59 protein-coding genes and 1 riboswitch (1 of these 60 cut by a window edge) are annotated in these 56,263 nt (G+C 47.6%); of the genes, 15 read left to right on the plus strand and 44 right to left on the minus strand.

What is annotated here, in order from left to right; all coding sequences use genetic code 11:
• The 8 genes from HP568_RS09090 to HP568_RS09125 form a co-directional block, all read right to left on the minus strand.
• Nucleotides 1–244: Mur ligase domain-containing protein (locus HP568_RS09090; RefSeq protein WP_254551106.1), on the minus strand; the 244-nt coding region annotated here is incomplete at its 3' end.
• Nucleotides 245–396: 152 nt separating this feature from the next.
• Nucleotides 397–2,325: a stage V sporulation protein D gene (locus tag HP568_RS09095; protein WP_048033753.1), complete on the minus strand. Its 1,929-nt coding sequence runs from the start codon at nucleotides 2,323–2,325 to the stop codon at nucleotides 397–399.
• A 64-nt stretch (nucleotides 2,326–2,389) separates the two neighbouring features.
• The gene (locus HP568_RS09100; RefSeq protein WP_173628918.1) at nucleotides 2,390–4,879 is read right to left on the minus strand and encodes a penicillin-binding protein; all 2,490 of its coding nucleotides are present in this window, start codon (nucleotides 4,877–4,879) and stop codon (nucleotides 2,390–2,392) included.
• A gap of 138 nt (nucleotides 4,880–5,017) precedes the next feature.
• Complete coding sequence (ftsL, locus tag HP568_RS09105) at nucleotides 5,018–5,431, minus strand: cell division protein FtsL (RefSeq protein WP_048033755.1); 414 nt, start codon at nucleotides 5,429–5,431, stop codon at nucleotides 5,018–5,020.
• Nucleotides 5,432–5,463: 32 nt separating this feature from the next.
• Nucleotides 5,464–6,408, minus strand: a complete 945-nt coding sequence (gene rsmH / locus HP568_RS09110; RefSeq protein WP_056486021.1) for a 16S rRNA (cytosine(1402)-N(4))-methyltransferase RsmH — start codon at nucleotides 6,406–6,408, stop codon at nucleotides 5,464–5,466.
• Nucleotides 6,409–6,425: 17 nt separating this feature from the next.
• On the minus strand, nucleotides 6,426–6,857 hold the full coding sequence (gene mraZ / locus HP568_RS09115) for a division/cell wall cluster transcriptional repressor MraZ (protein WP_007717680.1): 432 nt from the start codon (nucleotides 6,855–6,857) through the stop codon (nucleotides 6,426–6,428).
• 151 nt (nucleotides 6,858–7,008) lie between these two features.
• Nucleotides 7,009–8,268 carry an adenosylhomocysteinase gene (locus tag HP568_RS09120; RefSeq protein WP_048033757.1) on the minus strand — a complete coding sequence of 420 codons (1,260 nt, stop codon included), beginning with the start codon at nucleotides 8,266–8,268 and terminating at the stop codon, nucleotides 7,009–7,011.
• A gap of 94 nt (nucleotides 8,269–8,362) precedes the next feature.
• Nucleotides 8,363–9,253 carry a LysR family transcriptional regulator gene (locus HP568_RS09125; protein WP_082196051.1) on the minus strand — a complete coding sequence of 297 codons (891 nt, stop codon included), beginning with the start codon at nucleotides 9,251–9,253 and terminating at the stop codon, nucleotides 8,363–8,365.
• A 129-nt stretch (nucleotides 9,254–9,382) separates the two neighbouring features.
• Between HP568_RS09125 and HP568_RS09130 the strand changes: the two genes are divergently transcribed.
• Complete coding sequence (locus HP568_RS09130; protein ID WP_173628919.1) at nucleotides 9,383–10,645, plus strand: APC family permease; 1,263 nt, start codon at nucleotides 9,383–9,385, stop codon at nucleotides 10,643–10,645.
• Nucleotides 10,646–10,683: 38 nt separating this feature from the next.
• On the opposite strand, the gene HP568_RS09135 is transcribed toward HP568_RS09130, so the two are convergent.
• From HP568_RS09135 to HP568_RS09180, 10 genes are all read right to left on the minus strand, one after another.
• A complete protein-coding gene (locus tag HP568_RS09135; RefSeq protein ID WP_173628920.1) occupies nucleotides 10,684–11,736 on the minus strand; it encodes an S-layer homology domain-containing protein in 1,053 nt (350 codons plus the stop codon).
• Nucleotides 11,737–11,897: 161 nt separating this feature from the next.
• The gene (gene bshC / locus HP568_RS09140; protein WP_173628921.1) at nucleotides 11,898–13,520 is read right to left on the minus strand and encodes a bacillithiol biosynthesis cysteine-adding enzyme BshC; all 1,623 of its coding nucleotides are present in this window, start codon (nucleotides 13,518–13,520) and stop codon (nucleotides 11,898–11,900) included.
• A gap of 123 nt (nucleotides 13,521–13,643) precedes the next feature.
• Nucleotides 13,644–14,201, minus strand: coding sequence for a helix-turn-helix domain-containing protein (locus HP568_RS09145; protein WP_007717657.1), 558 nt, complete (start codon nucleotides 14,199–14,201; stop codon nucleotides 13,644–13,646).
• Between the two features lie 52 nt (nucleotides 14,202–14,253).
• Nucleotides 14,254–14,652, minus strand: coding sequence for a DUF3397 domain-containing protein (locus tag HP568_RS09150; protein ID WP_048033762.1), 399 nt, complete (start codon nucleotides 14,650–14,652; stop codon nucleotides 14,254–14,256).
• Nucleotides 14,649–15,614, minus strand: a complete 966-nt coding sequence (locus HP568_RS09155; protein WP_173628922.1) for a ketopantoate reductase family protein — start codon at nucleotides 15,612–15,614, stop codon at nucleotides 14,649–14,651. The genes HP568_RS09150 and HP568_RS09155 overlap by 4 nt, the downstream gene beginning before the upstream one ends.
• A gap of 172 nt (nucleotides 15,615–15,786) precedes the next feature.
• Nucleotides 15,787–17,325 (minus strand): acyl-CoA carboxylase subunit beta, encoded by a 1,539-nt coding sequence (locus HP568_RS09160; RefSeq protein ID WP_048033764.1) that lies wholly within the window; start codon nucleotides 17,323–17,325, stop codon nucleotides 15,787–15,789.
• A 17-nt stretch (nucleotides 17,326–17,342) separates the two neighbouring features.
• Nucleotides 17,343–18,116: an enoyl-CoA hydratase-related protein gene (locus HP568_RS09165; protein WP_048033765.1), complete on the minus strand. Its 774-nt coding sequence runs from the start codon at nucleotides 18,114–18,116 to the stop codon at nucleotides 17,343–17,345.
• A gap of 38 nt (nucleotides 18,117–18,154) precedes the next feature.
• Nucleotides 18,155–19,054 carry a hydroxymethylglutaryl-CoA lyase gene (locus HP568_RS09170; RefSeq protein ID WP_173628923.1) on the minus strand — a complete coding sequence of 300 codons (900 nt, stop codon included), beginning with the start codon at nucleotides 19,052–19,054 and terminating at the stop codon, nucleotides 18,155–18,157.
• Nucleotides 19,055–19,105: 51 nt separating this feature from the next.
• Nucleotides 19,106–19,318, minus strand: coding sequence for a biotin/lipoyl-containing protein (locus HP568_RS09175; protein WP_048033767.1), 213 nt, complete (start codon nucleotides 19,316–19,318; stop codon nucleotides 19,106–19,108).
• Nucleotides 19,319–19,351: 33 nt separating this feature from the next.
• A complete protein-coding gene (locus HP568_RS09180; RefSeq protein WP_173628924.1) occupies nucleotides 19,352–20,707 on the minus strand; it encodes an acetyl-CoA carboxylase biotin carboxylase subunit in 1,356 nt (451 codons plus the stop codon).
• 276 nt (nucleotides 20,708–20,983) lie between these two features.
• On the opposite strand from HP568_RS09180, the gene HP568_RS09185 reads away from it, so the two are divergent.
• The gene (locus HP568_RS09185) at nucleotides 20,984–21,451 is read left to right on the plus strand and encodes an N-acetyltransferase (protein WP_048033769.1); all 468 of its coding nucleotides are present in this window, start codon (nucleotides 20,984–20,986) and stop codon (nucleotides 21,449–21,451) included.
• Between the two features lie 86 nt (nucleotides 21,452–21,537).
• Here the strand turns inward: HP568_RS09185 and HP568_RS09190 are convergent, their stop codons facing one another.
• The 3 genes from HP568_RS09190 to HP568_RS09200 form a co-directional block, all read right to left on the minus strand.
• Entirely contained in the window at nucleotides 21,538–22,179 is a 642-nt protein-coding gene (locus HP568_RS09190) for an RsfA family transcriptional regulator (protein ID WP_048033770.1), read from the minus strand.
• Between the two features lie 134 nt (nucleotides 22,180–22,313).
• Nucleotides 22,314–23,081, minus strand: coding sequence for an enoyl-CoA hydratase/isomerase family protein (locus HP568_RS09195; protein ID WP_173628925.1), 768 nt, complete (start codon nucleotides 23,079–23,081; stop codon nucleotides 22,314–22,316).
• Nucleotides 23,082–23,168: 87 nt separating this feature from the next.
• A complete protein-coding gene (locus HP568_RS09200) occupies nucleotides 23,169–23,546 on the minus strand; it encodes a Spx/MgsR family RNA polymerase-binding regulatory protein (protein WP_016740704.1) in 378 nt (125 codons plus the stop codon).
• A gap of 280 nt (nucleotides 23,547–23,826) precedes the next feature.
• Here HP568_RS09200 and HP568_RS09205 point away from each other — a divergent pair, with 280 nt between their 5' ends.
• Nucleotides 23,827–24,525 (plus strand): helix-turn-helix transcriptional regulator, encoded by a 699-nt coding sequence (locus HP568_RS09205; protein WP_048033772.1) that lies wholly within the window; start codon nucleotides 23,827–23,829, stop codon nucleotides 24,523–24,525.
• A 137-nt stretch (nucleotides 24,526–24,662) separates the two neighbouring features.
• A complete protein-coding gene (locus tag HP568_RS09210) occupies nucleotides 24,663–24,929 on the plus strand; it encodes a DUF2626 domain-containing protein (protein WP_007723294.1) in 267 nt (88 codons plus the stop codon).
• 47 nt (nucleotides 24,930–24,976) lie between these two features.
• Here the strand turns inward: HP568_RS09210 and HP568_RS09215 are convergent, their stop codons facing one another.
• The gene (locus tag HP568_RS09215; RefSeq protein ID WP_173628926.1) at nucleotides 24,977–26,074 is read right to left on the minus strand and encodes a class I SAM-dependent methyltransferase; all 1,098 of its coding nucleotides are present in this window, start codon (nucleotides 26,072–26,074) and stop codon (nucleotides 24,977–24,979) included.
• A gap of 93 nt (nucleotides 26,075–26,167) precedes the next feature.
• Between HP568_RS09215 and HP568_RS09220 the strand changes: the two genes are divergently transcribed.
• Entirely contained in the window at nucleotides 26,168–27,241 is a 1,074-nt protein-coding gene (locus HP568_RS09220; protein ID WP_173628927.1) for a hypothetical protein, read from the plus strand.
• A gap of 13 nt (nucleotides 27,242–27,254) precedes the next feature.
• Here the strand turns inward: HP568_RS09220 and HP568_RS09225 are convergent, their stop codons facing one another.
• Together HP568_RS09225 and HP568_RS09230 are read right to left on the minus strand one after the other, a co-directional pair.
• The gene (locus tag HP568_RS09225; RefSeq protein ID WP_048033775.1) at nucleotides 27,255–28,511 is read right to left on the minus strand and encodes a CapA family protein; all 1,257 of its coding nucleotides are present in this window, start codon (nucleotides 28,509–28,511) and stop codon (nucleotides 27,255–27,257) included.
• 93 nt (nucleotides 28,512–28,604) lie between these two features.
• Entirely contained in the window at nucleotides 28,605–29,252 is a 648-nt protein-coding gene (locus tag HP568_RS09230) for an MBL fold metallo-hydrolase (protein ID WP_173628928.1), read from the minus strand.
• Between the two features lie 63 nt (nucleotides 29,253–29,315).
• Between HP568_RS09230 and HP568_RS09235 the strand changes: the two genes are divergently transcribed.
• Nucleotides 29,316–29,816, plus strand: coding sequence for a hypothetical protein (locus HP568_RS09235; protein ID WP_048033777.1), 501 nt, complete (start codon nucleotides 29,316–29,318; stop codon nucleotides 29,814–29,816).
• Between the two features lie 53 nt (nucleotides 29,817–29,869).
• Here HP568_RS09235 and HP568_RS09240 read toward each other — a convergent pair whose 3' ends face one another.
• Nucleotides 29,870–30,409: a hypothetical protein gene (locus tag HP568_RS09240; RefSeq protein WP_173628929.1), complete on the minus strand. Its 540-nt coding sequence runs from the start codon at nucleotides 30,407–30,409 to the stop codon at nucleotides 29,870–29,872.
• Nucleotides 30,410–30,491: 82 nt separating this feature from the next.
• Nucleotides 30,492–30,938, minus strand: coding sequence for a hypothetical protein (locus tag HP568_RS09245; protein WP_048033779.1), 447 nt, complete (start codon nucleotides 30,936–30,938; stop codon nucleotides 30,492–30,494).
• A gap of 138 nt (nucleotides 30,939–31,076) precedes the next feature.
• On the opposite strand from HP568_RS09245, the gene HP568_RS09250 reads away from it, so the two are divergent.
• A complete protein-coding gene (locus HP568_RS09250) occupies nucleotides 31,077–31,553 on the plus strand; it encodes a DinB family protein (RefSeq protein WP_048033780.1) in 477 nt (158 codons plus the stop codon).
• A gap of 334 nt (nucleotides 31,554–31,887) precedes the next feature.
• On the opposite strand, the gene HP568_RS09255 is transcribed toward HP568_RS09250, so the two are convergent.
• Nucleotides 31,888–33,222, minus strand: coding sequence for a PhoH family protein (locus tag HP568_RS09255; RefSeq protein WP_048033781.1), 1,335 nt, complete (start codon nucleotides 33,220–33,222; stop codon nucleotides 31,888–31,890).
• A gap of 202 nt (nucleotides 33,223–33,424) precedes the next feature.
• Between HP568_RS09255 and HP568_RS09260 the strand changes: the two genes are divergently transcribed.
• Nucleotides 33,425–34,027 carry a YhcN/YlaJ family sporulation lipoprotein gene (locus tag HP568_RS09260; RefSeq protein WP_048033782.1) on the plus strand — a complete coding sequence of 201 codons (603 nt, stop codon included), beginning with the start codon at nucleotides 33,425–33,427 and terminating at the stop codon, nucleotides 34,025–34,027.
• A gap of 23 nt (nucleotides 34,028–34,050) precedes the next feature.
• Here HP568_RS09260 and HP568_RS09265 read toward each other — a convergent pair whose 3' ends face one another.
• The 3 genes from HP568_RS09265 to HP568_RS09275 all read right to left on the minus strand — a co-directional run bounded on the left by HP568_RS09265 (nucleotide 34,051) and on the right by HP568_RS09275 (nucleotide 37,145).
• Entirely contained in the window at nucleotides 34,051–35,238 is a 1,188-nt protein-coding gene (locus tag HP568_RS09265) for a trans-sulfuration enzyme family protein (protein ID WP_173628930.1), read from the minus strand.
• Nucleotides 35,235–36,398, minus strand: a complete 1,164-nt coding sequence (locus HP568_RS09270; RefSeq protein ID WP_048033784.1) for an aminotransferase class I/II-fold pyridoxal phosphate-dependent enzyme — start codon at nucleotides 36,396–36,398, stop codon at nucleotides 35,235–35,237. Before HP568_RS09270 ends, HP568_RS09265 begins: the two co-directional genes overlap by 4 nt.
• 94 nt (nucleotides 36,399–36,492) lie before the next feature.
• Nucleotides 36,493–36,612: riboswitch (SAM riboswitch) on the minus strand.
• Between the two features lie 74 nt (nucleotides 36,613–36,686).
• Nucleotides 36,687–37,145 carry a pyridoxamine 5'-phosphate oxidase family protein gene (locus HP568_RS09275; protein WP_048033785.1) on the minus strand — a complete coding sequence of 153 codons (459 nt, stop codon included), beginning with the start codon at nucleotides 37,143–37,145 and terminating at the stop codon, nucleotides 36,687–36,689.
• Nucleotides 37,146–37,313: 168 nt separating this feature from the next.
• On the opposite strand from HP568_RS09275, the gene HP568_RS09280 reads away from it, so the two are divergent.
• Entirely contained in the window at nucleotides 37,314–37,625 is a 312-nt protein-coding gene (locus tag HP568_RS09280) for a DUF5665 domain-containing protein (RefSeq protein ID WP_015892138.1), read from the plus strand.
• Between the two features lie 9 nt (nucleotides 37,626–37,634).
• Here the strand turns inward: HP568_RS09280 and HP568_RS09285 are convergent, their stop codons facing one another.
• The 3 genes from HP568_RS09285 to HP568_RS09295 form a co-directional block, all read right to left on the minus strand.
• Nucleotides 37,635–39,029, minus strand: coding sequence for a hypothetical protein (locus HP568_RS09285; protein WP_173628931.1), 1,395 nt, complete (start codon nucleotides 39,027–39,029; stop codon nucleotides 37,635–37,637).
• Nucleotides 39,030–39,220: 191 nt separating this feature from the next.
• A complete protein-coding gene (locus HP568_RS09290) occupies nucleotides 39,221–39,496 on the minus strand; it encodes a hypothetical protein (protein WP_048033787.1) in 276 nt (91 codons plus the stop codon).
• A gap of 10 nt (nucleotides 39,497–39,506) precedes the next feature.
• Complete coding sequence (locus HP568_RS09295) at nucleotides 39,507–39,833, minus strand: YlaH-like family protein (RefSeq protein WP_048033788.1); 327 nt, start codon at nucleotides 39,831–39,833, stop codon at nucleotides 39,507–39,509.
• A gap of 231 nt (nucleotides 39,834–40,064) precedes the next feature.
• Here HP568_RS09295 and HP568_RS09300 point away from each other — a divergent pair, with 231 nt between their 5' ends.
• Entirely contained in the window at nucleotides 40,065–40,538 is a 474-nt protein-coding gene (locus tag HP568_RS09300) for a glutathione peroxidase (RefSeq protein ID WP_048033789.1), read from the plus strand.
• A gap of 68 nt (nucleotides 40,539–40,606) precedes the next feature.
• Here the strand turns inward: HP568_RS09300 and typA are convergent, their stop codons facing one another.
• A complete protein-coding gene (gene typA / locus HP568_RS09305; RefSeq protein WP_048033790.1) occupies nucleotides 40,607–42,448 on the minus strand; it encodes a translational GTPase TypA in 1,842 nt (613 codons plus the stop codon).
• Nucleotides 42,449–42,587: 139 nt separating this feature from the next.
• On the opposite strand from typA, the gene HP568_RS09310 reads away from it, so the two are divergent.
• Nucleotides 42,588–43,199 carry a YhcN/YlaJ family sporulation lipoprotein gene (locus HP568_RS09310; protein ID WP_173628932.1) on the plus strand — a complete coding sequence of 204 codons (612 nt, stop codon included), beginning with the start codon at nucleotides 42,588–42,590 and terminating at the stop codon, nucleotides 43,197–43,199.
• A gap of 79 nt (nucleotides 43,200–43,278) precedes the next feature.
• Here the strand turns inward: HP568_RS09310 and speD are convergent, their stop codons facing one another.
• Nucleotides 43,279–43,680 carry an adenosylmethionine decarboxylase gene (gene speD / locus HP568_RS09315; protein ID WP_048033792.1) on the minus strand — a complete coding sequence of 134 codons (402 nt, stop codon included), beginning with the start codon at nucleotides 43,678–43,680 and terminating at the stop codon, nucleotides 43,279–43,281.
• Between the two features lie 322 nt (nucleotides 43,681–44,002).
• Between speD and HP568_RS09320 the strand changes: the two genes are divergently transcribed.
• Nucleotides 44,003–44,497 (plus strand): GNAT family N-acetyltransferase, encoded by a 495-nt coding sequence (locus tag HP568_RS09320; RefSeq protein ID WP_048033793.1) that lies wholly within the window; start codon nucleotides 44,003–44,005, stop codon nucleotides 44,495–44,497.
• A gap of 98 nt (nucleotides 44,498–44,595) precedes the next feature.
• Here the strand turns inward: HP568_RS09320 and HP568_RS09325 are convergent, their stop codons facing one another.
• The 3 genes from HP568_RS09325 to HP568_RS09335 all read right to left on the minus strand — a co-directional run bounded on the left by HP568_RS09325 (nucleotide 44,596) and on the right by HP568_RS09335 (nucleotide 46,869).
• A complete protein-coding gene (locus tag HP568_RS09325; protein WP_048033794.1) occupies nucleotides 44,596–45,192 on the minus strand; it encodes a hypothetical protein in 597 nt (198 codons plus the stop codon).
• Nucleotides 45,193–45,538: 346 nt separating this feature from the next.
• Nucleotides 45,539–46,045, minus strand: coding sequence for a DUF4446 family protein (locus tag HP568_RS09330; protein WP_048033796.1), 507 nt, complete (start codon nucleotides 46,043–46,045; stop codon nucleotides 45,539–45,541).
• Nucleotides 46,046–46,269: 224 nt separating this feature from the next.
• On the minus strand, nucleotides 46,270–46,869 hold the full coding sequence (locus HP568_RS09335) for a hypothetical protein (RefSeq protein WP_048033797.1): 600 nt from the start codon (nucleotides 46,867–46,869) through the stop codon (nucleotides 46,270–46,272).
• Nucleotides 46,870–47,100: 231 nt separating this feature from the next.
• Between HP568_RS09335 and HP568_RS09340 the strand changes: the two genes are divergently transcribed.
• Nucleotides 47,101–47,736 (plus strand): YktB family protein, encoded by a 636-nt coding sequence (locus HP568_RS09340; RefSeq protein ID WP_048033798.1) that lies wholly within the window; start codon nucleotides 47,101–47,103, stop codon nucleotides 47,734–47,736.
• A gap of 84 nt (nucleotides 47,737–47,820) precedes the next feature.
• Here the strand turns inward: HP568_RS09340 and HP568_RS09345 are convergent, their stop codons facing one another.
• A complete protein-coding gene (locus HP568_RS09345) occupies nucleotides 47,821–48,780 on the minus strand; it encodes an NAD(P)H-dependent flavin oxidoreductase (RefSeq protein ID WP_048033799.1) in 960 nt (319 codons plus the stop codon).
• A 167-nt stretch (nucleotides 48,781–48,947) separates the two neighbouring features.
• Between HP568_RS09345 and HP568_RS09350 the strand changes: the two genes are divergently transcribed.
• Nucleotides 48,948–50,420 (plus strand): aminotransferase class I/II-fold pyridoxal phosphate-dependent enzyme, encoded by a 1,473-nt coding sequence (locus HP568_RS09350; RefSeq protein ID WP_048033800.1) that lies wholly within the window; start codon nucleotides 48,948–48,950, stop codon nucleotides 50,418–50,420.
• A 120-nt stretch (nucleotides 50,421–50,540) separates the two neighbouring features.
• Complete coding sequence (locus HP568_RS09355) at nucleotides 50,541–52,478, plus strand: beta/alpha barrel domain-containing protein (RefSeq protein ID WP_048033801.1); 1,938 nt, start codon at nucleotides 50,541–50,543, stop codon at nucleotides 52,476–52,478.
• Between the two features lie 67 nt (nucleotides 52,479–52,545).
• Here HP568_RS09355 and HP568_RS09360 read toward each other — a convergent pair whose 3' ends face one another.
• The 5 genes from HP568_RS09360 to HP568_RS09380 all read right to left on the minus strand — a co-directional run.
• Nucleotides 52,546–54,438: a TolB family protein gene (locus HP568_RS09360; RefSeq protein ID WP_048033802.1), complete on the minus strand. Its 1,893-nt coding sequence runs from the start codon at nucleotides 54,436–54,438 to the stop codon at nucleotides 52,546–52,548.
• Nucleotides 54,439–54,545: 107 nt separating this feature from the next.
• Nucleotides 54,546–54,671, minus strand: coding sequence for a GapA-binding peptide SR1P (locus tag HP568_RS09365; RefSeq protein ID WP_007723214.1), 126 nt, complete (start codon nucleotides 54,669–54,671; stop codon nucleotides 54,546–54,548).
• Between the two features lie 118 nt (nucleotides 54,672–54,789).
• Nucleotides 54,790–55,587: an alpha/beta hydrolase gene (locus HP568_RS09370; protein ID WP_048033803.1), complete on the minus strand. Its 798-nt coding sequence runs from the start codon at nucleotides 55,585–55,587 to the stop codon at nucleotides 54,790–54,792.
• A 109-nt stretch (nucleotides 55,588–55,696) separates the two neighbouring features.
• Nucleotides 55,697–55,996, minus strand: a complete 300-nt coding sequence (locus HP568_RS09375) for a DUF3055 domain-containing protein (RefSeq protein ID WP_015892160.1) — start codon at nucleotides 55,994–55,996, stop codon at nucleotides 55,697–55,699.
• Nucleotides 55,997–56,074: 78 nt separating this feature from the next.
• Nucleotides 56,075–56,263, minus strand: the final stretch of a protein-coding gene (locus tag HP568_RS09380; RefSeq protein ID WP_048033804.1) for a MarR family winged helix-turn-helix transcriptional regulator. It continues 360 nt past the right edge of the window; the window shows 189 of its 549 coding nt (coding positions 361–549); the start codon falls outside the window, past its right edge — the gene reads right to left on this strand; it ends in the stop codon at nucleotides 56,075–56,077.

Consider the following 56,263-nt stretch of genomic DNA (forward strand, 5'->3'; position numbering starts at 1 on the left):
TATCCGGTACTTTGACAATAGTCGCTGGCACGTCCAGATCTTGTTCGGATAACACGGCAACGGCACCATCCTTCACCGCCTGGGCCGCGAACGTATGTCCATCCACGGTATATCCAGTCAGACAGACAAACAAGTAGCCGGGCTTTACCTGGCGCGAGTCTGCTGTCAAACCCGTAATCTCCATGCTGTCATCCCCCGAAACCGTTACTGGCAACAAAGGCATGAGCAGATCCCGTAGAAACATGAAACAGGCACCCCATTCTCCAACTAGTATAGACAGAAATTTGAACATTTGTACTTGGCTACGCCGATCATTTAGGCGCAGTCTTGACGAACAAAGGCAGAGCGAACGTAGACAAGCCTACTCCCCTCCGCCTTCGAAATCTCATTTTATAGCTAATTGGTCAATTTGTCACCAAGGTATATGCGAATTTTTCCGCCCTCATCAATTTTTACTCCGGGTGCAGGGGACTGCTGGATGACGTACTGACCTTTACCCGAAACGACTAGCGGCAGAGTATCATACGTCGTCACTACGTCTCTCATGGATTGTCCGACCATGTTTGGTACTTCGATTGGCGCCCTTTCTCCAAGTGCTTTGTTAATTTCCTTGGGGATGCCATCTTTTCGCTTCGGTACATTCAAATGTTGAAGGGAGGATTCCATGATACTTTTTACACTCGGAGCGGCAATCAATCCACCAAACGCCAGTGCTTTCGGATTGTCTACGGCGAAATATACGACGAGCTGTGGATCATCAGCTGGCGCAAAGCCGATAAACGACACGATGTATTCCCCGTCGACGTAACGGCCATTTTTTACTTTTTGCGCGGTTCCCGTCTTTCCTCCTACCCGATATCCTTCAATATATGCCTTATTACCCGTTCCTTGAGCGACTACACTTTCCAGGGCATGCCGAACTTTGGCGGAGGTCTCCTCCGTAATCACCTGTCGAACTTCCGTTGGCAAGGTCCTCGCTACGACATCGTGTGTCACACTATCCCGCCATTCTTTGGCGACAAACGGCTTCATAAGTTTGCCCCCATTGATAGCAGCCGAGACCGCAGCCATTTGTTGAATCGGCGTTACCGATACGCCTTGACCGAAAGAAGTCGTACCCAGCTCTACCGGTCCCACTTTATTCAAGTTGAATAACAGCCCGTTTTCTTCGCCGATCAAATCGATCCCTGTCTTTTGTCCGAAGCCAAATTTTTTGATGTAGTCAAAAAGTCGTTCTTTTTGCAGTCGCTGGCCCATCGTAACGAAGCCAGGGTTACAAGAATTCTCTACCACTTCCAGCATCGTTTCCTGTCCATGCCCCTGCCGCTTCCAGCAGCGCAATCGCTTCCCGGCCACGTTTATGAATCCCGGATCGTAAAAGCCCTCGTTCAAATTGATGACACCTTCGTTTAAAGCAGCTGCCAATGTCACAATCTTGAATGTGGAACCAGGCTCGTATGTTTTCCAGATAGGGAGATTTCTATTGTACACCTCGGAAGGATAGTCTCTGTACGCATCCGGTTGAAAAGTCGGGCGACTTCCCATCCCCAATATTTCTCCTGTCTTTGGATTCATGGCGATCGCCAGAACATCATCTGGCTGATACGCGACGACCGCCTGATCCAGCTCGCGTTCGATAAACGATTGGATGGTACTGTCGAGTGTTAAATACATGTCCATGCCATTCACGGGTGCTACGTAGTCTTCGGTTCCACCTGGCAGTACGCGCCCTTTCGCATCTGACGGAAATGAGATATGCCCCTCAGTCCCCATCAAGAAGGGATCATAAATTTTTTCAAGCCCTGTCAGCCCTTGATTGTCAATGCCTGTGAAACCAAGAATATGGGCTGCCATATTACCGTTCGGGTAAAAACGCTTCGTATCCCCTGCCAAGTATATACCTGGCAAATTGAGTTCTTGTATTTTTCTCGCCTTTTCAACAGACAGTTTTCTTCCACCAGGAATCTGGTTGTTACTCATTTCTTTTTTCGTAATGGCGCGAAATACATCTTCTTCTTTTTGCTCCAAAATGACGGCGAGCTGTCTCGCTGTTTCTTTAGGGTCTTTGATTTGAGCCCCTACCGATACCAATGTGGGGACGGTCATATTCGTCACGAGCTCATTGCCGCTTCTGTCTAGAATGCGACCGCGATTGGGTTGGAATTTAATTTCCCGCTTGAGCAGTTCATCTGACATTTGCGAGAGTTTTGGTCCTTCTATCAATTGAACATAACCCAAACGGGTGACAAGTGCCGAATACAAAACGACTCCTACAATCAAGATGATAAAAATGCGACGGCGTACAGTAGCATTGGATACCCGCAAAGCGAGTCCCCCCTCAAATAGGTTGTCTCTTCTTAACCTTATTCGCAGGGGGGACTAGTTAGAACTATGGAGTTGTCGGTGTTTGCGTTGCCTGGTCTCCTGGTTTGTCTGGAGGAGGTGCCTGTCCAGATGCTGGCGGCTGTGCTGCTCCACCTTGCCCAGTTTGTTGACCAGAACCAGTTTGCTGACCGGAAGATGGTGGAGCCGGATTATTTCCACCTGTTGGATTTGTAGTAGCATTCTGCCCTGGATTGTTTGGTGTTGTTGTAGCAGGCACTGTGCTGCCCTCCTGACCTGAAGGAGGCGTGGTCGGCACAGGTGGTTCCGACACGGATTGCAGCGTCACCTGAAGCAGCTCTGTGCCCTGGAGGATCGTTCCCGGAGGAATACTTTGTTGGGTGACGAAGCCAGTTCCAGTCGATTTCATTTCGAGATTGATCAAAGAGCTGAACTCCATGACGTCCCGTAATGATTTTCCTTTGAAATCAGGCATCTTCGTTCCTTTTACCCTGTCAGTTACGAGGATGATCTGTTCACCTGGAACGACCTGATCATAGGCTTCCGGATACTGTTTGACGATTTTCGTACCTGTCCCGGCTACTGTTACCGTCAAATTGTCCTGCTTCGCTCGCAATTGCGCAGCTGTCGTGGACATCCCTTCAAACTTAGGCAATGTCTTCGGTGTAGCAGGCGAGGATGCCAGTGCTGCCTGCGCTTCTTTTTTCGGCTTCGCCTTATCAATCTGTTTATTCTTGACTAAGGACAAATCAGGCTGCTGCTGCAAATATTGAAGACTGCGTTCCATAATGGATGTAAACATGGGAGCGAGCATCATCTGCCCCCACAGCGCGTACCATGCATCTGTTTGCGGATCGTCAATGACGACATAAACTAACAGCTTCGGGTTGTCTTTTGGCGCAAAACCGATGAAAGAACCAACGTAACGACCATCCATAATTTTCCCTGTGTTGGGATCATATTTTTGTGCCGTTCCCGTCTTTCCTGCTACTTGGTACCCTTCGATCTGATAGAGTGTACCAGTCCCGGGCTTCTCTGAGACAACCTTACCCAAAATGTCGCGTGTCTGTTTCGCAGTCGCTTCACTTACTACTCGCTCCACAACCTCACGTTGCGTGCGATTGACGACTGCTCCCGTATGAGGGTCGCGCATTTCTTTTACAATATGAGGCTTTAGAAGCTCTCCTCCATTCGCGATCGCCCCTACAGCGGCAACCTGCTGGATCGCCGTGACCGTCGCTGCTTGTCCATACGTTGTTGCGGCCCAGTCACGTGGTGACCGAGGTTTTTCCAGGTTGATCAAACTTCCTTCTTTCTCGTAGGGAAGCTCAATTCCGGTCTTTTCACCCATCCCGAATTTTTTGAAGTATTTCTTCAGACCTTCCAGCTTCAACCGTTCATAGCCCAACTTAGCGAACAATACGTTACTGGATCGCTGAACCCCTTCCAAAAAGGTGATGGTTCCCCAACCGGCACCATTGTTGTGGTCACGGATCGGAATCTGCCCCTTGATGGTATAAGCACCTGATTGATAGGTTTCATTCTGATTAAACATTTTTTCTTCAATCGCTGCGGCAAGCGTAATAATCTTAAACGTAGATCCCGGCTCAAACATCGTGGTGACAGCATGGTTATTGTAATTAGCAATCCCGTTGTAGTACGTATTCGGATTAAACTGCGAGCGGTTGCCCATCGCCAAAACCTCACCCGTTTGCGGGTCGGCTACAATAACCGTCATGCCCTGTGGCTTGTACTGCTGCTCCACCTTGTCAAGCGCTTGTTCAACATAATCCTGTATTTGGCGATCAATGGTGAGATAAACATCTAAGCCATCTTTTGCAGGAATGTACTCCCCTTCTCCGTCTGGGAGCTGGTAGCCTGCACGATCCCTCTGGTAGGAAATATGTCCCTTTTCGCCAGCTAATTGTGGGTTCAATTGCAGCTCGATCCCCATTTTCGGTTCATCATACAAATCAAGATAACCGATCACATGGGAAGCGAAGGCGTTATTCGGATAAATCCGGCGAGTCGTTTCAGTCAAATAGATGCCTGGGAGCTGGTTCTTTTTGACTTGCTCTCCACTAGGAAGCTTCGGATATTGCAATTCCAGAATGCGGTTCTTTTGCTCTTCACTGATCTTTTGACCGTAGCGCCCCAATTCCACTACTTTGTTCTGCTTGGTCAAATTCTTCACCAATTCCTGAACAGGCGCATTCAAAATCGGAGCCAGCATATTCGCTGTGTAGTAAGGGTCTTTCACCACATCTTCGTCTCTCGCATCAAGTGGCTTCAGCCTTGCATTTACCGTATATGCCTTACCCTCATACGCCAAAATCTCTCCGTTTCGATCATAGATCGCTCCACGCTTTGGCTTCAAAACATGTTCTCTGTCCCACTGCTTTTGTGCAGTTTCCATAATTCTGGCAGCCTCTGCCGTTTGGATCCAATAAATTCGAAAGCTCAACGTCGAGAAGGTCAAGATCAGGCATAAGGCTACCACGAGAATTCGCCAATTTACTTTTCGTTTCCATTCCATCTCCATTCAACTCCGTCGCATCAAAAATCGCCCGGCTCTCAAGAAAGGCTTAGAGGAGCCGAACGCAACCTAGCCGAGTCAGGAGTAGACTCGGGTTCATCTAAGAAAAAATGTTACCGCACGTCAGAGCAGTAACATTTAAGGTTTTTGGGGTTGTGTTTGAGGCAGAGAACTCGCTTGTACTCCTGGTTTCCCAATCGTATGTACAGCTGCTGGATTGTATACCATCCCCTGCTTCTCTGCTTCTTTTTGCAGGCGATCCCGGTTGGTCATTTGTTCAATTTGCAATTTCAATGTTGAATTTTTTTCTGCCGTCACACGATTTTCATGTTTGGTGCTTTGGATTTCGTAATTCAACTGAGAAATTTGCGAGTAGCGGACACCCACTAGACCCAAGCCGACAACGGTTAACGAGATAAATAAGAGATACAGCAATTTTTCTCCGGTCGGAATCGTTGGCTTGATTCGAACCGTGCGCTTTGTTGTTTTCGTTACAGAGCGGGATTTTTGTTCCAACTCCATAGCTAGATTTCCTCGGTAGTAATAACTCATCGCTTCTCCCTCCCCTTCTCGTCGATCCCGGTCTACAGCTTCTCCGCTACCCGTAGTTTAGCTGATCGTGCACGCTTGTTTGCTTCTAATTCTTCTTCTGATGGCAAAATCGGCTTCTTTGTAATGACTTTGACTACCGCTTTATTTCCGCATGTGCAAATCGGAAAAGCTGGCGGGCACGTGCACCCTTTTGAAAAGTCTTGATAAATTTGTTTGCAGATTCTGTCCTCTAATGAATGAAACGTAATGACACTTACGCGACCTTCTGGATTCAAAACCTCAATAGCATCGACGACGGCCTCTTTGAATGCATCCAGTTCATCATTGACTGCGATCCGAATTGCCTGAAAGGTGCGTTTCGCCGGATGGGGTCCGGTGCGACGCGCAGCAGCAGGAATTCCTTCCTTGATCAACTCAACGAGTTCACCTGTTGTTTGGATCGGCTGCTTCTTGCGTTGTTGTACGATTTGCCGGGCAATTCGCCGGGAAAATTTCTCTTCTCCGTACAGCCAAATGATCTTGGCAATCTCTTCTTCATCCCACTCATTGATAATGTCATAGGCGGACAATGGCGCTTGTTGATCCATTCTCATATCCAAGGGCGCATCGGCATTGTAGCTGAAGCCACGCTCTCCCTCGTCCAATTGCGGAGAGGATACCCCGAGGTCAAACAATACCCCGTCCACACCTGCCAAGCCTAAATCTCTCACAATGTCTTTGATATGGCGGAAGTTGCTCTTTACCAGCGTGACTCTATCCATATAGGAAGCGAGTCTTTCGCGGGCATTATCCAGTGCCCAGTCGTCCTGATCGATGGCGATAAGTCGACCGCCCTCCGTCAGCTTGGAAGCAATCAAGCTGCTATGCCCAGCTCCACCGAGTGTACAGTCTACATAAATGCCTCCAGGACGTATGTTTAGCCCTGCGACAGCCTCATCCATCAAAACGGTTACGTGATGAAACGACAATGTCGTCACTCCTGTTCTTCTCGCTGCTACAAATTAAAATCAACCAGTTTTTCGGCAATTTCTCCAAAAGAGCCTTCTGACTGGGCAAAATAATCTTCCCAGCGTTCCTTGCTCCATACCTCTACACGGTTTGACACCCCGATGATCACACATTCTTTTTGCATGCCTGCATGCTCACGTAAATTGGGTGGTATGTTTACCCTTCCCTGCTTGTCCCACTCGCATTCGGTGGCACCTGAAAAGAAAAATCGTGTAAATGCGCGAGCATCTGCTTTTGTAAATGGGAGAGACTTGAGTCTTTCCTCTAGTTGTTTCCACTCATCTTGCGGATAAGCAAACAAACATTGGTCCAGCCCGCGGGTAATTACAAAGGAAGTGCCTAGCCCTTCACGGAATTTGGCTGGGATCGTCAGGCGGCCTTTTTCGTCGATGCTGTGCTGATATTCCCCCATGAACACGCCCTGGTCCCCCACTTTCCTGTCGCTTGGCTCCACTTTCCCCCACTTTTCCCCACCTGGTACCTATTTGTTATTATAAAAAAAAATCCTGCGTTTGTAAGCAGGATTTTTTCGCTTATTTTTTTGCCGGGAAAAGACGGGATTCGAGGGACTATTCGACCCAGCTTTCCAGGTAGGATTTTTGCTCATCTGTCAATTTGTCGATTCCGATGTTCAGAGCTTCCAACTTGTACTGAGCCACCATTTGATCCAACTCGAATGGTACGTTCAGCACTTGCTTGCCAATGTTTTTGTACTGTTCATTGACATAAGCCAAGGATACCGCTTGCAGAGCAAAGGTCATATCCATGATTTCAGCCGGATGTCCGTCGCCAGCAGCCAGGTTCACGAGGCGGCCTTCTGCGAGCAAATACACTTTTCGACCATCAGCCAGGACAAATTCTTCAATATCTTTACGCACAATACGGGAAGATGTCGACATTGCAGTCAGATCGACCTTGTTTACTTCGACATCGAAGTGACCCGCGTTGGACAAGATTGCGCCATCTTTCATCACTGCAAAATGCTCTTTGCTGATGATATCGCGGTTACCTGTCACTGTTACGAAGTAGTCACCATGCTTCGCAGCTTCGAGCATTGGCATTACTTCAAATCCATCCATGTAAGCTTCTACCGCTTTGATTGGGTCGATTTCGGTTACGATTACTTTTGCGCCCAAACCTTTTGCACGCATCGCTACACCTTTACCGCACCAGCCATAGCCAGCTACCACAACCGTTTTACCAGCTACTACGAGGTTTGTTGTACGGTTGATACCATCCCATACGGATTGACCCGTACCATAGCGGTTATCGAACAAGTATTTGCAGAATGCATCGTTTACGGCAACCATCGGGAATTCCAGCTTGCCTTCTTTCTCCAACGCTTTCAGACGCAGAATACCTGTTGTCGTTTCTTCTGCACCACCACGTACTTGAGACAACAGATCACGGCGCTCGCTGTGCAAAATCGTGATCAGGTCGCCACCGTCGTCAATGATCAGGTCAGGACGAGTTTCCAGTGTTTTGATCAGATGCTCTTTGTATTCAACAGGATCTGGGTTGTATTTCGCAAATACGCGAATACCGTCTTCTACCAATGCTGCGCAAATGTCATCCTGCGTGGACAGCGGGTTGGAACCAGTAATGGTTACTTCAGCGCCACCAGCTTGAACTACTTTTGCCAGATAAGCCGTTTTCGCTTCCAAGTGCAAGGAGATCGCAACTTTCAGGCCTGCAAACGGCTGCTCTTTTTCAAAGCGCTCACGAATGCGGTTAAGGACAGGCATGTGTTCTTTTACCCAATCAATTTTCAGATGGCCGTTGTGTGCCAACGACATATCTTTTACGATGCTTTCAGACACTGTGTTCATGTATGGATGGACCTCCTTTTATCTCATAAAGCAACCTTACCTATCATATCATACGCAAGTTCAACCATCACCTGTTTTTCCTATTATCGGCAGTTTACGGCACTGCGCTTTCTACCGTAAGCAGCTCCAAAAAGCGCAGCAAAGCCTGTGGCATCCACTTCTTTTTATGGTAGACCAACTGCCGGAAAACACGGATATCCGGATGGGAAAAGGGGAGTATCACAAGTGTACCATTTTTCACTTCTTCCTGTACGGCAATTTTCGGCAGTAATGCAATTCCTAAATCATAAGCAACACACTGTTTAATCGCTTCCAGACTGCCGAACTCAAATGAAGACTCTACAGTGGCCCCTGTTTCACGCAGCACCGATTCCATCATCCCTCGGTAACTGCATCCCTTTTCTGTAAAAATCCAGGTTTCCCCTGTAAAATCGAGAGTTTCTACCTTCTCTTTTTTCGCCAGCGGATGGGTAGGTGCAGCAACAACAACTAGTTTTTCCTCACCTAAAACGACATTTGTCAGCTCAGATTGATCTTGGAGCCAATCGAGCACAAAGGCGAAATCGAACTTCCCTTCCTTTACCCCTTGTCTCAAGTCTTGGCAGATACCCGGCGCAAGCATGATCCGCATACGCGGCTGCTCCAAGCGAAATTTTTGCAAATAAGGGGGTAAATAAAAGGCCGCCAATGACTCCACTGTTCCGATACTCAATGTTCCCGCCAGATGTGCTTGCTCTGACAGATTCGCTTTTGCCTCATCTAATACGGCTTGTAGCTGTTCACTGTAACCGAGCAGCACTTCACCTGCGTGGGTAAGCCTGATTTTTTTGCCCCAACGCTCGAATAGGCTGACACCGAACTCCGATTCCAGATTTTGAATTTGGGCTGTTACACTCGACTGCGCGTAGCCTAACATTTCTGCTGCACGTGTAAAGCTCTGGCATTTTGCTACTTCACGGAATGTTTGCAAATAACGAGTATCCAGATTTCCCCCTCTTTTCATCGAAAAAACCGATTTGAATTATCTAATATTATAGATAACTCCGATGATTAAGTCTATGCTACACTTCAGTTACCAACGACATGGTAAGTAAAAAAAGTGAGGGATCTACCCATGGGGAAATTATCCACGCAAGCCCCCGGTCTAGCCAAAACACTGCGACTTCCGCAAATCGTCGCCTTATACATCGGGGCGGTGATAGGTTCCGGCGTACTGCTCATCCCCGGACTCGCAGCCGAGAAGGCTGGTCCTGCTTCCATTTTAGCTTGGCTCGTCATGTCTATTCTCGTCCTGCCCATGGCCATTACGATGGGGCTGTTATCTGCTCGTTATCCGAGCTCAGGTGGCGTCTCCACATTTGTACGGACAGCGTACGGAGATCAATTCGGAAACATGGTTGGCTGGTTCTTTCTCTTGTCTGTCCCGATTGGCGCACCGATCCTGAGTGTGACAGGGGCCAACTACATTGCGATCCTGCTGAACTGGAGTGAGTCGCAAGTATATGTGGCGGCTGCACTGCTTCTTCTCGCTGTCCTTATGATGAATGTTGTAGGCTTGCATGTAGCTGCGCGTGTCCAAACGTTTGTTGTCTCGCTGATTATCACGATTTTGATTTTGGCTGTCGTCGCAAGCATTCCGCATGCATCTGTCACTCACTTTACCCCTTTTATGCCAAACGGTTGGTTGAGTGTCGTGCAAGCAGCAGGTTTGATGTTCTGGTGCTTCATTGGGTGGGAAGCCGTGACGCATCTCTCAGAGGAATTCGTCAATCCTGCGAAAAACGCGATTCGCGGGGTTTTGTGGAGTGCAGGAATCGTCGCTCTCTTGTATTTTGCCGTTGCCTTTATGACTGTCGCTACGCATAGCTACGGGGTCGGCATCTCCGCTGCCTCACTCAGTGTCATGGTTCAACTCTCCCTGGGTCCGATCGGCGGATGGATTGTAGCCGTAACTGCCTTGTTCATTTGTATCGCAACAGCCAACGCTTACATTGGTGCTGCTTCCCGCATCGCCTATTCGTTGGCGCAAGAAAAGATCGCTCCTCGCTGGTTTGGTACTCTTCACGCCAAATACCGGACACCAACCGGAGGGCTTCTGTTTCTCTCTCTTTGTTTTGTCGTCGTTCTCGGCGTACTCTATTTTGACGTGATCGACTTGTCGAGACTCATCGAACTGCCCAATGCTACCTTTTTTGCAACTTACATCGGCGGGTGTCTGGCTGGGGTCCGACTCTTGCGCAATAGTCGCGTAGGACGTATCACTTCCTGGACTTCTCTCGTTTGTACAGTAGGACTCTATCCTTTTTTGGGAAGGTCCGCTCTCTATCCTCTCTTGATTGCACTCGTCCTTTTTATCTGGCAAAAACGTCATGCCTGACACGAAAAAAGGCTGGGGACATGTCCCAGCCTTTTTTCTTATTCATCTTTTCCAATCAGTCGAAACGTTTTGCCATCGCTCGAGGAAAGGTAAAACGTGCGATCGACGCTTCCTCCCAAATCTCCTGCGTAATATTGAACAGTCATTCTGTATTTATTCATTCCGATTTTTGCAAAGTACATCAGCTCATTAAATTGCGGAAACCGGACATAATCATACACTTCATACTGCATAAATGAGAAATGCTCACGTAAAAACGATTCGCTGACAGGCAGATTGTTTTTCTTTACATACGCGACCAAGTCATCAAAACGACGAATCTTTTGCTGATCCATCACGTCTCCTACAAATGACGAGACCGCTTGTGTCATTGCCTTTTTCTCGCTTTCCGATACATTGCCAGGGTACAGCTCATCAATTTTTGTTTCCAAACGGTTTAACAAGACGACTGCCTGTGCTCTGTTGATTTTGTCATCAGGACGGAAGCTTCCATCTGGAAAGCCAGCCAAAATCCCCATTTTATAGGCAGGGTAGACCGTCATTACCTGTGTTTCATTTTCGACCGAAAGATCCGTGAAAAACTTCGCTGTCGTTCCCCGATATTTTTCCCCTTCTGATTGATGCCCGATAGCTGCCAGCAAGGTCCTTGCCGCTTCCAACCGCGTCATGCTTTCCGTCGGTTTCCCAGATGGCATGATACCCGCTGAAGCCAAATGATGATAGGTTTTTTCCGACCAACGTCCCGCAGCAGCCTGCAAGTAGGTCTCTTTGATAAAGCTGTCAGGCTCATGACCTGTAAAGGAAGGAATGACGCGTTCAATCAGGGATAAAAACTGTTCTTGCGTCACTGTTTGCTCTGGCTTAAAGGTTCCGTCGGGAAAGCCTTTAATCAATCCTTTTTTGGTCGCAATCCCTATTTCTTTTGCTGCCCAATGTCCATTTGTGTCGATAAATGCAGGGGAATTGGCTACGTATTCTTCCCGTGCGTCAGCCGTTTTCAATCCTGCAGTTGCAATGCCCGTCAAAAAAACCGACAAGCTAACAACTAGTAGAGTGGCTTTTTTCCCGATTTGTTGTAATGTAAACTGCATCCCGAGTACCACCTTTCCCCTAAAACAATCCATTACTACTAAGACGCAGAATTTGTCGGAAAAGTTTCGGCATAATTGGAAGAAAAGTTTTCCATCAGCTTAAACAACAAAAAAATAGCCGGGTCCACTTCTAGGACGATCCGACTATTTTGTGCTGCATGTTACAGGTAATAAAGTTGATGAGTACCATCATGCGCGAATGGCGCATTTACCAATCGGTCAATCAAGCCAAGACCATACTTATTTGCAAACGGGAAAAACGAATGCTTTCTTTCTTGCAACCCACCTTCAGGCAACAAAGCGGTCTCAATTCGTTGGACGCGCACATGCTCCACGTCATCTTTTTGCTGTAGCGAACGAATCAGACGCTCTTCCAAAAAGGATACTTGTTCTAGCAGCAGCTTACTATTTTTCTCAGCCAGGCCACGCAATCCGCCATCCAGAGAAACAACCTCCTCTACCAACGGACGATAAATCGACATGATCGACTCCCGTGCCGATGCGAATTGCTGCTCCAACGGATGTGGCCCCTGGTTTTTGGACCACTCGGTTTTCCAAGCGGTGAAATCAGTCAAAACTTGTTCAATAGAAAGCCCCAAGCTCTCCAGCAGTCTCTGTTGAGCACCTTCTACAAGGGTAATGGACATACGAGGCAATACGATCGGCATCTGCATCCCGAATAGCTCGAATACCTCCCGATAAAATGCCCAATAAGCAATCTCGCCCGGACCTCCAATGAAGGCAAGCGTAGGAAACAGATGCTCCTGCATCAACCCACGGGTAACGACATTTGTGCTAAAACGCTCCGGTGAATCCGCAACCTGCTTGAGCAATTCATCGCGACTGTAAGAACGTCTCCGATTGATAAAGCGCTCCCCGTGACGTTCTAGCAGCAATCGATCATTGCCCTCATAGACGAACAAATTAGCTTGATGCTCTTCCACTTGCAATTGAAGCGGATAGCCAGCCGTTGAAATCCGATCCGCTGCCCGTAGCAACACCTTTGCCATTTGCTCATTGTTTTCAATGATCTGGGAAAAGATGGGTTGCTGTAGTTCACGAACAAACGGCAACGAGGATTCAACCAGAACAAGACCGTGCTTGCCAAACAGTTTTGCCATCAAGCGGGCAAACCACTCTGCGACTGTACGCGAATCTGCCGCAGTCTGCGTCAGCAACTCACGAATCTGTTTGGTTTCGGCAGTCTCTGTCTGTCCCTGGAAAAACTTTTCCAGGAACTGCGTACACAGCTCAGGGTCCAAGGGGAGCGTACTTGCCGATTGGCGGCCCTTTTTGTTCAGAGCCAGTCGCTCTTTTTGCAGGCGCTTCCCATCGTCCGCTGCCCAGTACACATGATCGATCTCATCGATGTCATGGTCTTCGCCAGCAATCCAAAACACCGGAATGACGTTCGCCTGAAGCTCGGCAGACAACCTCTTCGCTGCTTGAATCAGATGAACAGCTTTGTTGACCGTATAGAGTGGTCCACCCAGAACTCCTGCTTGCTGGCCGCCGATAACCACATAGGTGTCAGGCTGTTTGAGCAACTCGATATTATTCAGTGCTTCAGGGTGAGTACCCATCTCTTTATTAAAATGATATAAGCCTTCCACGAGCTGGTTCCGGTGAGGATAGGATTGACTTTGAAGCCATTCCACGCGTTCTCGGTAGGACTGTTCACGGTAGGGATTATGTGCAAAAAACTGTAATGCAGAGGCATTTTGCTGCTGGTACTCCTGTGCCAGCGGATTCGCCAATGGAAGCGCGAGACATTCAACATTCATGCTAGCTCACCTTTCTTAGGGCCATGGTCAACCAAAATTATAACATGCTCCACAGCCACAAAAAACAAGACAACCCACTTTAATGGGTTGTCAAAGTGTAATACAGGCTTGTTCGCGCTTGCATTAAAATTGCGGAGGGGTGACGGACCAGATTAACAAAGCTTCCGTTTCTCCTGTATTTTCGATTGAGTGTGTTTTGCTGCTGTCAAATGAAATACTGTCTCCTGCTTCCAATACATGCTCTTCATCGTTGAAGCGCGCTGTCACACTACCAGTAATGACCGTGAAGCACTCTTCTCCCTCCGACTGCACGAACTTGTCGACAGCCATTTCTCCAGGCATCAGTCGCACTTCTAGCATCCCCAGCTTGGCACTACCTCCCATCGAGAGTAGCGAATAAGTGCCCGTCGATTCAGGAAAGACCAGTTGTCTGCGTTTTTGCAAGCGAGTCACATGCACCTGCTTTTGATCAATATCTTCGAAAAAATGAATAATCGGTGACTCCAGAGCTTTGGTGATTTTCCACAGCGAATCCAGCGACGGCTGCGAAATTCCACGCTCTACTTGGCTCAGCAAACCTTTGCTTAACCCTGTCTTGCCTGCCATAATTTCCAAGGTAAAGCCGCGTTCTTTCCGAATCATTCGAATCTTATGACCGATGGTCTCGATGGGAAGTCGCATAGTTCCAACCTTCTTTCTTATCGGAATAAATACGATATGTATCAACAGTGCTTTACACGACACCCATCGTTTTGATAATTCCGGTCGTAAACAGCACTATGTAGACGATTCCAAACCAGAGAAACGACAACCGCCAAGCCGAAAATCCTACCTTTTTGAGGGAGAGCCGTCCCTTCCACTTCATCTGTACCCACCCAAGGAGCACGATTACCACCAGGTAAAAGCAGAATACCCACCACCAAGCGGAAAAAGCCTCTGGCCAGATCAGTTCGTAAGCGGAAACGGCAGAACGAATCACCAAAAGATTCGTGATATTTATCGCGAAGCGGCCTGCCAATTTCTTGTTCCGCGTCATTCCATACAAGCTGAAATAAACGATCGGAAATCCGAGAAACGGCACAACCGTCAGCGTCCCCCACAAATAGGCCCAGACATTCGCCAAAAAGGTCATCTACTGTCGCCTCCCTCCTTCCGTATTCCCATGTCTGACTTAAGAAGGATAACGCGAAGCAAGGTTTCGTGCAGCGGAGTCGGAATCCCGGCCTTGTGTCCCACTTGGACGAGATAGCCGTTGATAGACTGCACTTCCGTCGGTCTGCGCTTCTTTATATCCTGCAGCATGGAGGAAAGATTACGGGAAGTATTTCGGCAAATGGAGACAATTTCCTGCAAGTCTGTATCCTCGATTTTTTGTCCGGCATACGCAGCCACCGTAGCTGCTTCCACAAATAAAGCACGCATGAGTTGTTGCGTATGTGGATTTTCGAGGAGAGCACCATTTGGGATTTCAAAAAGCGCGGTTAACGGATTGATCAGCGCATTTGCGATGAGCTTGCGCCAAGCGAAGGGCTGTATTGTCTTTTCATAGACAGCCTCTATGCCTGTTGATAACGCCCACTCGACAAATGAGCGAATCAGTGGATCACTGCAATCAGAAGTCTCCCAAGAACCTACGCGCAAAGTACCTGTACCGGTATGCACGACTTCTGTAGGCGACAATCTCCTTGCTCCTTCCGTATTAATCGCAAAGAAGCACTGTGTCTCCGTTAGAACGGTTCGAAGCAATTCGTAATGACCCATGCCATTTTGCAAAGCGATCACCCTTGCCCCAAGGTCTACCCTTTGTAAGGCTGGAAGCAAGCTGTGCAAATCTGGCTGTTTTACAGTTAACAGATACAGATTCCCTTCAGGCAATCCTTCATCAATGGAGCTGGCAGTGACGGGAACAGTGACTGTTTCGCCATTCAGCTTTTGAAAGCTGAGCCCGCGTTCATTTAGCTGATTCGCCTGGAGTGAACTGCGTGTAACAATCGTAACAGGTTGTCCAGCAAGTGCGAGCCTTGCTGCATACAGCAGCCCGACAGACCCTCCACCTATGACTACCACCTGACACGTCCTTTGTTCTAGCAGCATTTGTTCACCCACATTAATCAATGCTTATTTTTCAAGAATAACAGAGTTTTCGGGATTGTTCAATTGATTGCCACAAAAAAAGATCGAAATTATCGAAATATTCCTAGGTTCTTACACATTTTCTGTAAAAAAAATCAGGCTATCGCCTTTTGACGACAGCCTGAACCCTGATCTATACGGGATAAACTGCATGCTTTCTGTCTGAAAAAACGTGACGCTTTTCCTTGTAAACCTCGTAGCGCTGGATTAATTCCCTTCTCAGCTCGCTTGGAGGCACAACAGCATCAACAATCAAGTTGGATGCCAGTAAGTACAGATCGATATCTTCCTGATACTCTCTACGTTTTTCCTGAATAAACGCTTGACGCTCTGCCGGGTCCTCAATCGCCTGAATTTTGTTGCTGTAGACGGCGTTGACCGCTGCCTCTGGACCCATTACGGCGATTTGGGCACCAGGCAGTGCGAGGCAAGCATCTGGTTCAAACGCAGCGCTGGCCATTGCATATAAGCCGGCCCCATACGCTTTGCGGACGATTACAGATATTTTCGGTACCGTGGCTTCCGCCATGGCGGAGATCATTTTGGCCCCGTGTCTGATGATACCTGCCCGCTCTACTGCTGTCCCGATCATAAAGCCAGGAACATCCGCCAGGAACAGAAGTGGGATCGAAAACGCATCACACAACGTAATGAATCGAGCCGCCTTGTCAGCCGAATCGACAAACAGGACTCCTCCCTTCACACGCGGTTGATTAGCAATGATACCGACAGGCTTGCCATCTAGTCTCGCCAAGCCGGTAATCAGTTCTTGGGCAAATAATTTTTTGATTTCAAAGAACGAATCCTCGTCGACCAATGCTGCAATCACATCATGCATATTGAAAGCTGCATTTTGGTTCTCTGGCACGATGCTCGTGATTTCCTTTGCTGTAGGCACAGGGGCTTTCGCCAGTGCAGTCGGCGGCGTCAACGTATAGTTCGCCGGGAAGAAACGCAGATAGCTACGAGCTGCTTGAATCGCTTCTTCTTCATTGGCAGCCAGCACGTCGCCGCATCCGCTGACGGAGCAATGCATGCGTGCGCCGCCCAACTCTTCCAGGCTCACTTTTTCTCCAATCACCATTTCCGCCATACGCGGAGAGCCCAAGTACATGCTCGCGTTCTTGTCGACCATGATGACAATGTCACAAAAAGCTGGGATATAAGCGCCACCAGCAGCAGAAGGTCCAAACAAAATGCACACTTGTGGAATTTTGCCGGAGAGCTTCACTTGATTGTAAAAGATTCGCCCAGCCCCCCGTCGGCCTGGGAACATCTCCAATTGATCAGTGATACGCGCTCCTGCTGAATCGACGAGATAGAGAAGAGGAACACGCATTTTTTCAGCCGTCTCTTGAATGCGAATGATTTTTTCGACGGTTCGCGATCCCCAAGACCCTGCTTTCACTGTCGAATCATTGGCCATCACGCAGACAGTTTGACCATTTACCTTGCCGATTGCGGTCACAACTCCATCCGCTGGCAGATCACCTGCCATGACATTCGCGAACAGACCATCCTCAACCATGAACTCGTCATCGAACAATAGCTTGAGGCGATCGCGGACGAATAGCTTGTTTTGCTCCTTGAGCTTGTCATGATACTTGGCATCGCCCCCTTGCACTACTTGGGCAATTTTTTCGTGCAATGTGTCTTCCAAATGTTTGGTCATCAGCGTAATCCCCCTCGTCACTCTCCGCGGTATATCGGTTTTCGTTTTTCTTGAAAGGCTGCGAGTCCTTCTAGGCGGTCTTTCGTCGGGACGAGCAGCTTGTACGCGTTGCTCTCAATTTGAAGTCCACTAGCTAGCTCGACTTCCACTCCACAATCGATGGCAAACTTGGCTTGGGCTAGGGCAAGTGGAGCATTCGCTGAAATTTGCTCGGCCATAGAAATGGCTGTCGCCATAAGCTGATCAGCGGGAACAATCCGATTGATCAACCCAATAGACAGTGCCTCTTCCGGAAATACACGCCTTGCCGTAAAAATCAGTTCCTTGGCGACGCCTTTTCCAACCAGTCGAGGCAAACGCTGTGTTCCGCCAGCACCCGGAATAATCCCGAGCGATGTCTCCGTTAAACCCATCTGGGCGTGTTCACTCATGATCCGCAGATCGCACGCCAACGCCAATTCTGTACCGCCCCCCAGTGCCAGCCCGTTAATCGCCGCGATGACTGGTTTCGGTAGCTTTTCCAGTTCTGTGAACGTATCCCGAATCGTTTGGATATAGACTTCGACCTGTTGTGGTGACATGGAGCGCCGCTCTCTTAAATCTGCACCAGAGCAAAACGCCTTGTCACCAGCTCCTGTAACAATGACCGTCCGAAGGTCACGATCATGGCTGATTTCACTGATCAAGCCACGCAGTGTCACGAGCGTTTCAAGATTGAGGCAGTTAAAAACTTCTGGCCGTTGCAGCGTTAGTACGCCAATTGCACCCTCTCTTTGCAGGGAAACCGTCATCTTCTACCCCCTCTTTGCGAATGTGTGGAACATACCGATCATCCAGCTGGTTTGCTTGCAAGCGATGCCCGCAGCACTTTTGAGGGGAGCTCTTTGTCCAACTGCTTCCCAATATACGCACCAGCCTCAATCAACTTCTCGAGATCGACGCCCGTTTCATAGTCCATTCCATGCAACATGTAGACCAAATCTTCAGTCGAAATGTTGCCTGCAGCTCCTGGGGCATACGGGCATCCGCCAAGGCCGCCGATTGAGCTGTCAAAGATCCGGATTCCTTCATCTAGCGCTGCTGCTACGTTCGCCAATCCAGTTCCTCTCGTATCGTGGAAATGGGCGGCTAAGCGCTCGTTCGTAACATCTTTCACAAGCTCTCTAAAAACCTCATGAACCTGCTTCGGCGTTGCAACCCCTATCGTATCCCCGAGAGAAATCTCGTACACTCCCATTTCCAAAAGAGCCTCTGTCACCCTGCGGCTATTGTCCAGCGGTACGTTTCCCTCGTACGGACAACCGAACACGGTTGAGATATATCCGCGAACTTTCATCCCGAGAGCCAGCGCTTCCCGGGCAACCTCCCGCAGGATCGGAAACGTGTCTTCTATCCGTTTATTGATGTTTTTTTGATTATGCGTTTCAGAGGCAGACATGAACAGAGCAATCTCTGTCAGTCCGCATTGGCGCGCCCGCTCCAGACCACGAATATTTGGAACCAATGCGCTAAGCGTTACCTCTTGACTGCGATTGATCCCCTGTAAGACCTCATCTGCATCCGCCAATTGCGGTATCCATTTCGGATTCACAAACGAACTTGCTTCTATTCGCTTCAAGCCTGCTGCCATCAGCTTATGAATCAGCGCGATTTTTGCTGCTGCCGGAACGATCGCGCTCTCATTTTGCAGCCCGTCACGAGGACCGACCTCCACGATTTGCACACGCACAACAAGTCACCTCCTTGCCTAGCGGTCGCTCAGTTTAGAAGTATTCTAATCCTATTCTAAAACGACAATGATATCGCCATCGTTGACAAAATCGCCAATGTTCGCCTTTACTTCCACAACTTTTCCCGAGGCTTGAGCCTGTACAGGAACTTCCATTTTCATCGATTCCAGCACAAGGACGTCTTGTCCTTCAGTGATCTCGTCACCTGGCTGTACCAGGACATTAATAACAGTTCCTGCCATATTGGCTGCTACTTGTTTCATGGATGGTCTCTCCCTTACATATCATTTTTTCGCTTAGCGTTTTTCCGTGCTTGACGCAGCTCCGCGCTCAGTAACGAACCATGTCGTATAGTTACCTGCTCGGAATTGTTCGTCCTGTAATACTTCTTGCAAAAACGGAATGTTCGTTTTAATGCCAGTAATCAGAAAATGATGCATAGCGTTCTGCGCCTGTTGCACAGCCTCTTCTCTTGTCGCCCCAGATACAATCACCTTTGCAATCATCGGGTCGTAAAATGGAGTCACCTGTGTCCCCGTCTCTACCCCATCATCAATTCGTACATGTTCGAATGCAGGTGGCTGGTACAATGTAATCGTCCCTGGCGATGGCAGGAAGGTGACAGGGTCTTCCGCATAGACACGCAGTTCAATCGCGTGGCGCAGAGCCTTGACGTCCTCTTGCTTGATCGACAGCGGGTGACCATCGGCAATGTCCAGTTGGAGCGACACGAGGTCAATACCCGTCATTTCTTCCGTCACGGGATGCTCTACTTGCAAGCGTGTATTCATTTCCAAGAAGTAAAAGTTTTTTTGCTCATCTACGATAAACTCAACCGTTCCAACTCCCGAATAGCCCACTGCTTTCGCTGCTGTAACCGCTGCATTGCACAGAAGCTCTCTCGTTGCTGTGTCCAAAAAGGGCGAAGGGCTTTCTTCGAGCACCTTTTGATGTCTGCGCTGTATGGAGCATTCCCGTTCTAATAAGTGGATAACGTTTCCATGCTGATCGGCAACGACCTGCACTTCGATGTGGCGAGGACGTTCCACGTATTTCTCCATGTACATCGCATCGTTACCAAAATACGCTTTTGCCCGACCTTTCGCCGATTGGTAGGCTTGGCGCAGCTCGGCCTCGTCCCGACAAATGTGCATCCCGATTCCTCCGCCGCCAGCACTGGCCTTTAGCATTACGGGATACCCGATGGACATGGCAATGACCGCTGCTTCATCTGGAGAATCGATTGCCTGTTCGCACCCTGGAACGACTGGTACTCCGGCAGCCTCCATAATATGGCGGGCAGTCAGCTTGTCACCCATTTGACCGATGACCTCAGGGGTCGGACCAATGAATAGAATACCTGCCTCCAGAACACGGCGGGCAAAAGATTCGTTTTCTGACAAAAGACCGTAGCCTGGATGAATGGCATCGGCACCGGTGCTTTTCGCTGCTGCAAGAATGGCCTCTACGTTCAGGTAGCTGTGTGGCACAGGTGGTGGACCAATATGGACGGACTCATCTGCTTCACGTACAAACGGCAGATCCTTGTCTGCATCCGAATAGACAGCAACCGTAGCCACACCTCTTGCCTTGCATGTACGGATAATTCGTCTGGCAATTTCACCACGGTTTGCGATTAATACCTTATTCATGGCAACGCTCCCCTCTTTGACAAACCGACTACAACCGTAAGCGCTTCCAAATTGTTTGCCTGGTTTGTATCATGTGATGCTACTTTCTATTTTGCCACGAGAATGATCATAGTTCTAGGATGAAATTTTAAATTTTTCCAAGGAAGCGAAATCATTTCCTGACAATCCCTCCAATAAAAAAAGAAAAACACTTCGGAAAAGCCAATCATCGTGTATAATAAAGGGGCGGGGCCAAAAGGTGGCCAAGGCAAAGAGCTGTGAGAGGAGTGGCTAACCATGTTTGAAGTAAGACGTTTGCAAATCAACTATAAGACACTGGAGGAATTCCAGAAGTTTCGCGAATTTGGCCTGGAGGAGCTTTCTATGAAGGAAGACCTGGAGGCGAACATCGTGGAAAACGATTCGGAATCTCCATTTTACGGTATTTATGATAACGATCTTCTGGTAGCACGTATGAGCCTCTACAAAATTGACGGGAAATACGACCGTTACTTCCAACCTGCGCAAGACTATTATGAGCTGTGGAAGCTCGAAGTCCTGCCCGACTACCGTCACAAAGATTACGGAACTGCTTTGGTCAACCACGCGAAGAGCTTTGGAGCTCCTATTAAAACCAACTCCCGCTGTCGCGCAGACGATTTTTGGTTGAAAATGGGCTTCACGCCTGTGAAATACAACCTCATGCGTGACCGTGGTGAAAACCCGTACGTATGGTTGCCAGAGAGCGTAGAGCTACAAGACTAGCTCTCCCTTTCCCAACACGAATGACAAATGAATGCGTAAACAAAAAGAAGCGGATTAATGTCCGCTTCTTTTTTCATGCTTTCTGCTTATTTTTCTACGCGCTCCAAGTTTCCGTTTTCATCCATTTTGAAGATCGCTTTGTTGGAATCCTCTTCCTGTAAAAAAGCAAGCTTGCGTGCACGTTCCATGATCTGTACCAAGGCACGGTAGTCATCATTGACACCCTGAACCTGATCCAGCTCTTTTCTAGCGCGTTCATGGGCTTCTTTCAATTCTTTTAACTCCAATTCTTTTCCTTCCAACTCTTGTTCCAATTGTCGCAAACGACGACTCATTTCTTTTTGATTCACGAGCATGCGAATGACTGCTTCAATCTGCTGCTCCTCTACATCCGCGTACTTTTGCACCTCTGCTACTGGTGGCTCAGAGCGTTTGGTGTGCAACGTGACGACCTCGACCTCAGCCACCACAGGAGGAGGCGCTTGAATCCTCCCGAGCTTTTTCAGCTGCTGCCTTTGGCTTTTCGCAATCGAAATGGCCGCATCGTACCGTTTGCGCACGCAACTGTTCCAGCGGAAGCCGCACGCAGCTGCTGTCCTTCCTAACCTTTGACCCACTTCTTCAAATGCAGCAAGCTGTGTGCCGCCTTCGCGTATGTGGCGCAAGGTGACTTCCGCCAACACTAGATCGTCATCTTCGGTCCATGCGTCTTGTCTGGAAGCTACCATATGAGTCCCTCCCGTTACCTTTAAAAAGGATGATGTAATTCATCCTATGCTTTTCCCTACTCTTGTAGAATCGCTTTCTACTAGAAAAAGTATGTCCAAGCAAATAAATGTTTAAACGAAAAGGACTACATCGATCACGATGTGGAGCGCTTTGTCAGGAAGCTTTCCACTACGGCGACATGTTCAGGGCTACCCCAAAGATGCGCACATTGACTCACTTCGCGCCGAATTCGTTCTTCTTGCGGAAGGCCCATACGCTTCCACTGCAAGACCTTCATGTACGCCTCAATGCCAGCTAGCGGCTGGCCAGCGATTTTTCGAGCGAAACGATATACTTCCTCATGCAACTTCTCTTCTGTGTATACCTCGTCAACAAAACCGTAGGACTTGGCTTCCTCTGCACGCAATCTGTCACCTGTCAACAGGAGTGCGAGTGCTTTTGACTCTGGCAGCAAGTCCAACAGCCGACTTCCTCCACCCCAGCCCGTCGTGATATGCATGCTGATTTGTACAAACCCGAAAGTCGCCCGGTCAGTGGCAAAACGAAAATGACACGCGCCCGCAAACTCACAGCCACCTCCGACCGCTGCACCGTTAATCATGGCAATCACCGGTTTGGAATACTGATCAATGGCGGACAAAAGCCCCGTTACTTTACTGAGCAAAGGATGCGCCTGTTCAAAGCCGCGCGCTGCAATAAACTGATTCAGATCGCCTCCGGAAACAAAGCTTCTCCCTGTCCCCGTCACAATCAAAACCTTGACCTCAGGATCGGCTTGGCAATCTTGCAAGACCTGATGCAGTTCATCAACCAGCTCCACGCTGATCGCATTATGTACATGCGGTCGATTTAATGTGATCGTGGCGATACCGTCCTGTTTTTGTAAAAGCAAGGTCTCCATAAGAACTCCCACCTTTTTATCAGCTTGTGGCTTTATTTTACCTTTCGATGGACAAACAAAAAAGAGGAGGTCTTTCCCCCCTCTTCATTAGGACAGTAGATTTTTCATGGCGGAAGAATTGAATCCGACGATCAGGTTTTCACCGTCAGTCAGGATCGGACGCTTCAAAAGCTGAGGCTCTTCGCTAAGCATTTCGAGCAGTTCCTTCACCGACATATCATTAATATCGACATCCAGGTTTTTAAAACGCTGACTTCTCGTCGACAGAATCTCATCCAGGCCATTTGAAGTCATTTTAATAATATCAAGCAGTTCTTCTGCTGTTGGTGGATTTTTGAACAAGTGACGCTCTTCGTAATTCACTCCGTTTTCTGCCAGCCATGCCTTCGCTTTGCGACAGGATGTGCAGCTAGGATAAGTGAAAAACGTCAATTTTTGTGTTTGTGTACGTTCAGCAACGGCCATTGGTTACCCCTCCATCTCATCTATCACGAATGATTTCATCTATAAAAGTCTTACCATTTGCAGTTCTTGATGTTTGGTTCAAGCTCTTACAAAAAGTTAGTCAATAAAATTTCCTTCCTTACTTTGGATTTTAATGCTTCATTAACACTATGTCAATAGTAGTTAATTTAAAAACTAGATGAAAATTCGTGTGATCTGCTGTTGTAGCACACTGCTACCTTAACAAGTAACACAAAATGGGATACACTTATGGAGATTGTTTTGAGAAAGGGGTATCGGCATGGACCACGATGCGCAAAAGTTAACCAGTGCTTTAGCTGACCCCACCCGTTTTTCCATTTACCAATTTGTCGCCTACAGTAAAGATCCCATCACGGTTCAGGATATAGCTGATCATTTCTCTATCCACCCTAATGTGGCACGCTTGCATTTGACGAAGTTAGAGGACGTGAATTTACTCACTGCTGTTACAGACAAAAGTGGTAAGGGAGGACGTCCCAGTCGGTTGTACTCACTGTCTGAACAGGTTGTGAGTCTGCAATTCCCTCCTCGTGACTATCAGCTGTTGGCCGATATCGCGATTGAAAGCCTGCTCTCGCTCGGCGAAGCTGGCGAAGCCGCTCTAATTAAAATGGGACATCGCATTGGAACAGAGATGGCAAAACGGGCGGTTGTCCAAAGCGGAATCAATTTAGAAATAGCCTCTATGGAAGAAAAATTGGACCTGGTCCATCGGATTGTCGTGGCTCAGGGATTGAAACCAGACATCGAAGCAATGGATGAAGGAAAGCTGCGTTTTCGCGTAAATAACTGCACCTTCTCTGATAGCGCAAAAAAATATCCGAATGCCGTATGCCAGATGCATAACGCTCTGTTGATGGGAATATTCGAAACGTACTTGGGGAACATTGAATTACGTGAGGATGATTCCAAAATTCGCGGATGCCAATCCTGCAACTATACGGTGATTCAGTATTAGCACCGCAAGTCCAGTCTCTCCTCCCCGGGTGACAACAATCCGTCATACCTTTATCGTTTACACGTGTTCACCTGTCCTATATAATGGGGGAGGAATCTTGTAAATCTTACCGGTCGAGGCAAAAAGGGGGGACAAAAATGGATCGTATGTATCGCGTTCTTGGTTTCTGGACCATCGTGATCGCGTTGATGGCGTTTTGGGCAGAATTGTACCCGATGGCGCTCATCTTCTTCAGTTTGACTGCTTTCTTCGTAGCGCTGAGCTACATGAACCTGACTGAACGAGTATACCTAAACATTTTCTTCGGCTTCATGTTCCTGTCTTTTGTTGGATTCACGTATTACACATTCTTCGTGATGCCTGTTGGTCCACAAGAACACGCTTTGCTACAATTGATCATGTAAGAAAAAAGATGCTCGCCTTGAGCATCTTTTTTGTGTTCTCCTCTTTTTTACTCCCCGGTGTCTTTCTCTTGGACCATGACCCAGAAACGTCCACCCAAGCCAGCAGGATCAATCAACTGCTGAATCGCCCGATTCCGTTTCATCGCAACGCTCGTGAAAGGGTCTGTATCCATATGCGCGACCGCTTTATGAAGCAAGCCATTCCGCATCAAAAACCGATCCTGTCTCATATAGTCTATTTCCCGTAAACCCGCCTTTTCTCCATACTGCTTCCACGCAGAAAAATTCACATGTGTTGTCAAGTCTTGTTCGCCTATGTTGATATACGGATTTGTATGAGCCTGATGACGATGGTAGCACATCAGTGTTCCGTTTTTTCGACTGGGATGGTAAAGCTCTTCTTGCAGGTCGCCGTAATCAATCGTGATGACGAACCCTTTTTTCAATAGGCTGGAAACTTCTTGTGCAGCTTGCTCCATCGCCATATTTATCTCCATCCGCATGCCGATTGGCAGCTTCAAGTTCAGCCCGCGCAAATATTCCCCTAGCGCTGGTGACATCTCCCCCAGATACTCTTCTAACCCGCCCTCGCCAACACGCACCCACACTTCCTGCCAGCCCGATCTAGTTTTCTCCACAATATGTACGGGAAATGCGTCCAGCCATTCATTCGAGAAAATAACCCCTTCTATTTTCTCATGCTTGGTAGCTTCATTCACGGAAGAATACCAGCGCTTCGGACCCTCGTGCCACTGGAGCGCCTCCTCCTGCATTTTCCGGTGATACGGACTCGCCTCTATTAAAATGACCGTCAACTGTTTGTATACCTCTGGTTTGCTCTCACGGATACGCTCCAACATGTGACGGCAAATGGCCCCGGTTCCACCACCGATCTCAACGAGCACAGGCGAAGTGATATTCGCCTTCTCCCATAATGCCAAGACTGCATCTGCGATTGTTTCCGCAAAGACAGGATGCACCGATGCACTCGTATAAAAATCTCCCGCTTTGCCTACTTTGGGTTGTTCCACCATATAATATCCATAAGTGTCATGATAGAGGGCCAACTCCATAAAGCGCGCGAACGTAATCGCTTTCCCTGGTTGGCTTGCTATTTCCTCGTGAATCAGTTCGATCATCGTCATAAGCTCTTCTCCTGCTATCCAAATTCAACTAGATAAGGCTATAATACGAAAAGAAGCATACAATATGGAAAGGCAAAAGCAAAAGGTGAAATCATGCGCAAAATTCTTCTCGTCTTGTTCCTGCTTGTATGTCCACTGACGGTATTCGCCCAGGAAGAGCCCTCTACTCCTTTGGAGCAGCTCATCCTGCAGCAGCATTTTACACAAAAAGAGCTGGAGCGAACCCTCACCTTACTCAAGGAAGAAGAGACGCGGACATACGGGGAAATCGCTCAAATGGATCTCGATTTGCAACGACAAAAGCTGGTGATGGAAGCGACACAACGCCGGGCCGGTGAGGTAGCGCGGGCCTATTACATGGGCGAGCGTACTAATCTTCTGACGTTACTATTAAATGCGGAAAATTTCAATCAGTTCTTATTGATGTACGACTTCTACGAGATCTTGTACGAGCGTGACATGTCTCGACTAGAGTCCTATCATACTGAGCGCACCAAGCTCACCGCGATGCAAACCGACAAAAAAAATCGATTGGACCAACTTCAAACACTGCGAAAAAAATACGAGCTTCAATTGTCGGAGATGCTCGCCGTTGCCGCTGAAAAAGAAAAAAACGTACAAAAGCTGGACGACCCGACGGTTGTGGAATCGATGATGAATCACTTGATTTTAGATTGGGAAAAACGTGGTTTGCCCGCTTTCCAGACCTTCTTCGGAATGCTCGCGCAGGTCATGGTTCAAGTTCCCGAGTTGGCGACGCCGGATCGAATTCAGTCGGAAGGTCTCCTCAAGCATACGCTGACCATCAACCAGACTGACTTCAACAATTTTTTGATAGAGAAAGACGCCTTGTTTAAACAATCCCACTTCTCCTTTGAGGATAATAAGCTGACCGTGGAAGGCACGTATGATCAGATGGAGCTAAAGCTTGTTGGTAACTATGAGCTCGTCTCTCCTACCCATCTCAAATTCCACATTACCGAGCTGTACTTTGACGGCTTTGCCTTGCCTCAATCGACCGTGGAGGAAATGGAAGAAGCTTACGATCTCGGATTTTATCCGGAGCTGATCTCCCCCAATATCCAAGTACAGGGCATCACGCTGATGGACGAAGAATTAAAACTCCAATTACAATTCAATCTTCCATTTGGATTCGGAAAGAAGTAAAGCCAGCTATTCGTTAGCTGGCTTTTTTCTTGGAGACAACCTTATTAACATGAGCCGGCATTTCCTTCTGCAATTGTGTCATGTACTGGATCGCTTCTTTCGTCAGCGTAGGATATTTCTGCCCCTGCTTCAGCTTCTCCAATGTTTCTGACACCGGGTAAATAACATAGTTGCGCTTGTTATTTTTCCGATAAAAATGAACGTAGGTCGGAATCATTTCAGCACTTTCAATGCTAGCCTCTCCTGACTCATTCTTGTACAGCACTAGCTTCAGGATTGCGCCAACATCCTTGTAGTCCCATCGCTGCGCAGAGATGAAATTGCCTAAAGAGTAAGTGATTAGTCCTTTGTGTTGCCGTCCATCTTCGAGGGTAACCGTCTTCCATTCATAAGGTTGTACCACATGTGGATGCGCACCCAAAATCAAATCCGCTCCAAATGTTAGAGCTTGCTCGGCGGTCTTGATTTGTTCAGGACTGGGCATGCGCTGATACTCATTTCCGAAATGAAGCGCCACTGCAACCAGATCGGCTCCTTTTTCTCTTGCCCGTGCGATGTCTTTTTTCATCAGTTCAGGCGAAATCAGATTGACCAGATACGGCTTGCCCTCTGGAATTGCGATGCCATTCGTCCCATACGTATACGCTAGCAAGGCGAGTGTGAATCCGTCCTTGGTCAACAACAAGGGCTCATCTCGTTCCTCGGGACTCGCAAACGTTCCCGTGTGCGGCAGACCAGCTTCATCGAGATATTTGATCGTTTGCAGAACCCCTTGCTCTTTGCGGTCCATCGAATGGTTATTCGCTGTCGATACCGCAGTGAATCCAATTTCCTTCAACGTATGTGCTAGCGACTCTGGAGAATTAAACATCGGATAGCCTGAGTATTTGGCCTCGCTGCCGCTCATCGTTGTCTCAAGATTGCCGATGACCCAGTCTGCCTCGCGGAACATCGGAATGACATTCGGGAAGAAACGTTTAAAATCATAGCTTTTCGTCGCTGGGTCCCAGACGGCATCCAACTGCTCCTGATGCATCATGATATCCCCAACAGCGAGAAGGGAGATACGCTGTTCCGGAAATCTTGATGGCAAAGTCGGAGGTTGTGTCTCCTGTCGATCGGGCGCTGTCTGCGGAGGTGTTTCGGGATCAGGCACTTTCACGTTGGGAGCTTGGTTCGTCCTGTCTGCTTGGGCGACGGGTGCCGCACACCCAACCAGACTCGTGCAGGCGATAACGAGAAGGAGTGCCCATTTCCATGTTCGCTTCATAATGAATAGCTCCTTTAGTAAATGGTGACCCCTTCCTTTTCTCCATCACCTGACAAAATCCTCTCCCAACCTTTATAAAGAATGATGAAGTAACTAGCGAAGCATGCCTGTAACAAACGGATTGTACGTTTTCTCGTAGTCGATCGTCGTCTTCGGACCATGCCCTGGATAAACAATGGTTTCATCATCGAGCTCAAACAGCTTGTCTTGGATGCTGATCATCAGTGTCTCGTAATCTCCTCCGAAGAGATCCGTACGCCCGATGCTCTGGTTAAACAGAACGTCGCCACCGAAGCAATGCTGGCCAATTACAAATGAACAGCTGCCCGGTGAATGACCTGGCGTATGAAGCACCTGAATGTGAAAACCTGCCAGTTCCAGAGTCTGACCATCCTCTAGTTCGTGCTCCGCCCGCTCACATATGATGAGTTCAGGTAGATTCCAGCGTCGAGATCCGTTGAGATCCGGGTTTGTGAGCCATTCCTGCTCCAGCGGATGAATGTAAACCGGTGCTTTTGTCAATTCTCTTACTTGGTTGAGACCACCAATATGATCCAAGTGGGCATGCGTCAAAAGAATGGCAACGACGTTTTTATTCGTGAGGGCGTGGAGCAACTGATCTGGCTCCATGCCCGGGTCAATCACAATGGTTTGATTGGTATCGGTGTTTGTCACCACATATGCATTGGTTTGAAATGCTCCCAACGCATAGGATTCAATGGCAAGATTTTGATTCGTCATAGGAAACCTCCTTGATTTTTTGATACGATAGAAAAAACACGCTTGCAAACATGGGGGTATGACATGCGCCATATGTACGGAATTGAACTGAATGTACCAGCCGGGAAGCTCCCTGGCTTCTATGCTCAAGTCATACATAAAATCGGAGATCATGTCAATGTCTTTGATCGGGACAAACTGCTTTTTATTGTAGAGAATCAAGCTGAACAGGAGAAGCTGGTAACCATTTTGGAGAAGTCCAACATGTTAGGTGATGCCTTCTCTCTATTGCTGCTCCCGTCAGCAACCACAATCGATCAACTCGATGATATCGGTTTTGTCTCCCAAAATGAACATTTGTATGTATATGCAGATCAAGTTGCCATCGTAACGCTCGGAGCTCCATCCCACTCTGAAGATCAGTGGGCAGCCAAGGAGCAACTCCGCGAGCATGTTCTAGGCGTGATACCCGAAAATACACAACAGCCCGAAGCCTACCTGATCGATCAAAGCTTGATTCCACTGGCAGAGGGAATCGCGAAGGCTTATCAAGTGAAGCTCGTTTGGCTCCATCCGACTACATAAATCCATGACACGCAAAAAAGGGAGCTCCTGATAAGCGAACTCCCTTCTCCTTTTTACGATGATTTACGATCAAATCGGAACCACGCAACTTGATTGTCCACAAGACCAAAATTGGCGGTGTATTTGCTGCCTTCATATATCACTTCTTGTTCGCCTTTTCCTTTGCCGTACAGCTTCTCTAGCTGTTCCGCACTGTCAAACATGGCGAGTCCTCGATATGTTTTGAATTTTTGCGCGTCCTCACGGGGTACTCCTCCTAGCATGATCGATGTCAATTCGCCTTTGTGGACTTTGAGCATCATCTGGGTCTGATCCACCAGCAGCATCCCCATCACGGCATCTCCCGCACCCTGCGCCATCTGCTCTACCGTGTAGCTTTGCCTTGTCACCATATCCATAAAATCAGCTTTTGTCGGTTTCAAAATATCCATCGCTTCTTTTATGTTCTGCCCGAGATAAATGCCGTTTACTCCGTATTCCTTTTGATTTTCGGGGTCAAATGTAGCAGTTGGTTCCGACTGGGTCGAACACGCGGCCAAAACTACTATTGTTACTACCCAAAACGCAGTCATTCGCAAGCATTTCCACATCATTCACCTGTGCCCACCTTTGCTACCGCTCTTTTGGTTATCTTAGCGTATTCGGCAAGCATCGGGCAACCTTAGGGAGACGAGCTTATTCTCGTGTTCCGCTAACTTTGCGGCGAGGTCGATTTGGTGGCAGATTGTTGTCCACCGATTGTTTGAAGCTCTCTAGTATTTTGAGGAGTGATGCGAAAAAAGGCGAGCCAAACACCGCAACAATTCCCCACATCCAGGTTCCTAGCTGCCACGAATTTTTTACATAAGCGGATTGGGCACCAGTTAAAATAAGAGCCGGGTCCAGCCCAAGCATGCCAAAAATGACACCCGCAGCCAATACGGAAATAAGTAGATTGAAAAAACGCTTGTAGTGCATCAATCGAGCTGCGTGATACTGATCCTCCCAGCAATTTTCTTTCGCCTCATAGTCCGTCGCCAAAAAGGGAATGACTGATTTAAAAGCTTCGGTAACGCCTGCTGCCGCGCTGGACACCGCTGTTATATAAATCAAAAAAGAAATAGATGAATCCAACGTAACCATCATTCTTCCCCCCTTTGTACATATGTATGGAGTTAGAGGGACAACTTGCAAATTTTTTTGCAGTTTGTATATTTCCCCTTTTCTGTTTATGCGGTAACATGTTGGTGCATGTAAATATGAGGAAGGGCAGGGATTGCTATGCAGGACTTTTCTTTTGTATGGAATCAGTACGACTTGATTCGCGGAATGTTTTTGAAGAGATTAACGGAAATAACCGAGGAAGAAGCAGACGTGGTTCCCGATGGCTTTAAAAACAACATTCGCTGGAATATTGGTCATCTTCTCCTGACACAAGATTACTTGCTCTTCGGACCAGAAGGAATGAAATGTCCTCCGTATTACGCAGCCATGTTTTCTCCAGGAACCAAGCCTGCTGATTGGCAAAAAGAAGGACCTTCCCTCGAGACTTTAGCTGCCGAGCTAAAAGAACAGCATGTGCGTATCAAAGAAGAATTGCACTCCCGCTTGAATGATCCATTGCCAAAACCGTTTGAACTAGGAGACAGAGGTACTATGCATACTTATGGGGAAATGATGGTCTTCACTCTTTTCCATGAAGGTATGCACATCGGATGTATTTCGTCTTTGCGAAATGCGATTGCAGCTGCTAAATAAGGAAATTTGGACAAAAACGCGGGAATTTTTTATCCGCGTTTTTTTTTGCCTCCGAATCTCAAAAAAATGAAAACCGCTCCAATGAGGAGCGGTCCTTGTCGAGCCCGAATTGCTTATGGGGTTCTACCGGTTATTCTCTTTGGCTCTTCAACCTCCATCGTAGAGAAAAGTAGCTAAAGGAATCGGTTTGTCTCCATACGACTTTCGTCGATTGCTTGATCATGATTATCCACGGATCTTCGCCTCCTGCAAGGCATTTCGCCGTTTACTTACATGAATCATCGGGCTCGACAAAAATAGTATGACCTCCTCGCAGTTTTTCATACATCCATCTTTACAATAAATCTGCGGCCAGCTGTGCGAGCACACTCCGTTCGCCTTTTTCCAAGCGGATATGCCCAGCCAGCTTTTGGTCTTTAAATACTTCTACCACGTAGGTTAAACCGTTGTTGCTCTCATCCAGATACGGATGATCGATCTGCTCAGGATCACCCATTAGCACAATTTTCGAGCCGTCCCCCACCCTCGTCAGGATCGTCTTCACTTCATGCTTTGTCAAGTTTTGGGCTTCATCAATGATAATAAATTGTTCGGGGATGGAGCGCCCCCGTATATACGTCAAAGCTTCCACCTGCAAACTACCCATGCCTGCCAAAATTTTATCCAGATCTCCTGGCCGCTTTGTGTTAAACAAATATTCCAAATTATCATAAATCGGTTGCATCCACGGTCGAAGCTTCTCTTCTTTTTCGCCGGGCAAATAGCCGATGTCTTTTCCAAGCGGAACAATAGGTCTTGCCACTAACAGTTTTTTGTATTTTTGCTGGTCCTCGATTTGCAGCAGGCCCGCTGCTAATGCCAGCAAGGTTTTTCCTGTACCGGCCTTACCGGTCATGGTTACTAAAGGAATATCATCACGTAACAGCAATTCGGTTGCCATCCGTTGCTGCACGTTACGGGCTCTGATGCCCCAAATCGGATCATCATCTGAAATAAGCATTTCTAACATTTTTCCGTCCGGGTCGACTTTTCCAATCGCTGAAATAGATGGGTTGCATTCGTCCTTCAGCACTAAAAATTGATGAGGGTAAAAGCGATAGCGCGGAAAACAGGAGGCCAGTTGCAGCTTTCTTGTCGCATAGTAAGTCTTGATGATGTCGGACGCTACCATCATCTTCTGATACCCCGGGTAAATACTGGAGAACTCTCCCACAACTCGATCCGAAAGAAAATCCTCTGCGGAAATATTCAATGCATCAGCCTTGACTCTCATGAGAGCATCCTTACTTACCAAAATGACTGGTCTTGGCTGTGGCTTTCCGTTTTCCTCCTCCTGTAAGTTTAGTGCGACCGCCAAAATGCGGTTGTCATTACTCATTTCCGTAAATTGTTTCTGAAGGCGGTGGAAAGAGGAATGATTCAATTCCACCCGAAACAACCCACCTGTTTCTAGGGTAATGCCTGTGTGCAATTGCCCCAGCTCACGAAAACTGTCAAAGAGCCGAGATACGTACCGAGCATTGCGGCCAATTTCATCCATGTACCGCTTTTTGGAATCGATTTCTTCTAATACGACGGCTGGTATGACAATTTCATTGTCAGCGAAAGAAAACATCGCCCTTGGATCTTGCAGGAGTACGTTGGTGTCCAGTACGTAGATTTTCTTCAAAATCTCGCCTCCTATTACCCTTCTTATATACCCTATGCAATTTTTGGAGGGATGCTCAAGTGCGGCGACGTGATGTACTACAGTCTATGTTCAGGTAGACAGAGATAGACGACCCATTGGCAGAATGAAAATGGACAGCCCAGAACAAAATACTTGTAACCCTGCCCTCCTCACGAAGGACGGCAATACTGGGAAAGGGAGAATGCCTGTGAAACGGATCATGATCTGCTGCCTCGGTTTTAGCTTGTTGCTTACAGCATGCATGTCGGGAAATAAACCACCGGCGAATCAGGCTGCACAGCCGAAGCATGCCACTCATACGCAACGCGTTCAGCAAACAACTCCTGAGCCTGCTTATAATCAATCTTCTCAAGCCACCGCTGACCGTCTGGTCCAACTGGCAACACGTGTGAAAAGGGTACACAGCGCGACTGCTGTGGTCTTGGGCAAATATGCCGTAGTCGGTATTACGGTGGACCCGAATCTGGATCGCCCAGAAGTCGGCGTCATTAAGTATACGGTTGCGGAAGCACTGAAAGAAGACCCTCAAGGAGCGAACGCTGTCGTAACGGCAGACCCTGCCATCGTACAGCGGTTACGTGAAATGAGAGATGATATTCGTCGCGGCCATCCTGTTGCCGGAATTACGGAAGAGTTGGCAGATATCGTAGGTCGGATCATTCCCCAACTGCCGCGCAGTGTGCAGCCTCGCGAAGAAACCCCTTCTCAGGTAAAAGAAAAACGCATGCACAAAGAGCCGCAAGGACAAAACAAGATCAACGCAAATCGTACAGGAACACCTTAAAAGAAAAGAGGTATCCCCCGGATTTAAGCCCGGGAGAATACCTCTTTTTCTTTATAGACTGGTGTTTCAGATGGTAAATGATCCAAAGCTTGCTTCAAATCTGCCACCAAGTCATCGAAATCCTCTAAACCAGCTGACAACCTGATCAAACCATCTGTGATTCCCCTTGCTGCTCTTTCCTCAGCAGGCATTGCTGCATGTGACATCGTAGCTGGGTACGAGAGAATTGTTTCGACTGCCCCGAGGCTGACAGCCACAATCGGCAATTTTACGCGATCAAACAACGCTTTTGCTCGCTCGCGGTTCCCGACATCAAAAGAAAGAACAGCCCCATGACCAGTCGCTTGTTGTGTTTGAATCAAATGACCGGGATGATCCGCCAGTCCTGTATAGTAGACTCGGCTTACTTGTGGATGCGATGACAACCAGTCAGCCAAGCTCGCGGCTGTTTTCGTGCTCACATCCAATCGGGCTTTCAATGTTTTGAGCCCACGCATCACGAGCCAGCAGTCCTGCACACCCAGAATCGCTCCCATGCCATTCTGGATAAAGTAGAGCTGCTCCCCCAACGCAGCCTCTCTGGTTACAGCCAGACCTGCCACGACGTCGCTATGCCCTCCGATAAACTTCGTTGCACTATGAATGACCACATCCGCGCCAAGCTCCAATGGCCGCTGGTAATATGGGGTAAGGAACGTATTATCGACTATGACGAGCAAGTTGTGATCCTTCGCGATACGAGAAACTGCTGCAATGTCTGTCACCTTTAAGGTGGGATTGGAGGGACTCTCCAGGTATACCCCTTTCGTTGCCGGTGTAATGGCCGCACGAACAGCTTCTGTATCTGTTGCATCCACGAACGTAACGGAGATGCCCATTCTTGACAATACCTTTGTCAAAAACCGAAACGTGCCACCGTAAACATCCTCCGCCACTACAACATGGTCTCCAGCTGAAAACAACATGAACACGCTGGAAATGGCAGCCATGCCAGATGAGAACGCGAAACCGCGTGCGCCTCCCTCCAGAGACGCAATGGCTTCCTCCAAAGCCTGCCTGGTCGGATTGCCTGATCTGGCATAATCAAATGTACCTGGCTGATCAATATCAGCCTGATGAAACGTGGAAGCCTGATAAATCGGAACCGACGACGCACCTGTGAACGGGTCAATGCAAGTCGAACCGTGGAGGAGCTTGGTTGCAAAATTCATCGTACACTCCCCCCTACGACCAAACTAGCATTCAATGCCTGAAACAAATCGGCTACGACATCATCTGGATGCTCGATGCCAACCGACAGTCGCAACAATCGATCACAAACACCGACATGCTCTCGTACTTCTTGCGGGATATCGGCGTGAGTCTGCGTCGCCGGATACGTACACAATGACTCGACGCCACCCAGACTTTCGGCAAAGGACACGATTTGCAGATTTTGCAGGAACAATCCCACCTGCTCTGCATCACGTACACGGAACGATACCATCCCACTATGCCCAGTCGCTTGATTCACCTGGATCTCATGCCCCGGATGCTCGGGCAAACCTGGATAAAACACCTCCGCAACTGCTGGATGCTCACGCAGCTTTTCCGCTACGATCAAGGCATTGGATTGATGGCGCTCCATCCGCAAAGCCAATGTTTTCATCCCGCGAACGAGCAGCCAACAATCTTGTGGTCCGAGCACAGCACCGATTGAATTGTGCAAAAACCGGATTTTTTCCGACAACTCTTCCCCTTTTGTGACGATGAGTCCAGCCAGCACGTCGTTATGTCCTGCCAAATACTTGGTTGCACTATGTAGGACGATATCTGCGCCAAGCTCTAGTGGGCGTTGACAATACGGGGTTAAGAATGTGTTGTCTACAATCGTCAGGAGCCCGTGCTGCTTCGCCAATTGCGTTACAGCTCGAATATCGGTAATCTGCATGAGTGGATTGGTTGGTGTCTCAACAAAGATAGCCTTTGTATTTGGAAGAAGCGCATTTTTGAGTGCACCAATGTCACGCAAATCCACGTATGAAAACGTCAGACCGTAGCGAGAGAGCACTTGCTCGAACAATCGATAGGTTCCCCCGTACAGATCGAGTGAAACGATCAGATGATCCCCTTGGGAAAACAAGCCCATGACAGTATGAACAGCAGCCATTCCTGAGGCGCAAGCGAATCCTGCATCCCCTGATTCCGCTTCAGCGATAGTCTCCTCCAATATGGTGCGAGTAGGATTAGCTGTGCGCGTATAATCATATCCAGTGCTCTGGCCCAAGGCAGGATGGCGATAAGCCGTTGCATAGTAAACAGGAAAGCTCACCGCCCCTGTTTTTTCGTCTCTGCCTACTCCCGCCTGAATCAACTTTGTTTCCAATTTCATGTCTGTTTCTCTCCCTCCAATAGTGTACGAGGGCATCAAAAAAGCCCTCTTTCCTCTGAAAGAAGGCTTTGTTTACGTCACCGTAAGCAAATCCTTCTCATCTTTCAGAGTTTGATAACTCTGCAGGAATTAGCACCATTATCTCCCTGTTAACATACAGGTGATTGGTTGCCGGGCATCATCGGGCCAGTCCCTCCGCCGCTCTGGATAAGAAGATTGCTATTCAATTCGATTGAACCTAATACTAATGGATCGGCAGGATTCTTGTCAACAATTTATTTCCACCTGTTAATTTGCATCTTTCAAGGCGGTCATAACTTGATTGTCCAGCTTCGCTGCCGCGTTTTTGTCATACGTCTTTTCATATTGTGGTTCTACGGAAATACGGGAACCATAAAACATAATATCACGAACGGCCTCAATTTTGATTTCTGCCATGGCCAGCTTGAGCGGAACACCTTCCAGTCGGTCTGTTTTGACGGTAGCACGACCATTAATGGCAAAAGATGAGCCGGCACCGATTAAATGCAGGACAACTTGCGGTTCCTTCGCAATATTAGCCAAAATACGTGAGCGATTATCCACGGCAAAACGAATCGTATCGGCGCTGACAGCATACGTCCAGGACAAGGAGCTGAGCGATGGTGCCCCTGACTCATGATCTACTGTGCCCAAGGTAACAAAACGCTCCTTTTGCAAGAGCTGGAATAAATCTTCGGAAAGAGATTGGGAAACAGTTTCAGCCATTTCAAAGCCTCCTAACAAACGTTTTGTACGTTCATTTTACCCTTCGCCTAGCGGATAGGCAAACGTTTCCTCTCCACCTTGATTCTGGTTGTCTTTTTCCCTAGACTGGTAGGTAACGATACCGAATGATGGAAGGGGATGGACAGCTTGTCGCCTACAGACCGCCTCATGCAGCAAATTGACCAAGTTCTTGAAGAGCTTCAGGAAGTTCGGAAGGTAAATGAGCGGATGCATAAAATTGCAATGTTCCTGGAAGATATTCGACTAGCAGATGTGATCCAAAATTACACAGCCCCACGCAAGCTGCTCTGGATCAATTTCCTCGCAGGTCTTGCCCGGGGTCTGGGATTGACGATTGGTACTGCTATCGTTTTGGCTTTCCTCGGTTCCCTCTTGACGCAATTTCTATCAATCCCCATTCTAGGGGATTACATCAGACAATTGGTGGAGTACGTCGAGACTTACAAGCAGCGACCTTAACGTTAGAGACTAGTCTCTGTCGTCGTCATGATCTTCGTCGTCATCGTCCTGGTCATTATCGTCATCATGATGTTTGTCGTGCTTTTTCCAATAGCCATACGCGTTGCCATTGGGATGCTTATCTTTCTGCTTCCCTTTTTCTTTTTTCTTTTTGTCATCATCGTCGTCTTCATCCTCGTCTGTTGGCTTCACAGGCTCGACAATGACTTTTGTGCTTAATGCAACGTCAGCTTTCTTAACCAGCTTATCATCTTCATACAATGCGAATTGAATCGATTTGGCGCTAAAGGAACGATTCTTGTAAGACAACGTCAAAGAAAACTCACCTTTGTCATTCGGTTCAATTTCTTTTTTCTGACCGTCTGGAGCGATCACAAACAATTCAGTATCGTCCTTTTTATTCCAGCCGCTTACTGTCCCCTTCACCTGGATGGACTTGGCGGCAGGATTGTTTACAGCAGTTGCCTTGATGGCATATTCGGTCGCTTGATCCTTGTCAGGAGCGTTAACAATTTCTACCTGAACGGATTCGGAATCAACCTTCTTGCCATCCTCGTAAACCTCGATCAAGGCTTTTTGATCTTTTGCTGCTTGTACATCCTTCACTGAAACCGTAAAGCTGCCTACGCCATCCCACAGCTTCTTCACGCTTGCGTCTTTTTTCACGCCATTATAGGTGACAGTTACTTTGTCTGCCCCCTGCTTGACAATTCCTTTTACTTTTAATTCCTTTTTCTTCGCATCCAATACAGACATCGTATGGATGATCATTTCCTTATCTTCTTCTGCTTTTGGAACGATCTTTACCTTTTCGCTATCGACCAGCTTGCTGCCTTCATAGGCACTCACGGTTACATACGGCTCATAGGATGCATCAGGAGCTTCAAAGCTGACTGTGAAAGAGTGCTCGTCGGTTGGAACGACTTCAATGATATCGGAATTCGGCTTTTTCACAACCACCTTGGTGACATCGGAAGTCACAATCCCCTTTATGTACACCTTGTTATTTTCAGTCTTGGCATTTACGCTCACAATTTCTTCATCGTTGTCTGTCAGGCGCACTTCCAGCCAAATATCGCTGTAGTACTCGTTGTAGATACGCTCCCACTCCGCTTTGTTTTCTTCCATAAACGTTTGGAGCTTCGTATTCAAGTTGATTTCTTCTACAATGATGTACAAGTGATCCGCTTGATTTTTCAAGAGCATGTTCAGTGTGGTTGGATCATTTTGGGCAAGTTCTTTCAGATTGTAGCGTGTAACTTGCTTACCCTCGTCGTTCATGACTACCTTTGTGGCACTTGGACTTGCAATCGAGCTTGCATCGGCAAAAATTGGCGTCAAACAGCCAAGAATACCTGCCGCAGTCACCACTGCTAATACGGGCTTGGTCATGTACTTTTTCAATGGTAGTTCCCCCTTCTAGTCTGCCAAAATCCCCCTGCATGCTTGGGGCATGAATATTGACGGGAAATCATTTTCAAAAGTTGCATCTTCCAAGAAACCGCGTCTTATTACCTATAAAAAACGCTTGATACAAAAAAACTCCACCCAACTTCCGAATCATTTCGGCAAGTAGAGGGGGAGTCTTTGTCCCGTTAGTTGCAGTTGTACTTGGGTTCACTTTCAATCGCGACCAATAAAGCTTCGACTGATTCAGCAGGGTATCGCACTTCCATGGACTGAGAGTCAACGCTCCCGAATAGCACGTACCAACTGCCTTCCTGTCGATAGCCAATATCACTCATTTGATGATCCTCTTGCAGCAATTGCAAGAAAAAAGCAGCTGTATCCAAAGCAGAGCGGTCTTCTGGTCGCGCATCGGCAACCACTTGAATTTGCAGCCAATTAAAAAGTGCATCTTCACGCTTCACGCGGTTCTCCTCACTTTCGCCCAGTTTGCTCCGGCTTGATCCGTACCTTTACAATCACGAGAATCGCGATCGCCACCATCATTGCACTTTTCACAGGAAGCTGCACATCCAGAATAGCGAAAATGAGAGCTCCGGCAAATAAAAGGATGTACAAGAGCACGTTTTTCAAAATAGGCATACGAATACGGGTAGCAAAGCCAAGATAATAGACAATAATTAATTCCACAAACAAAATCCAAGCCCGATATTTATCAGCCCATATGCGAAAGCTGTCATATGCTGTGAGCTGATCTGGATTCGTTGGCACATAGGTTGATGCGATTTGTATCCAGTCCATCACTTATCTCTCCTGTCTTCAAGCGGTGAAACCTCTACCGCTTCACATGCCACCTCATAGGCGGAATGAAACGAATAGTCACTCCTTTTTTCTTAGGAAAACGCTATCTTTCTTACTTTATCAGGTGGTGGATTCTGTGTCAAAAAACGGTAGGCTCTTCCATGTAGCTAGCATGAATTTCGCGGTACATGCTATGATGAGGATATGTCAGTAGAAAAAGGTGGGAATAAGATGAGCTTGTATGATATTGCCGTCAAAACGATTTCCGGTGATGAAAAGACATTAGCCGCCTTCAAAGGGCATGTCCTGCTAATCGTAAACGTCGCCAGCCAATGCGGCCTTACCCCTCAATACAAAGGGCTACAGGAGCTGTATACGCGTTATCAGGATAAGGGTCTCGTCGTTCTCGGCTTCCCTTGCAACCAGTTCGCTGGGCAAGAGCCAGGAACAGAAGAAGAAATCGCAACGTTCTGCGATCGAAATTACGGCGTAACGTTCCCGCTGTTTGCAAAGATCGATGTCAATGGTCCTGGTACTCACCCGTTGTATCAGTATTTGAAGGAGCATGCCCAGAGCGATGAACATTCAGATATCGAATGGAACTTCGCCAAATTCCTCGTGGATAAAGACGGTCATGTCGTAAAACGCATCAGTGCTCGTACTCAACCGGAAGAACTCATCTCTGATATTGAGAGTCTGTTGTAAAAATAAGCCCAAACAAAAACGCCACTTCATCCCCAACAGGATCAAGTGGCGTTCTTTTTCTTTCTATCTTACGCTTGCGGTTGTGCTTCATAGCGTCTTTGCTTCTCATAGCGCTCACGATCTGATTTGTTCAGATATTTTTTGCGCAGACGAACGGATTGAGGTGTTACTTCGCACAGCTCATCGTCGTTCAGATATTCCAGTGCCTCTTCCAAGGACAACATGCGAGGAGCCTTCATTTTGACAGTCTCATCCTTGGTCGCAGAACGTACGTTGGTCGCATGCTTTTCTTTACATACGTTAACAACAAGATCGTTGTCACGGTTGTGCTCGCCCACGATCATGCCTTCGTATACTTCTGTACCTGGGTGAATGAACATGGTTCCGCGATCTTCAACGGACATCAAGCCGTACGTGGTAGCTGTTCCTGTCTCGTGGGAAATGAGTACCCCTGCGTGACGTCCTCCTACCGCTCCTGGTACAAGTGGACGATAGCTGTCGAAGGAGTGATTGAGAATACCGTAACCGCGAGTAATCGTCAAGAACTCTGTACGATATCCGATCAAACCGCGGGATGGAATAATGAATTCCAGGCGAACTTGTCCAAAGCCGTTGTTGATCATGTTAACCATCTCGGCTTTACGTTGACCCAATGTCTCCATTACTGCCCCTGTGTATTCTTCAGGCACATCAATGATCAGCAGCTCAGCCGGTTCCATTTTTTGTCCATCGATCATACGAATGATAACCTCAGGCTTGGACACACCTAGCTCAAAGCCTTCACGACGCATGTTCTCTACCAAGATGGACAAGTGCAATTCACCGCGTCCAGAAACCACATACGCATCTGGCGAATCTGTTTCATCTACACGCAGAGATACATCTGTCTCCAGCTCAGCCATCAGACGATCACGCAGCTTGCGGGAAGTCACGTGCTTACCTTCGCGACCAGCAAACGGGCTGTTGTTCACAAGGAACGTCATTTGCAGGGTAGGCTCGTCAATTTTCAAGAGTGGCAATGCCTCTGGATGGTCAACGTGGCAAACGGTTTCCCCTACGTTGATATCGTCAATACCCGAAATCGCTACGATATCTCCTGCTCGTGCTGTTTTTTGCTCAACACGTTGCAATCCGGAGAAACCGAACAGCTTTTGAATCCGTGCTTTTTTCACTTCGCCTTCGCGGGTAGTGACAGATACCATTTCATTCAGGTTCATGGTTCCGCGATAGATGCGGCCAATCCCGATACGACCCAAAAAGTCGTTGTAATCCAGCATGGTTACTTGCATTTGGAGCGGAGCAGATTCGTCTGCGTCAGGAGCAGGCATATGCTCTACGATGGTGTCAAACAGTGGGCGAAGGTCGCCTTCCAGCTTATCTGGCTCAAGTCCTGCAATCCCTTGCAGACCGGAAGCATATACGATTGGGAATTCCAACTGGTCTTCCGTCGCATCCAGATCGATGAACAGGTCGTACACTTCGTTGATAACTTCTTGAGGACGTGCATTGTCGCGGTCAACTTTGTTCACGACAACGATAGGGGTAACTTTTGCTTCCAGCGCTTTTTTCAATACAAAGCGCGTTTGTGGCATACAGCCTTCGAAGGCGTCGACGATCAACAGAACGCCATCCACCATGCTCATGATACGCTCAACCTCGCCACCGAAGTCAGCATGGCCTGGTGTATCCAAGATGTTAATTGTGAAATCCTTGTATTTAACAGAAGTGGTTTTCGCCAGGATCGTAATTCCACGCTCGCGCTCCAGGTCGTTAGAGTCCATCATTCTCTCTTCTACCTGTTGATTCGAGCGGAATGTGCCCGATTGGATCAAAAGTTTGTCAACCAGCGTTGTTTTTCCGTGGTCAACGTGGGCAATAATTGCAATGTTGCGTATGTCAAGACGCTTCATGTGAACCTCCTCTATTATGCATACCTTCCATATTAACAGGTAGTGAAACGCGGCACAATGGGCAGTTTTTTACGGGAGCCACTTCCTGAGTAAGAGACTTTAATTTCGTCATACTAAGGAAAATGGAGGTGGCAAACGTATGGAACGGTACGGCCCGAAATGTTTGGTTGGCTTGCTAATGATTGCAACCATGATGAGCGGATGCGCAAGCTCGAGCAGCCATCCAAAAAATCAAGCGCACACACAAAGTACCACCTATCAGCAGGCCCCAGGTGCTAGGACAAGCCTCGCTCATGATTATCATGCCTACACTGGCGGAATCAATGCCCGCAATTATCGAAACGGATATACGGTTAACGGTTTTAATCAGGATTTGGCTGAACAGCTCACCATGGTCGCAGATGACGTGCCTGGTGTGGAACGTGCTACTGTTCTCGTGAGTGGCACCGATGCGGTCATCGGAATTCGTGTTCGGAAAAATTTTGGCCCTGAACAAACGCGCATAATCGAACAGCAAGTCCACTCCGCCGTTCGTTCACGCGTTCCCAATTTCTCGATCCAAGTAGCATCCGACGCAGCCACATTTGACCGGATTCGTGCCATCCATGCAGATATTTATGAAGAAGCGACGCATCGGACCAATCAAGTTGATGTGAGACCCGACATGAAAAGCCAGATCACCAATACATCCACGGAATTTCGTTCTCTGCTCCACGATATTGGCCGCAGAATTCCTACTGTCACTCCATAATGACAAATATGAAACGAAGTTCCATATAAAAGAGGTGCGGAATCAGCCCGCACCTCTTGAAAACTTTTCCATTTGTTACTTACTTTGTCGCTTCAACCAGTTTCATTTCTGGCTCAACAACTTGCAGTTCACCCAAACCACGAACTAATTTCTTCGCGTAAGTTTTTTCCGGCTTCAGCACGGATACCAAGTAGTCGATGGCGATTTGCGGATCAACGGTTTCCCCACACGTGTAGCAATCCAGAGCAGCAAAGCCGCGCTCAGGATACGTATGAATGGACAGGTGGCTTTCCGAGAGAAGAACCAGTACGGTAGCACCCTGAGGAGAAAACTGCTTCGCTTGCACACTCAGTACCGTAGCACCGCATGCCTCAGCAGCCTCAATCATTTCCTTTTTCAAAAATTCTGCGTCGTTCAACAAATCAAACTGAACTCCCCATGTGTCAACAGCAACGTGTCTTCCGAAAGTCGAATATTCCATCTTTCGGTTCCCCCTTCCTAACGAGTGTAATGTTAAACATCGCTAGGACCTGCGTCATTCACTAACGGGGGCGGTTTCCGTTGTTATCCACCCTTTAAAGTGAATCCTGGTTCCTAATCCTGTTTCCAACGAAAACAACAATACCATGCATCGGCCTAGTTTGACAATACCCTTTTTCAATAATCTATTAAGAACACTATAAATAGGCTGACGGCTATTCTACAGGATGGAGAGCAACCACTTGCTACAAGTGGGCTTTCACATGCTGTGAGTTATGTTACACTTTCAGAAATGAACCAGAATGGAGAGGATCGCAAAGGAAATGATTACTATCCGTAATGCCAAAGCAGAAGATTTGCCAGCACTGATCGCCATCGAGCACCTTTGCTTCTCACCAGATGAGGCTGCGACCCAGGAAGCATTTGAGAAGCGTATTCGATTGATTCCTGACAGCTTTTTTGTAGCGGAAGCGGATGGGGTCATTGCGGGTTTGGTCAATGGACCCGTCGTCGAATCCACCTTCATTACCGATGATCTTTTTCAAACGATTAAAGAAAACCCGGCATCTGGCGGCCATCAAACCATTTTAGGATTAGCGGTTTCTCCCGCTTTTCAAAATCGCGGCATTGCCTCCAAGCTCCTCGCACACCTGGAAGCATCCGCAAGAGAGTCCGGCCGTGAGACGATCACGCTTACTTGTAAGAAAAATTTGATTAGCTACTATGAAAGTCATGGATACCTCAACAACGGTGTTTCCAGCTCAGATCACGCTGGTGCAATTTGGTACAATATGAGCAAACCATTACAATTGCGCTAAGTGAAGCAAGAAACAACAAAAGCGGGAACCTCTTGTTAGTAGGAAACCCGCTTTTTGTTATTTACATAAAAAAGGGCGCCCAAAGCACCCTTTTTTCACTAAACTTCTAATTCATATAACCGCCGCGATAACGTTGCTAATCGAACATCAATTGCTGGAAGTTTTTCCGGGGCAGTTCTCTTTGCCCAATTACGCAAATCCAGCCATCGGTCCGTTTCTTGGCGTATGGACTCAATCTCCTGCTCGCTGCCATCCTGCTGGAACAACGCCTCCAGCTCATTGGTCATGTGCAGAGAGTTATTTTCAAAGATGGACACTTCCTCGTCTCCGGTTAGCTCCTGAATGCTCACAACCGATCCTTGATCGTAGTGATACACCATTGTGAAGCCGTCATAAATCCGATGGACGATTCCATAGCCTCGGAACGCTTTCATTGCTTTTCTCATGGCATTTGCCAGTTGCCGATCTTGGATCAGATACGAGCTGTCGCATGAGTAGCGGCTGCCAACCCGACAAAAACTCAATTGAATTTCGCCGTTCTTGTCATTCAAGATTACGTCACGATCGCCATTGTCACACACTTTGACTTGGACTGAAATGTGTTCATTGGTGAAAAGCGAAACGAACTGGTTCAGCTCTTCTTCATTCACCGTAAAATAGGCCTTGGCGTAATTAGTTGCTAAACGCTGTGCCATAAATATCTCCTCAATTCTTTTGGTTTGCATGGGCCGAGTACGACCGAACAGTTATCCAAATCAGAGGAGATACGCTAAGTGTCAACAAAAGAACGCTGTAGAACCTGGCCTTGCCCCGCGAATCGAAAATCGATTTGGGTAATGAAGGCGGATCACCTACTTTTTGTTTTTCGCAAAAAAGCCATTTTTGACATCTTTATTATACCTCAGATGCCATCAAAAGTCTTGAGGAAAATGGCGATGAATTTTAGCAAAAAACCGGAATATCCGCAATCAGACGCAGAGAAATGAAAAGAACTCCCTGATTCATTCATATGCTTGCTGTTTCATTGAAATTCAGAGGGACTTATATCCCTGCGGTTGAGGTCATCGCTTTTTTGATCGCAGCCTGTTCTTCTTCAGACAAATGGTAGCTCGATGTCCCTTGCTCAAGCGGCTTGGCATACACACGAGATTCTTCTCGTCCAAAAATGCTGGTGATCACGACGCCGTTCCCAGCGTCATCTGTTACCGCCAACGAAAAGCTAAGATCACTGCCGACATCCCCGAAAGCATTGTAACGGATAATCGCTATTTTGCCGCATTGCGCTGCCATTCGTTGTGACAGACGATTGATGGCAAACTGCTGATCACTGTGCTGCTTTTTCATTTCCTCTACCTGATCCAGCAGTCTGTGCAAGCCTTCCTCGAGATTGGCTCCTCCCGTCCCTGTCATAATCCGGTTGATTGATTTCCTCAATCGACTAATCCGGACAGACTGCAAAATCACGATCCATAACAGGATCAGTGTCAATGCGATGACGGCTAAAAGCAGGATCGCTACATTGGGGATTTGTGATAGGAATGCTTCCAAAACTTTTCTTCCTTTCCGGCGTGTGCGTAAATATGCTGTCAAAAACCTTCTTTATTGTACAACCGCCAGGCCTCCCATTCAAACAAGTCTTTTATAAAAACAACAATTACTAATAAGCGACTTGCAACCAAAAAAAGCGACACCCTCATTTGTTGAGATGTCGCTTTTTCATTCCGTATTGGTTTGTGTCAAACTCATCGTCCTTTGGCTATCCTCCAGTCTGCCTACGCTTCCAAAAGCAACATTTCCCGACGGAGCTGTTTTAATCGCTCTGTGGACTGTTTCATTTGACTTTGGTCTTTGGCTTGCATCGCGTCATACAACGTCGCCAGTTCATAATCCAACTCCAGACGGAGCACCGGGATGCGTTCTTCCGAGTCACGTCGTTTCATCGCGGCAATTACCTGATCCATCGTTACATTGCAAAATTTTTCATAGATCACTTTTTTCTCAGCTCCTTTTAATTCCACTATTCTGATAACTTCTCCGTACTGGATTTGCTTCAGCAAGACGCACTCTTCAAAAGTGACCTTGATCATGGCATGCCCTTTTGCCCGCTCTACGAAGTGGTACAGTACGAGTGCCACCCGAGAATCATTGACAGGAATGCCTGCAATGTGCAGCTTATAGGACCCGTTTAAACGCTGCATTTTCCAGTCGGATCGGCCATCTGTGGTGTTCACGAGGAGGTGAAACTGCTCGGGAGATTCTTTCCACGTGACGCTCACCCCTGCTTCCACCAGGGCCTGCACCATCGCGTGCAATGTTTTGCGGTCAAACCAAACTGCCAAATGAAAATACTCCAACTCCATGCCGAGATTCATCTTCTACAGGCTCCTCCCGTTGACAGAATACTCAGATATCACTTTTGCCGCAAGGGAGTGAGTGGTATATCATATTATTCAGGCTTTGGTTTTGCTATTCATAAAACTCGGCATGTATTTTTTTCCTGGATGGTATGATATCATATGGAGGATTCCAAGCTCCCTTGACGGGGACGATCGCCCTTTTCTTTCCAGTGGGGGTCGATGATGCTTAAAAGAGGTGTTTGTTACATGCCAACGTTTCCAGGCTTTCGTCAAGAAGATTTTGATGTTTTTGCCATTGATGGACTGGATGCTCGGATGGACGCGATCAAAACCAATATCCGTCCCAAATTCGAAGTACTCAGCCAGCACTTTGCGCCTTTTCTCTCCGTAGCAACCGGGGATGAAATGTTTACGCACATAGCAAAACATGCACGCCGTACGGTGAACCCACCAGCTGATACGTGGGTTGCCTGGGCTAATGATAAACGCGGTTACAAAAAACACCCGCACTTTCAAATCGGCTTGTGGGGAACACATTTGTTCGTTTGGTACGCAGTAATCTACGAGTCTCCTTCCAAAGAGCTGATCAGTCATGCGTTTAACAAGCGTTTAGATGAGGTCATCGCGATGGTTCCGGAGCATTTTCACTGGTCTCCAGATCATATGCAACCAGCAAGCACGTCTCAAAAAGAGCTGGGCACGGCTGGCGTGAAAAAGTTGGTGGACAGGCTGGCACAGGTAAAAAAAGCGGAATTGCTCTGTGGAATTACTATTGACCGTCATGATCCAATCCTTGCAGACGGAGAAGCATTGGTGAGTCGTCTCGAAGAAACATTTGGCGTATTGAGCAAGCTCTATTCATTAGGAAATTCTCGTGGATAGACCGCCTCCCGCTTTCTTTAGTTAAGTTATATGCAAAAGAACAGGTCCGCTTTCATTTGAAAAACGCAGGCCTGTTCTTTTGTTTTAAGAAAAAGACTGCAATCGGTCCAACGACTTGTTCACATCGCCAAACATGCGGTCAAACAATTGTTGGACACTTGGCACATCATCAATCAATCCAATAACCTGACCAGCCCAACCAAAGCCACGCTGGCTGTCGCCCTCATAAATAAATGTGCAATTGTTCGCTCCACTGATAAGACTCTTTAACTGCTCGTAGCCTGCCCCTTCTTTTTCCAATTGAAGAATGTGATCAGATCCTGGTGTGCGAACGACTCTCGCAGGTGTTCCCAGTGTGCGCTTGATAACTGCGGTATCGTGCTCGGTTCCAGCAACCAACGCCTCTTTGTAGGCCGAATGTGCATGAACACATTCTTGCGTCGCAATAAATCGCGTCCCCATCTCTACACCTTCTGCACCAAGTGCAAGCGCTGCCAAAATTCCCCGACCATCACCGATGCCACCGCTAGCCAATACCGGAATTTTCACGGAATCTACCACACGCGGAATCAAAACAAACGTCCCGATATCATCTCGTCCCAGGTGCCCCCCGCCTTCTTGACCGACAGCCATCACAGCATCCGCACCAATCGATTCTGCTTTTTGTGCTTGGCGAGCAGACGCAACCAAGACAAGCTTTTTGATGGGATGACCATCGAGTCTGCGCAGCAGCGGCTCTGGATTGCCTCCTGTTACCGAAACAGCCGTCACTCCTTCTTCAATCGCCACATCCAGCATTTCTTCATACGGCCGACCGTGTTGACCAATTGCATAATTCACACCAAATGGTTTATCCGTCAATGCACGGACCTTGCGAATCTCCTCCCGCAGTGCATCAGCCGATGGCAACGACATAGCCGTAATTTGTCCGAGTCCCCCGGCATTTGACACAGCCGCAGCCAAGTCTGCGTAAGCCAAATAAGCCAAGCCACCTTGAACTACCGGATATGTAATTTGAAGTAGCTCCGTTACTCTCGTTTTCATCCTTATTATCACCTCGTGTAAATGACCTTCTCGGCTTACAGGCCAAACTCCTGCCACCACTCGCGGACATGAATAAAAATTCGCTTGCTTTCCCCCCCTATTTTGCTATACTCAATTTGTTTGTTTTTCCCCTTATTATTCTTGATTAGTAAAGTGAGGCGATCGTAGTGAGACAAATGAAAACTCCTTTGTTCAGCGGGTTGTTGGAGCACGCCAACCGGAACCCGATTCAATTTCACATTCCGGGCCATAAGAAGGGTATGGGTATGCATCCGGCATTTCGCGAGTTCATCGGGGACAACGCTCTTTCGATAGACCTCATCAACATTGCGCCATTGGATGACTTGCATCACCCGAAGGCAATGATTAAAGAAGCACAAGATTTGGCAGCCGAGGCATTCGGCGCTGACCATACATTTTTTTCCGTGCAAGGTACAAGCGGTGCCATCATGGCAATGATTATGGCGACCTGCAGTCCTGGTGACAAAATTATCGTACCGCGTAACGTACACAAATCGATTATGTCGGCGATTATTTTCGCTGGAGCAATCCCAATCTTTATTCACCCTGCCATGGACGAGCGTCTGGGTATTTCTCACGGGATCACAGTGAAGGCCGTACAAAAAGCATTGGAAGCTCATCCTGATGCTGCTGCCCTGTTGGTGATTAACCCAACGTACTTCGGTATTGCAGGTGACCTGCGCGAGATCGTGCGGGCTGCGCATAACTATGAAATTCCTGTCTTGGTAGACGAAGCTCATGGTGTGCATATTCATTTTCATGAGGAACTGCCGATTTCGGCCATGCAAGCAGGTGCCGACATGGCAGCGACCAGCGTACACAAGCTGGGTGGCTCTTTGACCCAAACCTCGATCTTGAATGTACGGGAAGGGCTCGTCGATGTCGATCGGGTGAAAACGGTCATGAGTATGCTCACGACGACTTCGACTTCCTACATCTTCCTCGCGTCTTTGGACATGGCGCGTCAGCATCTGGCCCTCAACGGGAAAATGCTCGCGGATCAAGCGATGGAACTGGCAGCAAAAGCACGTGATATGATTAACGAAATCCCGCGCATCTACTGCGTTGGCAAGGAAATTCTTGGAAAGCCTGCGACTTTTGCGATGGACCCAACCAAGCTCCTCATCCACGTACGCGATCTTGGAATCACTGGATGGGAAGTCGAGAACTGGCTGCGTGACAAGTACAACATTGAAGTAGAGATGAGCGATTTGTACAACATCCTCTGCTTTGTTACTGCGGGAGATACGGAAGAATCCATCCGTACGCTGGTAAATGGCTTGCGCGATCTGTCTGTTGAATTTTCGCACGTACAAGCAGAAGATAAGCCTACCATCTCATTGCCGAATATCCCTGTGCTGTCCACAACTCCTCGAGATGCATTCTATGCAGAAACAGAGACGATTCCGTTGGTGGAAGCAGCAGGTCGAGTCATCACTGAGTTCATCATGGTGTATCCTCCAGGCATCCCGATTTTCCTTCCTGGAGAGGTCATCACTGAGGAAAATATCGCGTACATTCAGGAAAACATCCGAGTCGGATTACCCGTACAAGGCCCTGAAGATGAGACACTAAAAACGATTAAAGTCGTAAAAAGACAAACCGCCATTTCTGGCTAACCGATCTGAACCGAAAAACGGCTGCCTCTTTCACGAGAGAGCAGCTTTTTTTATTTTTTATGCAAACATTTTGAGATAAGATGGAATTAGGAAAAATCAGGAAAGGTGGGTGGTGCTGCCATGCCAGACTGGTCGTATCAAACGATGTTTCGGCCACTTCTCTTTCTCATGCCACCCGAGCGGGCCCGGTCTATTACCTTGCAGTCAATCGGGACTTTGGCAAAAATTCCGGGTGGTTCGCTCATCATCGAATGGATGGGACATATGGAGCCTCCCTCCCAGCTCTCCCAAACAATTGGTCCAGTCACGTTCCCTACTCCAGTCGGGATGGGTGCCGGATTAGACCTGGATTGCATCGCCATTGAAGCGCTGTCCAAATTCGGCTTCGGGTTTCTAGAGCTGGGACCTGTGTCCAAAGAACCGATTGATTCTCTCGGCACCGTTCAACGTGACATTGCCGCGATGAATATCCACTATTCAAATCCATTGGTAAATAATGGTATATATACCCTTCAGAGGCGCCTGGAGGGAGCTACTGGCATCAAAATTCCTCTCGGAGTCAGATTGGCCTGCCAACCAAAAGCCAGCCTGAGAGAAGCCACAGAAGAGCTTCAGGAGCTAATCGACAGTTTGGAGCGTTTTTGTTCGTTTTTCACTATTGATTCGCGGGCGAATATGGGACAGCCAGAATGGAGCCATACAGCGTGGAAGGAACATTTTTCCTGTTTGCGTAACCATACGGATATGCCACTCTTGCTGGCGCTCCCCCCGAGCCTGACAGATGCGGAAGCACTCCCGATTCTTACCGCGGCAAAAGAAGCAGGACTAAACGGTCTAGTTGTCGCAGGAGGCACGATTCAGGAAGATTCACCATGCGCGAATAACTCTGTTTACATCACGGGGAGGAGTTCACACGAGCAAGCTGTCAAATTTGTCTCCTGGGCACGGGAACAGTGGTCAGATGCCCTTATCATTGGATCAGGCGGCATTCTGGAGCCACATGATGCTTTGACCCTTCTTGCCGCGGGTGCCAATTTTGTGCAATTGCACAGTGGCTTGGTCTATTCTGGCCCTGGCTTGCCAAAACGAATTAACGAAGCCATTTTACAAATACAACCAGGCACTGACCCGCCTCAAGAAAAACGATCTACTTTTTTATTTTCTTCTTGGATATGGGGAATCTTGTTGGGCGTGGGCATGATGTTCGGTGGGGCACTTGCTTGGATGGTCGCCGCAACAACCGTCGTCCTCCCCTACGACGAACGCTTCCTCGAGATGTCAGCCGACCAACTTGCGCTCTTAAATGCGCAAATCCTCTCTTTTATGTCACACGATCGGATTAGTCTGGCAGGAACGATGATATCCATAGGAATTTTGTACAGTCAACTGTCTTATCATGGCCTACGCAAAGATATTCACTGGACGCGAACCATCTTGCTTATCTCCGGTACTGTTGGATTTTCCAGCTTCTTTTTATTTATTGGATACGGGTACTTCGATTACTTGCACGCGATTTTAGCGCTCGTGTTGTTCCCCATGTTTTTGCTCGCATTACGAACACCTGCAAAGGTTCATTTGACTCGCCTACCGCCTCAGCTTCACAACGATCGGGATTGGCGAATGGCTCTATGGGGACAATTGCTCTTTGTCATCATCGGATTTGGTTTGACAGGGGCTGGTATCGTTATTTCGATCATCGGCGTCACAGGTGTCTTCGTTCCTTCTGATCTCGTCTTTCTCTGTGTGTCTGCAGATACCTTGCAGTCTTACAATGAGCGATTAATTCCGGTCATTGCTCATGACCGCGCTGGCTTTGGAGGGGCATTAGTTTCGAATGGCCTGGCTGTCTTGCTGATCAGTCTTTGGGGTATCAGGAGAGGAGAAGCGTGGATTTGGTGGACATTGTTTTTAGCAGGCATTCCAGGCTTTGTTTCCGGCATAGGCATACATTTTACTGTTGGGTATGTCGATTTTATTCATCTCTTGCCCGCTTATGTCGCCGTCATTTTCTTTCTCGTGGCACTCGTACTTTTGAAGCCGTATTTATGCCGGACATAAAAGAAAACAGACGAAAGAATTCCTTTCGTCTGTTTTTTTATAAAAGCATGACGACTATTATGCAGAATCAGTCTTCGTCTTCTTCATCATCGTCATCATCATCGCCCGGAGCGAAGGCTACCGTGTATACATATGGATCTTTATCACGCTTATCGACCCAGACAACGCGATTTCCACCGATGCGGACATTTTCCATCTCCGCATCATCATCCCACTCAATATCGCTATAGGAATCCTCTTCGAAATCATACAGCTCATAGTAGAATTCCTTGCCTTTTGTGGACAGACGATTGTCTTCATACAAAATCATATTGCGTGAAGCCTGTGGATTTTTCTGGTCACCATCCGCATAACGAAGCAACGGATTGACTCTTTGACGGTCGATGTTGTAATAGTACAAATCCCAACCGGTTTTGGAATTGCCTGTATCTTCGCTCCAAACAACGAAGCCATCGCCGATTTCTGCTTTCTCTACTTTTACGTTATCGCGGATTTCAGTCTCATCATCTTCTTCGATATCGTAGAGAACGATACTTGCGCTCTTTGATCCTTCTTCCACTACCCAGGAAGCGTAGTTTTTGTAAATATCAACACTTAATGGTTCTTTTCTTACCGTCGTAACTTCCGTATGCTTTCCAGTCGATAGATCTGTGATAATCACTTCTGATCTGCCAGCGGTATTCACCCATAACAGACGCTCTCCGTCAATCTCATACAGCTTCTCACTCGGTTCTTGATCATCATCTTCATGTGTGATCTGCTTCTGCGTATCCTTACGAATATCGTAGGAGAAGAGTGCATCTTCATGCTCGTCATACCAGACAACATAACGCGAGCTTACAACAGGGCGAACAGAATCATGCTCTGGATTACTGACGACTTTCCCTTTTTTATTTTCGACATCATAGAAAACGACCGTATTATTTTTTTTAGACTCGGTTACGTACGCCACATAACGATCATGAGCACTTGGCTCCTTTGGTTCCCCGCCTGCATTACCTATCGGAACTAATTCCTTTTCGTCCAGGTCATACAGGTGGAGTTGGAGCTTTTTGTTACTGTCTTTTTTCGCGAATAGGACGAAATCGCCATAAATTTTCGGTCCGGTCTCACCGTACAGATTGCTCGCGATCTTTTTACCAGACTTATTGCCAAGCTCACGATATTTCAAGTCATTATTGTCTGAGTAGACATAATCCTCTTGATACAAATGTACGTTTTGCTGTTCGTTGCTGTCATCGGTCAATTGCTTAATTCGACCGTTGCTGATGGAATAGGAATAGAGGTCTCCAGCCGATTGGTGCTCATACACGATTTGATTGGAGAAAATGCTAGGACGCCCTTGATCCCCTTTAGCAATGACGGCAGCCTTTTCCTCTTTTGCTTTGATGTCATAGTAATAAATGTCATCATTGCCATTACGATCATCTTCCCAAGCAACATAACCGCTGCTTACCACCGGGTTGCTTGCTTTTCCACTCGCAGATACGATTTCTGTATCCCCAGTAGAAATTTTATGTAGATAAACATCGCCGTTGTCTGTCCAAACAACATTTTTATCAGCAATCTCCAGTCCATCGACCGAAGCAGAACCACTTGTCAAACGGATTTCTTTCTCTTTTACTATGTCATACAAATAGACATCTGAGCCGCCATCACGGGAATCCATCCATACGACGTAATCTCCATCAACCTTTGGATTTGTCTTCTCAGATTCCTTGTCACCTATTTCGTTCTGGTTACCTTTAGCGAGGTTGTAGAGTGTTACTCTTTGCCCCCCCTCAACAATCCATACCGCATATTTTTTTGCTATATCATATCCTGCTGAGGATATTGATGGCTGACTACCGTCTATTTTTTCTTCATCACCAATACTGTAAGCAAGCGCTGGTGTCCCGCTCCACAGAGATGTGACCAAAAGTGCAGCGGCCAGCATTCCCTGTATCGGTTGTCGCTTCATGACACAATTCCTCCTTTTGCAACAATTCTCACACTTCTCCATTATCCTCCATACGAAAAAGGTTGTCAAAAAAAACAGGCCTCAATATAGGCCTGTTGACTATTTCTTTATTCTTTTTCCTGTCTTTCACCAGGTCGGCAGTCACAGTTGCATACCGCATAAAGCGTTTTCACTGAATTACATTCAAAATGCTCGATGATGGTTCCGCAAGTCTGACATACGATAGTTCCCATCTATGTCCCCTCCGCATTCAATTGATTCACATATCCCTACAAATGTTATGTTACATTCATCTTAATATGCTACACCATTCGGAGTCAAGATGCATTTGTTGATAATTAGTATGTCACATTAATGCGGAATATTCTCATTCAGCCAGTTCACGATTTTTTGCAAGACTTCTTCCTTTTCAGGCTCATTCAAAATTTCGTGCCGCAAGCCCGCGAATCGTTCAAACGTTTGTCTGTCTGGAAGGCCCACGGTAAACTGTTCCACTGCATCCGCATCTACCAATGTATCAGCACCAGCCTGTAAAACAAGGACAGGATGCTTGATTCGATTTCTTTCCTCCCACGCCTTTTCCATAGAACGGTTCAATTCTGTGAACCATCTGACACTTACCTTGGAATAATTGAGCGGATCGTTCTGATAAGCAGCCTGAACAGCTTCGTCACGCGATACCATGTCGGGAGTGATTCCATTCGGCATGACAAGTGTTGGCCAGACCCGATCGAGAAATTGTGCCAATTGCTCCTTCCACGCCGGTACAGTCAGTTTCAGTTTCAAGCACGGAGATGTGAGAATTAACCCCGCCAGCTCTTTGCTCCGTTCATCCGTCTGAATAAAGCGAGTCGCGATGAGCCCCCCCAGACTATGCCCCATTAACAATACAGGCTTCTCTCCTAACGTATCGGCAAGAGCGGTACTCGTCCACTCACGTACACGGGACAAATAGTCTTCGAAGGATTGAATATGCCCCCGTCTCCCTGGAGAGCGCCCCCAGCCCGGCAAATCTTCCGCATATACGTCCCAGCCCGCCTGATTGAAATAAGCCGCTACATGCTCATAGCGTCTATGATGCTCTCCCGTTCCATGGACGAGAACAATCGCTCCCCGAGAATTTTTGGCCGACCATTTATGTACACCCATTCTCCCTGTTCCTCCTACCGGCTGATTTCTTTCGATTATACTAAAAAACGGAAGGCCGTATTTTACGAAAAAAACCAAAACGAGCAGAAGATAAACTTCTGCTCGTTACCTAATACTGATTTTCTTCAAATGGAATGGATGGTAAATGTTCCTGAAAAAACTCAGCAAGCGCGACTGCCTCGTTCTCTGAATCCAGCCTGAAAATTTTTTGCAGGTATCCTGGATTCACCGCATCTTCCGAACTGAGAAGAGTCGATTGCCCTGTCTGCATACAGATCACCAACGGCTTCCCATAAAACTTGTGTGTAAAAACCATGCCAAAGTCGTAGCGTGTTCCCTCTGAAATAAAGCCAAGGAAACGTACATTAGCATTCTCCGAAACGTCGTATAAGTGGTCGTAGTGCTCCATCAGCAATCCCTCCTCAACAGTATTTTGGCCTCCGAATTTCGTGAAATATTCGGATTATTCACTAGTATAAGCGAAATATCACGTTTTTGCCACCCAAATAGCATCATTTACCAGACGCGTTGGGTTAATGACCCTGTCTTCCCCTTCTTGAATCCATCTCACTTTTTCTGCACCATGCAACGATTGCGCGACAAAGGAGAGACATTCAAAGAACAGTTCAACTACTGCTGTACTGTATCGTTCCTCCATTTTCTCCAATGCATACGT

The sequence above is a fragment of the Brevibacillus sp. MS2.2 genome (assembly GCF_013284345.1).
Lineage (GTDB): Bacteria > Bacillota > Bacilli > Brevibacillales > Brevibacillaceae > Brevibacillus > Brevibacillus brevis_C.

What these genes read in the sequence shown, in the direction of transcription:
- HP568_RS09100 (WP_173628918.1), bottom strand. Translation starts at nt 4,879, where the DNA reads ATGGAATGGAAACGAAAAGTAAATTGGCGAATTCTCGTGGTAGCCTTA.
- ftsL (WP_048033755.1), bottom strand. Translation starts at nt 5,431, where the DNA reads ATGAGTTATTACTACCGAGGAAATCTAGCTATGGAGTTGGAACAAAAA.
- HP568_RS09120 (WP_048033757.1), bottom strand. Translation starts at nt 8,268, where the DNA reads ATGAACACAGTGTCTGAAAGCATCGTAAAAGATATGTCGTTGGCACAC.
- HP568_RS09130 (WP_173628919.1), top strand. Translation starts at nt 9,383, where the DNA reads ATGGGGAAATTATCCACGCAAGCCCCCGGTCTAGCCAAAACACTGCGA.
- HP568_RS09135 (WP_173628920.1), bottom strand. Translation starts at nt 11,736, where the DNA reads ATGCAGTTTACATTACAACAAATCGGGAAAAAAGCCACTCTACTAGTT.
- bshC (WP_173628921.1), bottom strand. Translation starts at nt 13,520, where the DNA reads ATGAATGTTGAATGTCTCGCGCTTCCATTGGCGAATCCGCTGGCACAG.
- HP568_RS09145 (WP_007717657.1), bottom strand. Translation starts at nt 14,201, where the DNA reads ATGCGACTTCCCATCGAGACCATCGGTCATAAGATTCGAATGATTCGG.
- HP568_RS09150 (WP_048033762.1), bottom strand. Translation starts at nt 14,652, where the DNA reads ATGACCTTTTTGGCGAATGTCTGGGCCTATTTGTGGGGGACGCTGACG.
- HP568_RS09155 (WP_173628922.1), bottom strand. Translation starts at nt 15,614, where the DNA reads ATGCTGCTAGAACAAAGGACGTGTCAGGTGGTAGTCATAGGTGGAGGG.
- HP568_RS09160 (WP_048033764.1), bottom strand. Translation starts at nt 17,325, where the DNA reads ATGACCAAACATTTGGAAGACACATTGCACGAAAAAATTGCCCAAGTA.
- HP568_RS09165 (WP_048033765.1), bottom strand. Translation starts at nt 18,116, where the DNA reads ATGACGGTTTCCCTGCAAAGAGAGGGTGCAATTGGCGTACTAACGCTG.
- HP568_RS09175 (WP_048033767.1), bottom strand. Translation starts at nt 19,318, where the DNA reads ATGAAACAAGTAGCAGCCAATATGGCAGGAACTGTTATTAATGTCCTG.
- HP568_RS09180 (WP_173628924.1), bottom strand. Translation starts at nt 20,707, where the DNA reads ATGAATAAGGTATTAATCGCAAACCGTGGTGAAATTGCCAGACGAATT.
- HP568_RS09185 (WP_048033769.1), top strand. Translation starts at nt 20,984, where the DNA reads ATGTTTGAAGTAAGACGTTTGCAAATCAACTATAAGACACTGGAGGAA.
- HP568_RS09190 (WP_048033770.1), bottom strand. Translation starts at nt 22,179, where the DNA reads ATGGTAGCTTCCAGACAAGACGCATGGACCGAAGATGACGATCTAGTG.
- HP568_RS09195 (WP_173628925.1), bottom strand. Translation starts at nt 23,081, where the DNA reads ATGGAGACCTTGCTTTTACAAAAACAGGACGGTATCGCCACGATCACA.
- HP568_RS09200 (WP_016740704.1), bottom strand. Translation starts at nt 23,546, where the DNA reads ATGGCCGTTGCTGAACGTACACAAACACAAAAATTGACGTTTTTCACT.
- HP568_RS09205 (WP_048033772.1), top strand. Translation starts at nt 23,827, where the DNA reads ATGGACCACGATGCGCAAAAGTTAACCAGTGCTTTAGCTGACCCCACC.
- HP568_RS09210 (WP_007723294.1), top strand. Translation starts at nt 24,663, where the DNA reads ATGGATCGTATGTATCGCGTTCTTGGTTTCTGGACCATCGTGATCGCG.
- HP568_RS09215 (WP_173628926.1), bottom strand. Translation starts at nt 26,074, where the DNA reads ATGACGATGATCGAACTGATTCACGAGGAAATAGCAAGCCAACCAGGG.
- HP568_RS09220 (WP_173628927.1), top strand. Translation starts at nt 26,168, where the DNA reads ATGCGCAAAATTCTTCTCGTCTTGTTCCTGCTTGTATGTCCACTGACG.
- HP568_RS09225 (WP_048033775.1), bottom strand. Translation starts at nt 28,511, where the DNA reads ATGAAGCGAACATGGAAATGGGCACTCCTTCTCGTTATCGCCTGCACG.
- HP568_RS09230 (WP_173628928.1), bottom strand. Translation starts at nt 29,252, where the DNA reads ATGACGAATCAAAATCTTGCCATTGAATCCTATGCGTTGGGAGCATTT.
- HP568_RS09235 (WP_048033777.1), top strand. Translation starts at nt 29,316, where the DNA reads ATGCGCCATATGTACGGAATTGAACTGAATGTACCAGCCGGGAAGCTC.
- HP568_RS09240 (WP_173628929.1), bottom strand. Translation starts at nt 30,409, where the DNA reads ATGATGTGGAAATGCTTGCGAATGACTGCGTTTTGGGTAGTAACAATA.
- HP568_RS09245 (WP_048033779.1), bottom strand. Translation starts at nt 30,938, where the DNA reads ATGGTTACGTTGGATTCATCTATTTCTTTTTTGATTTATATAACAGCG.
- HP568_RS09250 (WP_048033780.1), top strand. Translation starts at nt 31,077, where the DNA reads ATGCAGGACTTTTCTTTTGTATGGAATCAGTACGACTTGATTCGCGGA.
- HP568_RS09260 (WP_048033782.1), top strand. Translation starts at nt 33,425, where the DNA reads ATGCCTGTGAAACGGATCATGATCTGCTGCCTCGGTTTTAGCTTGTTG.
- HP568_RS09265 (WP_173628930.1), bottom strand. Translation starts at nt 35,238, where the DNA reads ATGAATTTTGCAACCAAGCTCCTCCACGGTTCGACTTGCATTGACCCG.
- HP568_RS09270 (WP_048033784.1), bottom strand. Translation starts at nt 36,398, where the DNA reads ATGAAATTGGAAACAAAGTTGATTCAGGCGGGAGTAGGCAGAGACGAA.
- HP568_RS09275 (WP_048033785.1), bottom strand. Translation starts at nt 37,145, where the DNA reads ATGGCTGAAACTGTTTCCCAATCTCTTTCCGAAGATTTATTCCAGCTC.
- HP568_RS09280 (WP_015892138.1), top strand. Translation starts at nt 37,314, where the DNA reads ATGCAGCAAATTGACCAAGTTCTTGAAGAGCTTCAGGAAGTTCGGAAG.
- HP568_RS09295 (WP_048033788.1), bottom strand. Translation starts at nt 39,833, where the DNA reads ATGGACTGGATACAAATCGCATCAACCTATGTGCCAACGAATCCAGAT.
- HP568_RS09300 (WP_048033789.1), top strand. Translation starts at nt 40,065, where the DNA reads ATGAGCTTGTATGATATTGCCGTCAAAACGATTTCCGGTGATGAAAAG.
- typA (WP_048033790.1), bottom strand. Translation starts at nt 42,448, where the DNA reads ATGAAGCGTCTTGACATACGCAACATTGCAATTATTGCCCACGTTGAC.
- HP568_RS09310 (WP_173628932.1), top strand. Translation starts at nt 42,588, where the DNA reads ATGGAACGGTACGGCCCGAAATGTTTGGTTGGCTTGCTAATGATTGCA.
- speD (WP_048033792.1), bottom strand. Translation starts at nt 43,680, where the DNA reads ATGGAATATTCGACTTTCGGAAGACACGTTGCTGTTGACACATGGGGA.
- HP568_RS09320 (WP_048033793.1), top strand. Translation starts at nt 44,003, where the DNA reads ATGATTACTATCCGTAATGCCAAAGCAGAAGATTTGCCAGCACTGATC.
- HP568_RS09325 (WP_048033794.1), bottom strand. Translation starts at nt 45,192, where the DNA reads ATGGCACAGCGTTTAGCAACTAATTACGCCAAGGCCTATTTTACGGTG.
- HP568_RS09335 (WP_048033797.1), bottom strand. Translation starts at nt 46,869, where the DNA reads ATGAATCTCGGCATGGAGTTGGAGTATTTTCATTTGGCAGTTTGGTTT.
- HP568_RS09340 (WP_048033798.1), top strand. Translation starts at nt 47,101, where the DNA reads ATGCCAACGTTTCCAGGCTTTCGTCAAGAAGATTTTGATGTTTTTGCC.
- HP568_RS09345 (WP_048033799.1), bottom strand. Translation starts at nt 48,780, where the DNA reads ATGAAAACGAGAGTAACGGAGCTACTTCAAATTACATATCCGGTAGTT.
- HP568_RS09355 (WP_048033801.1), top strand. Translation starts at nt 50,541, where the DNA reads ATGCCAGACTGGTCGTATCAAACGATGTTTCGGCCACTTCTCTTTCTC.
- HP568_RS09360 (WP_048033802.1), bottom strand. Translation starts at nt 54,438, where the DNA reads ATGAAGCGACAACCGATACAGGGAATGCTGGCCGCTGCACTTTTGGTC.
- HP568_RS09365 (WP_007723214.1), bottom strand. Translation starts at nt 54,671, where the DNA reads ATGGGAACTATCGTATGTCAGACTTGCGGAACCATCATCGAGCATTTT.
- HP568_RS09370 (WP_048033803.1), bottom strand. Translation starts at nt 55,587, where the DNA reads ATGGGTGTACATAAATGGTCGGCCAAAAATTCTCGGGGAGCGATTGTT.
- HP568_RS09375 (WP_015892160.1), bottom strand. Translation starts at nt 55,996, where the DNA reads ATGGAGCACTACGACCACTTATACGACGTTTCGGAGAATGCTAATGTA.